Origin of the sequence: Agrococcus lahaulensis DSM 17612, assembly GCF_000425105.1 — a bacterium.
In the GTDB taxonomy this organism is placed as follows: Bacteria; Actinomycetota; Actinomycetes; order Actinomycetales; family Microbacteriaceae; genus Agrococcus; species Agrococcus lahaulensis.
In genome coordinates, this window is record NZ_AULD01000006.1 from 390,872 (window position 1) to 446,643 (window position 55,772).

Below are 55,772 nucleotides of genomic sequence, written 5' to 3' on the forward strand. Positions count from 1 at the left end.
CGCACCGCGCCTCACCGGCACGGTGCTGACGATCAACGCCTCGGAGCACCGCTCGCAGCTCGACAACCGCGTCGCCGCCAGGCGCCGCCTCGCGGCCCTGCTCCGCGACGCCGTCGTGCCGCAGCGGGCGCGCCGCGCGACCCGCCCGACGCGCGGCTCGCAGCGGCGGCGAGTCGAGGCGAAGCTCCGGCGCTCCGCGACCAAGCAGCACCGCCGCCCTCCGCGGCCCGAGTGACGAGCGGCAGCGTCGGCGGCCGCGGCTACCCTGGCCCCATGCAGCCATCGCGCGCCGACAGCATCGCCGAGCGCCGCCGCGAGGTGCTCGAGCGGCTCGAGGAGGTCGAGCGCGAGCTCGTGGAGCTGCGACGGATGCGCGAGGGCCTCAACGACGACGACGAGCACGACCCCGACGGCGTCTCGCTCTCCTCCGAGTGGTCACGGCTCGAAGGGCTCCGGCAGACGCAGCTCGACGCCCTCGCCGCGATCGACGAAGCCAGTGCGCGGCACGAGCGAGGCGAGGACTCGCTCTGCAGCGTCTGCGGCCGGCCGATCGCTCCCGAGCGGCTCGAGGCGCGACCGCAGGCCACGACCTGCATCGACTGCGCCCGCCGCCTCGAAGCCTGAGCGTGCGACAGCGCCCGCGCCCCGGGTCGCCGCAGCGCGGCTGGCTGTAGCCTGGCTCCATGCGACGCAACGCGAGCTCGGGATCGCCCGACGGTCATAGTCCGCGCGCCCAGGTGACCCTGGGCGCGCCCCAGCCCGCGGAGGCCCGCCGATGAGCGCGGATCTCGCGACGAACATCGCCCTCGTCGTGGCGTTCGTCCTGATCGGCGGCGTGTTCGCTGCGACGGAGATGGCGCTCGTCACCCTCCGCGAAGGCCAGATCAATGCGCTCGCCGCGCGAGGCAAGCGCGGCGAGAAGGTGGCGGGGCTCGCCCGGAACCCCAACACCTTCCTCTCCGCCGTGCAGATCGGCGTCACCGTCGCCGGCTTCGCCTCGGCGGCCTTCGGCGCCTCGTCGATCGCGCCGTATGTGACGCCGCTGCTCACCGGGATCGGACTGAGCGAGCAGGTGGCCGGCACCGTCGCGACTGTCGTGCTGACGCTCGCGATCGCCTACCTCTCGCTCGTGCTCGGCGAGCTCGCGCCCAAGCGGCTCGCGATCCAGCGCAACACGGCGTTCGCCTACGCCGTCGCACCGATCCTCAACGGCTTCGCGATCGTGATGAAGCCCGTCATCTGGTTCCTGTCGATCTCGACGAACCTCGTCGTCCGCCTCCTCGGGGGCGACCCGCACAAGACCGGTGAGGAGATGACGGAGGAGGAGCTGCGCGACATGGTCTCGAGCCACGCGGGCTTCCCCGACGAGGAGCGGCGGATCCTCGATGACGTGCTGTCGCTGCGCGACCGCCAGCTGAGCGAGGTCATGCGCCCTCGGCCCGAGGTCGCCGCGCTCGACGGCACCGCGACGATCGAGCAGGCGGCGGCCTTCGTGCGCGAGCAGCCGTACTCGCGCTACCCGCTCATCGATCGGAGCATCGACGACATCACCGCGTTCGTCCACGTGCGCGACCTCTTCGACGCGGTGCAGGACCGTTCGGCCGCGACCGTCGGCGAGATCGGTCGCCCGATCCCCTACTTCCCGGCGACGGCGCGCGTGCTGCCGACGCTCGCGTCGATGCGGGCCGAGGGGCACCACATCGCGGTCATCATCGACGAGTACGGCGGCACCGACGGCATCGTCACGCTCGAGGATCTCCTGGAGGAGGTCGTCGGCGAGATCTTCGACGAGTACGACACCGAGACCGGGCCGAGCGAGCTCTCGACGGAGGGCGGCGCGGTCGACGGCCGGCTGAACTTCCAGGACTTCGAGGAGGCGACCGGGGTGCGGCTGCCGAGCAGCTCCGCCGACACGGTCGCAGGCTTCGTGCTCGAGCGGCTCGGCCGCCTCGCGAAAGTCGGCGACGTCGTCGCAGTCGACGGTGCGCTGCTCAGGGTGGATGCCCTCGACCGCCACCGGATCGCCGAGCTGTTCGTCACCCCGGTCGCCGAACCCACCGGGGACGGCGAGGCGCCTCCCGAGCACTGACGTCGCCGGCGGTCTGGCGCAGCGCCCGCGAGCGCCGCTACGCTCGCGCCATGCTGCGGGCAGCGACGGCCCACGACGCCTGGGTTCCGGCGGTGATCGCCGTCGCGCTCGCCGCGCTCGGCGCCGTGCTGCTCCAGCTCAGCGCGCTGCTGAGCGTCGTGCCGGAGGCGCCGATGGAGCTCGCATGGCTGCTCGGCTGGGTGCTGCTGACCTGGGCGGTCATCGCGGCCGCCGTCACCCTCATCGCGACCTGGCGCTCGCGGCTCGCGCCGCGCGCTCCCGTCGCGCCGAGCATCGTCCTCGCGGCCGCGGCCGTCGCCATCATGGTGCTCGCGGCGGCGCTGCACCCGCCGTTCGGCGTGGGCGGCGGCGTCGGCTGACGCCGTGCTCCCGGGACGCGAGAGACGCGAGAGCCCCTCTCGCAGCTCGCTGCCGAGGGGCATTCACGTGGCCTTCGTCCAAGGCATCGGGCGCCCCAGGAGTTCCGAGAACGATGATGTCCGGCGAGGCTGGGAGGGGCCCGAGCGGTGCCTGAGACGTCTGCTCGGTCGAATGGGCTACCGGGCCCGCCCGTTCGACCGGATCGCACGCATCCGCCTGGATCGTGACGCCTCCGCCCTCGGTCACGCCGCCTGCTCCTCCGCCGTCTCGAGCGGGATGGAGCCGGCGCGGATGCCGCGCAGCACGCGGAGCGTCCGCGCGACGCGCGGCAGCGAGATGATCAGCAGCCCGCCGAGCATGTTGCACGGGATGACGATCGCGAACCACTGCGCGAAGTCGCCGATCGAGATTTCTGCGCCCGCGAGCATCGCGCCGAAGATGATGATGGCGTTGAGCGCGCCGTGCAGCATGCCGAAGCCGATCACCAGCAGGCCGGAGATCGTGCACGTGACCACCGCGACGACGTCGTCCGACGAGCCCTGCTGCATCCGCGTCGACAGCGTGATCGTCGCGCCCGCGAGGAGCGCGAGCGCGATCATCACCGGCAGCGAGGGCTGGTCGATGTAGCCGAGGGCCGAGTCGATCATCGTCTGGCGGTAGCCGGGCAGGCCGACGACGACGATCGCCATGAACGCGAGCCCGCCGAGCAGGTTGGTGACGAGCGTGACCGCCCAGAGGCGCAGCATCTGCAGCCACGTGCCCTGCCCGGCGATGACGGCGTTCAGCGGCAGGAGGAACTCCTCCGTGAAGAGCTCCGAGTGCGCGAGCTTGAGCGCGAGCAGCCCCACGCCGAACGCCATGCCGGCGAGGATGTCGGAGCCCGTCGCCTGCTTGACGAGCACCATCGCGAGGATGCCGAGGCCCACGTCGAAGCCGCCGAAGACGCCCGTGATGACGAGCTCGGGCCACTTGCGGTTCAGCCGCTCCGCGCCCTTGACGACAGTCGTGACGGCTTCGTCGAGCAGCGCGTCCTCGATGTCGAAGTCGCTGTCGCCGAGGTTCCGGCGCTGCTCACGCTCTTCCATGCGCACAGCGTACGGATGCGGTGCCGAGCGCCGTCACCCGTACCTGACGAACATTCCGTGCGCGACCGCCGCCTCTGACTCCGGCGTGTCGCCGCCAGCTGCCCTGCGCGACGACCCTGCCGTCCGCTCGATGATCCAGACGGCCTGGGCGCCGATGCGCCTCGAGTGCTCGACTATGACGACGTTGCTAGCGCCGTCGGTGATGCCGGTGCCGCATGAGCCGATCGACGTCGGCCACGTCGATCCCGAAGCGGAGTGGTCAAGTTCTCCCTTGCCGATCGACACCTGCACGCATGCGGCGCACTGCGGCCTAGGTAAACAGGCGAGCGCAGGAGCGTGCGGCTCGCTCGTTACGAGGCGCTAGATCGACTGCAGGAACGCAACACCGAATGCCAGGAGGCAGAAGCCTCCGCTCGCGACGATTCCAACCAAGTCTGACTTCGTCAATGCGTCCTCGCGCGCCGTGGCAATCGGAATGCGGGAAGCCGCTGACAAAGTGCGCCCATTCTCATCTACTCGCCTACCGATATCCGCGAGGAACATGAGCGCCGAAAAAGCCGCCAGGAGCGCCCATAATCCCACCTCTTCGGGGAACGAAGCGACACGCGAAGCAAACACCCCGATCGCGACTGAGCTCGCAACGAGCAGAAAGCGGTGCAATGACGAGATAGTTCCGGCGACTCGTCTCACGCGGATCCAGACTCCTTCGGCCCAGCTGAGATCAGTTCAGCGACCTTATCAATATCCGCTGCGGAAGACGACCCGCCGAGTCCGTCGAGCCTCTGCGACATAGACATTCCCCAATCGTCCAGCGAGCGGAACTCGGATTCGAATCTATTCTTGTAACGCTCAGCTGCATCGAACTCCATCGTCGCGATAATACCCGCGGACTGCGCATAGCGAGACTCGATGTCAGTCCGCGCCATCTCAACGCGACGTTCCATTTGACGCCTGAGTTCGGTGATCCGCTCCTCGACCGCTGCTTCGACCGCCTTCGGGGAAGTCTCCGAGTAATCGACCACTACCTCGAAGGACGACGCAGCGGTGAGTCGAAGCAGTCCAGCACCATTCTCACGACACGAGGCGGCGAAACTATCGTGGTAGTCCCGCACAACGATATAGAACGGACCTGCTTTCAGCGAGTGCGAAGCTCGTGCAAGATTCCCGAGCCACTTCGGCACAGCCTTGTCTTTGACGGGTCGAAGGTAGTAGAAGGTTCTCTGTCCCTCAGCGTCGAGGCTTTGAAGGTCACCGGAGATTGATCCCACTAACTTCAGATCGGCAGGAATCTCAATCTGCTGCAACTCATCCACCAAGGAGAAACCTGCTTGGTCGATGGCCACCTCAGCGAGAGCTCGCATCTCAGCCTTCGCCGGCTCTTCATAAGGGACTATCACCGAGCAACCTCTAGAATCTGGTCGATAAGCTGGCGCAAGGTGAGCAGCCGCTCGGATAGGGCGGCGGAGACAACGCCCTCGTCACGGAGGCTCGTCAAGTCATCCGCCAGCACCTCGGCCTTCTTTATCAGCGTTTGCTGTCGATACCCTTCAGCCGCGAAGTTCTCAAAAACCTCTTGGGGAGTGACCCTTACGTCGGTCACCAACTCGTCAAGCGCGTAGTCGACAAGATCAGCATCGACAGGGTTATTCTCGAGCGCCTTCGTGAGCCGGCCGAGTAGACGGAAGTCGGTCACCGCTCGAAGAGTCTTTTCCTCCGCCTTGCGGGCGAACGCCCGGATTACCTCCGCTCTGGTGTGCTTCGCAGCAAAACTCGGAACAGCGCTGCGAAGAACGGACTCCGCGGCTTCGATTTCCAGGTAAAGGTCTTCTCGATGCACCTGATCGTTCCGATCAAGATGAGCCTCATCCAGAATCAGTTCAATCTCTTCCTCGGGCAGCGAAAGCAGCCGACGAGCCCTACGAACCGTGGAACGCGTGACCCCGGTCATTTCCGAAAGGCGCTTCTCTCCACGCTCGCCGGAGATCTGCATAACCTCGCGTAGAGAGAGGGCAACGCTGATCAGGGGCCAGTCCTCGCGGACATTGTGGATGTTGAACATCCGCAATAGATTCTCGAGGGGATCCGGAACCGGTATGACATTCGTTGGAACGGCACGCAAGCCCAAGTCGATCGAGCACCGCCATCGCCTCTCCCCGTCCATCAGGACGAAGGTGCCGGGGTTCTCAGGATCCTCGTAGACGATCAGCGGTACGAGGATACCGACCTCCTGAATGGAGGTCCTTAGAAGATCAAGACGCTCTTCGTTGAAGTAACGGCGTGGATTGTTCGGGTTGGGCTTGATTGATGCGGGATTGAGTTCCGCCTGCCGGCTGGACGACAGCATCTCCGGGGGCTGCGTCACGAGACCAGAACGCTTTCCGCTACTGGTCGACGCCGTCGGGTGTCGCTCGCAAGTGAACTGCGCCTCACTAGTGCATGTTCGCGGAAGCCTGGATAAAGCGCACGAATCGCAGTGTTATAGGCGTTTGTGACGATGACGTGAGCGCCCGCTGAGCTCAACCGGTCCGCGACACGAGCCAGTCGCTCCTGATCCTCCCAAGTGAACAACGTCGCGTTGTAGTCTACGAATCCTTCTCGCCGTTTGCTTGAGGCGTATGGCGGATCAAGGAACACAAGATCCCCTTCGCCCGCGCCCTCGAGCGCATCTTCGAAGTCGAGCGTCGTAAGACGAGTATCGCCACGTCGAAGCTGGCTTGCAGCGTCCACCAAGTGTTGCCGCTCGACAATGACCGGGGACTTCGGTCGGCCATAAGGCACGTTGAATTGCCCGCGGGCGTTGACTCGGTACAGTCCGTTCCAGGAGGCGCGGTTCAGGTAAAGGAATCTGGCGGCCTCCTCGACACGATCGCCAGACTGGGAGGCTCGGACTCGATAGTAATATTCGCGGTCAAGCACGTCCATTCCGTCCAATGCATCTAGCACGCGCTCAGGCGCGCTGCGGACGGTTTCATACATTGCCATCAGGGGGGCGCACGAGTCGTTCAAGCGAGCGCGTTCTGGTTGCAACAAAAAGTACATCGATCCTGCGCCGAGAAATGGCTCGTAGTAGGTCTTGAAGCGAACCGGGAGGTGCTCGACCAGTTGCGATAGCAGTCGTTGCTTGGAACCCGCCCAGCGCACGAACGGCCGAGGCGACGCGCTCAGCGTCCGAGCAGCCCTGCCCGCCAACTCTGCTCGATTCAATACACTCCATGGCACATCTGCGGCATCCGGGTCGCCTGGATGCCGATTCGCCTGGGCGACGATTGTCGATCGCAAAGTTCCTCCGACTGTCTTTCCCGGATGGTAGCTGAATCGTCGCCGTTCGGACTCCATCACCGCACGAACACGCCGCGGCTTGAGTGCGCAGGTCGTGATCCCTGTCCTTCAACACGAGGAGGCCGTAGGTCCGAACTACAGGTCGGACGCGCTGCAACAGTGGCGAACGCAGACGAGACGAGCGGTCGCGCCGGCGCAGCAACGAGCCGATGGCGATAGCGCCAGGCGCGGCTGGGGTCGTCTGGGTCAGTGTGGAGATGCGGTCGTGCAACGGTTGGTCGCCCACTGCACCGGTCGATGCGCCTTCGCCCGCTCAGAGACCGCCGAACGTTACGTCCGACGCCAGCTCGCCCGAATCGGCTACTGAAGCCCCGCCCTCATCGGAACAGCGCCGCCGCGAGGTAGGGGGCGGTGCGGCTCGTCGCGCTCGCCGCCACCCGCTCGGGCGTGCCCTCCGCGACCACCTGGCCGCCCGCATCCCCCGACCCTGGCCCGAGGTCGATGACCCAGTCGGCCTCGGCGACGATGCGCATGTCGTGCTCGACCATGATGACGGTGCTGCCGCCGTCTACGAGGCGGTGGAGGTGCGCGAGCAGCCGGTCGGCATCGGCCGCGTGGAGGCCCGAGGTCGGCTCATCGAGCAGGTAGAGGGTGTCGCCGCGCTGGCCGCGCTGCAGCTCGGCGGCGAGCTTGACGCGCTGCGCCTCGCCGCCTGAGAGCTCGGTCGCGGGCTGGCCGAGCGCGACGTAGCCGAGCCCGACGTCGAGGAGCGCGTCGAGGTGCCGGTTGACCTCGGCGTCGTCGGTGAGGGATGCGCGGGCGTCGCGCACGCTCATCGCCAACACATCCGCGATCGAGCGGCCGTCGAGCTCGATCTCGAGCGTCTCGGCGTTGTAGCGGGCGCCGCCGCAGGTGGTGCACGGCGCGTGGACCGTCGGCAGGAAGAGGAGCTCGACCTCCATCGTGCCCTCGCCCTTGCACGTCGGGCAGCGGCCGGCGGGCATGTTGAACGAGAAGCGGCTCGCGGCGTAGCGGCGTCGCCTCGCCTCGGGCGTCGCGGCGAACAGCGCCCGCACGCGGTCGAACAGGCCGGTGTAGGTCGCGACGTTCGAGCGGGAGGTGCGGCCGATGGGCCGCTGGCTCACCTGCACGACGCGGCGCAGGCGCCCCGCCGGCCCGTGGGCGCGACCGGCGGTCTCGGCCTCGACGCGCTGCGTCAGCGGGTCGGCGGGCGCCGCGCCGTCGTCGGCCGCGGAGGCGTCGTCGACCTCGCTCGCGAGGCTCGCGCGCAGCAGCTCCGGGAGGGCCTGCACGACGAGCGTCGACTTGCCGGAGCCGGAGACGCCGGTCACCGCGGTGAGCGCGCCGAGCGGGAACGCGACCGAGAGGTCGCGCACGTTGTGCCGCGAGACGCCGCTCAGCTCGAGCGCACCGTCGCCCTCGCGCCGCGCTCGCCGCTCGCGGCTCGGCTGCGGCGCATCGAACAGGTAGCGGCGGGTGACCGACTCCTCCGCGTCGCGGAGGCCCTCGAGCGGCCCCGAGTAGACGACGGAGCCGCCCTCGGCACCGGCGCCGGGCCCGATGTCGACGATCCAGTCGGCCTCGCGGATGACGTCGAGCGAGTGCTCGACGAAGAAGACGGAGTTGCCCGAGTCGCGCAGTCGCCGCAGGATGCCCAGCAACGACTCCGTATCGGCGGGGTGCAGGCCGGCGGAGGGCTCGTCGAGCACGAAGACGACGCCGAAGAGCTGCGAGAGCACCTGCGTGGCGAGGCGCATGCGCTGGAGCTCTCCGGAGGAGAGGGATGCGGTGGTGCGGTCGAGCGAGAGCGAGCCGAGCCCGAGGTCGATGATCGGCGCGAGGCGCGCGAGCAGATCGGTCACGAGGCGCCGAGCCGCGAGCAGCTGCTCGGGGTGGTCGTCGCCGCCGCTCGGCCGCCAGCCCGGTTCGAGCACGCCCCGCAGCAGCGCCCCGACGTCGTCGAGCGGCATCGCCGCGAGCTCGGTGATCGCGAGCCCCTCGAACGTGACCGCGAGCGCCTCGCCCTTCAGCCGGCGACCCCCGCACTCGGGGCACGCGACGCTCACGATGAACGACGCGGCCCGCTCGCGCATCCGGGCGCTCTTCGAGCCCGCGAACGTGCCCAGCACGTAGCGGCGCACGCCCTGGAAGGTGCTCATGTAGCGCGGCGGGGTGCCGTCGGCGATCGCCTGCCGCACCTCGGCGGGGCCGCGGTCGGTGTAGATCGGCACCTGTGGCGACTCGTCGGTGTAGAGCGCCCAGTCGCGCTGCTCGCGTGGCAGCTCGCGCCACGGCACGTCGATGTCGTAGCCGAGCGAGATGAGGCTGTCGCGCAGCTGCTTGCCGTGCCACGCGGTCGGCCAGGCGGCGAGCGCGCCCTCGCGGATCGTGAGGGATGCGTCGGGCACCATGAGCGACTCCGGCACGTCGTGCACCTGGCCGAGTCCGTGGCACGTGGGGCACGCGCCCTGCACGGTGTTGGTCGAGAAGTCCTCCGCGTAGAGCATCGGCGCGCCGGGCGGGTACGTGCCGACGCGCGAGTAGAGCATGCGCACGACGTTCGAGATGGAGGTGGCGCTGCCGACGGTCGAGCGCGCCGAGCCGCCGGAGCGCTGCTGCGGCAGCGCGACGGCCGGCGGCAAGCCGTCGATCGCGTCGACGTCGGGCACCCCGACCTGGCTCATGAGCCGGCGCGCGTAGGGCGCGACCGACTCGAAGTAGCGGCGCTGCGACTCGGCGTAGATCGTGCCGAACGCGAGCGAGCTCTTGCCGGAGCCGGAGATCCCCGTGAACGCGACGAGCGCGTCGCGCGGGATGTCGAGGTCGACGCTGCGCAGGTTGTGCTCGCGGGCGCCGCGCACGCGCACGCGATCCAAGCCGTCCTGCGTACCGCTCCCCAGTGCATCCATCACGCCAGCCTCTCGCGAGGCCGGTGCGAGCACCCTGAGGAAGGCGGGGCGGTGCTCAGCCGACCGCGTCGCGGATCGCGCGGAGGCGCTCGATCGCGACGCGCACGCGCGCCGGGTCGGTGCCGCGCACGACGATGTTGGTGCCGTAGACGCCGGCGTCGTGGAACGGGTAGGAGCCGATGCTGAGCTCGGGCATCACGGCGGCGAGGTCGCGCAGCGGCTCGGCGATGCGGCCCTCCCCCACCTCGAAGCGCAGCTCGTCGGAGACGACCGGCAGCCCCGACTCGAGCCCCGGCAGGACCGCGTCGAGCATCGCGACGAAGATCGCGGGCACGCCGGCCATGACGTGCACGTTGCCGATGCGGAAGCCGGGCGCTCCGCTGATGCGGTTGTCGATGAGCGCCGCGCCGTGCGGGATGCGCGCCATCCGCAGGTGCGCGTCGGTGAGCGTACGCCCCGGCCCGACGGCCGCCTGCAGCGCGGCGCGCGCATCGTCGCGCACCTCGACGCCGACGCCGAACGCATCCGCCACGGCGTCGGCCGTGATGTCGTCGTGCGTCGGGCCGATGCCGCCGGAGGTGAAGACGTGGGTGTGGGCAGCGCTGAGCGCGCGCACCGCGCCGACGATCACGGCATGGTCGTCAGGGACGACGCGGATCTCGCGCAGATCGATGCCGACCTCTCCGAGCCGCCCGGCCAGGTGGTAGGCGTTCGCCTCGCGGGTGCGCCCGGAGAGGATCTCGTCGCCAATCACGAGCATGGCGGCAGTCGGGTTCGTCATGCCCCTAGCGTGCCGTGGCCACCTGGGTAGAACCGGCGACACCGGCTCTTACACGTTGAAACGAGATTCCACGGCGTTCCGTATCCGGACCACCTCTGCGCGGATGACGCCTCGAGACGCTCGCTCTCCGCTGAGGTTCATCTGTCACTTAGACCCCTCACACCTTCCAAGCGCCGTGCCCGCATCCTGCTGAGTGCGCGCCAACCCGTACGGTCGAGCTATGGCATTCAACGCGCTCGTCGTTCAGGTGATGATCTCGGCACCTGGCGACTTTCCTGAGACTCACCGCGGCGTGATCCATCGCGCGATGCGCCGGTGGAACGTGGATCACGGGAAGCTCCGGTCGATCATCTTCGTCCCGACCGACTGGACAGAGGGCTCGACCCCAGGCGTCGCAGACGACTACGCGCAGCAGATGATCAACGAGCAGCTCATCGACGCATCCGACGTGGCGATCGTCGTGTATACCGATCGGCTCGGTACACCGACGCCCGAACATGAGTCGGGCACGGCAGAAGAAACTGACGAGTTTATCCAGACCGGAAAGGAGGTCTTGATCTACCGCAACATGACCGACCGCAGACCGGTTTCCGGAATCGAAGCGACGGCTGAGAAGGCGAGACTCGAGACTTACCTCAGCCACGTCCGCAAGCGCGCTCTGGTAGGCGAGTACAATCAGGCGCACGACTTGGAACTGAAGCTCATGACCGATCTGACGAGGATCGCCACGAAGTTCAAGGCTTCGCTTCAGCCGGTCAAGTCCGACTACGAGGCCGTACCGAGTGCAGTAGAGCTTGGTCGCCGGTACATCGAAGAGAACACTGCACTGTGGGACGCGACCAAGGTGGAGGACCTTACTGAGCTGGGCATCTGGCCGCGAGTCGAGACCAAGGACAGCTCCGTACGTAAAGCCCGGCTCACACTCGGGCCGACGAGGACCTACGAACTGGTGTTCGAAAGCAACATCCCCTACTCGGTGACAGACGTCGAGTATCGCTTCGAGAACTTCGACGGCGAGGAGGAGCAGTCGCTCTACGTCGGCACCGGTGAACGACGCATCCCAAGCCTCCGGCCGAAGGGCACGTTCTCGGTCCCGCTCCCGCTGACGTTCGACTCCCCCGACATGGTTGAGTGCATCGTGACCTTCCTGGACCGAAACGGCGTCGAGCGTGAGACTCGCACCACCTTGAAGCTGCGATGAACTATGAAGGCATCCTCGCCACTACTTAGGGGTCAACAGATTTCACCCTTTCCGCGCTGACGGCTGGCACGACCGCGCGCAACCGATGCACGCGCCTGACTGTCATTGGGTGTCGGTCGCTTCGCGGGTTGCTCGTCTCACCAGCCTGGGCTCGAAGTCTCGAAAACTGGCCGCGAGCCCCGGCTCCGGCTCCGGCTTCGGCTCCGGCTTCGGCTCCGGCTTTGGCTCCGGAGCTCTTCGTTCAGAAACCATCGCAAAGAGCGTCGTGGCCGCACCGCACCGCTCACCGTCAGAGGTTAGACCGCAAAGCGGAACTCAACCACGTCGCCGCGGCTAGGACCGTCAGCTCCTGACCGTCGCCCTCGTCTCACGGGCGTTCCCCGAGGCGTCGGTCCACGTGACCACGCAGTCGACCGCATCGGGCGACCCCGCGGCGAGCAGCAGGGGGAACCGCGCTTCCTGGCCGGGCGGGATGGTTCCGAGAGGACCGTCCTCGCGATAGACGCGGAACAGCGCTCCCTCCGGCATGTCCACGAACTTGAAGTCGACGTCAGCGGCTGGCCCGCGCGAGGTGTTGTGGAGGACGAGCGACCAGTGTCGCTCGGTCTTCACCCGGCCTTTGCTGTCGGTCTTCACGCTCTCGCGCACCTCCGCCCGCGGCCAGACGCCCTCAGAAGGGTCTGGCCCCTCCGGCTGCGCGTCCTTCGAGGACTCGACCGACTGCTGGAACTGCGCCGTCGCTCGGCTGAGGAAGTTGTTGAGGTGACCGATGAGGACCCCGTCATTGCCGTACTCGAGGACAAGCGCGGATTTGCGCAGCTCGTCCAGGTAGGCGTTGAGCCTCTGCCGCTCGTACAGCGCAGCGCCGCTCAGGGGCGGGCGCGGAGCGGAGTTCACGAGGACCGCCACCGACTTCCCCGCCTCGAGAAGGACCTTGATCTCCTCAGCCGTGCCCGACTCGGCCTCGCCGGTCGGCGTCCCGAGGCGATCGTGAAAGAGCGCCACCGCGAGATCGGCCTCCCCAACGATCTGATGGTTGAGGATTTCCTGCGGCCGTTCGCCGAACTCGGCGACGGCGTGCTCGGTCCAGGACACGGGCAGAACTGTCAGGCCGACATGGCGGCCGAGGTTGAGGTTCCACTGGCTGATCGTCTTGCGCATGACGGCCATGTCCTCGAGCGGAACGTCGCCTGGTGCCGAGATAAGCAGGTGCAGAGCGAGCGTGGGATAGGCCATCCGAGAGGATCCTTCTTCGTGGGTCGTGATCGGTACGGTCGGGCGGCATCCGTCGCCGCCCGGCAGGAACGAGGTCGTCAGTCGCTGCCGACGAGGCGCAGCACCGGGCGCTCGTCGCCCTCCCCCAGCAGATCGCGGACCTGGGTAGGGCTAATCTTCAGCGATTCGGCGAGCACAGGCACGGGCGCGCCGTGATGACCGGCGAGGTCAGCGGCCTTCCGGAGAAGCGTCGGCACCTCGCCCGGATAGGCGCTCGTCGGGTCGGCCTTGGGATCATAGACGGCCGAGAGACGCTGGTAGGCCCGACGTGCCGAAGACTCGGTGGTACGCCCCCGCTCGACCATTCGGCGGATCAAGGAGGTCGGCGAGACGCCCCATGTCCTGCCGAGGCGGTCGAGGGCAGCGAGGTCGAGCCGCTGCGGCAACGCCGCGTCCATGGACGCCGCCGGGGTGAGGAATGCCGCCGCGAACTCGTCGGCCTCCTTCTCGACGGCCGCACTGTGCTCTCCGAAGTCGGAGTGGAGCAGCAGGTGCCCGATCTCGTGCGCGATCGAGAACCGGTGCCTGAACACGTTCTCCGTCCGGCGCGGCGTTGTGATTACGATCGGCCGGTCGACGATGACGACGGAGAAGGCGTCGACGGCGTCGATCTCGGCGAGCGGGCGCACTGCGACCACGATGCCGCGGGACTCGGCCGTGGCGACCAGGTGCTTGACCGGGCCGTCGGGCAGGCCCCAATGTCGGCGCAGGAGGGCCGCCGCCTCGGAGGGCGAGCTCCCGGCAGGAGCGACAGGGAGATCAGCTTCCGGAAGTCTGACGTGCCGCTCGAGCGCGAAGGTTAGTTCCCAGATTAGCGTCGCCGTGGCCAGCGCCTTCTGCCGATCGCTCACGCGGGCCGAGCGCAGGCTACGGAAGTGGGCGTTGACCGTGTCGATGCGCGCGAGCGGGCGACCGACACTGAAGAAGCCCGGCCGGACGTCCAGTGCCTTCGCCAAGCGCTCGACGACGTCCGCGCGAGGGGAGTTGACGCCTGCCTCGTACTGTCCGATCGCCGTAGGGGAGACGCCGACCTTGGCGGCCAGCTCCGTCTTAGTCACCGACTTGCGGACTCGGGCCTGGGTCAGGCGCGCCGGCTCGAAGCGGCCGTGGGTTTGCCCGGAGCCAGAGAGGCCGAACAGGCTAGGAGTGTCACCGCGCATATGGATCGATGCCCTCCTGCTTGCGCGGCTCGACGACGGGCTCGATCGGCTCGCCCTCGCTGAACGACTCCACGTTGGATGCCGCGTCGACCGAGACGCCCTCCGGCTCCCAGATGCTCTCCTGGCCGTGAAGCGTCACCTTGCCGGCCTCGTCAAGCTCGGCGACGGCCCACTCGATCGCTTGCAGCTGGCGCGGCGTTGACCAGACCATGACAAGCACCAAGGGCATCCCGTCACGGACGGCCTCGAGCATGACCTCCGTCTCTGCCACTCCGACGACATCCTCGTCCGCTTCGGCCTCATCGGAGAAGGTGGGATCGAACAGCATCGCAGGAGGCGGCGGTGCTGCGAAGCCCGACTGGCGCGTCGGGCTGGACGCGAACTTGCTCACGGCCTCGCGGTCGTCAGGCGCTCGCCAGACGTATACCAGGCAGCCGTTGACGACCGGCAACTTGTGCCCGCCGGGGGTCAGCGTATGCGACTGGAAGCCATGCCGCGTGATCGTGTCATGAGCCTCGTCCAGCAGATCGCGCCACTGGCTGCCAAAGCCCATCCCGTACCGCGACCGCGACACCGCGTGCGCCTCCGCGAACCGGTAGTGCACCGATCTCACGGCCTCCACGACCGCATCTCGGACGCCTTGCGCGTGGAGACCGAGAGCATCGGCCGGTGAATCTGAGCCCATCGTGAACCTCCTGGAGTCGCGTCCGAGCCGCCGATACGGTCTGGACTGGAACTTCAGTATGACACACGATTCGAGCATGGCCGCTTCAGTCAATGACGGCGCGCTGTCCACCATTGTCGGCTCCTTGCGCACCGGCGCCCGACGGCTTGCGTGCCACCGTCACTCGAGCCGCATGGTGCCCGCATGTCCGAGCCTCATGGCTCGGAGTAGGTCACGCGTTCGACACTCTTCAAGGTCGCCCGAGGGGGCTCATGCCTGATCCAGCCGATCCCGTCCCAGAACTTCCTCGACTCGACGCCGTCGTTCAGGGCAGTCAGGCGCGGTAGAGGGTGCCGGTCTCGGATCGCCTGTACGGTCGCGCGGCCGATGCCTTTCCCGCGTAGCGGGACCGCGACCTCGAACGCGAGAATGTCAAGCTGTCCGTGCGGAAGGTCCCCAAGAACAGGATCTACACGGGCACCTGTCATGACGTACTTGCTCCGCGCGACTTCTCGAGCGCCGAGCATGATCGACACCCAGTGATCTTCGGGCGGCGGCTCGTTCTCATACCTGTCCCGCCACCACCGCATTTCGAAGTCGGAAGAACTCTCGAACGTGGGGTACCAGTACCGACGCTTGCGCCGGGGCGTCCTGCTAACGATCTGAAGGCGCTCATCACCGCTCATTGTGCGACTTTAGTAGTTCCTGCGCTGAGCACCTCAAGCAGACTGCAGAGAGAACGCGCACCCGCCACCAGAGTTCGATCGTGACAAACGGCTTGACGCTGCTACCGCCGACGGTGCTGGGTGTGGCGCCTTAGAGGGCTCTCAAATGGTGATCGCATAGAACCGATCGGCAACGGCCCGCCGGCCTACCCCGCATGGCGCGCACCTGTCCTTCAATCGAGACCCAGCCATTCTCAGTCAGCGGCCTGCCCTCTCACGACCGCTTCGAGGCCGTGCGGATGCGGCCGAGCGCTCGAGAAGGACGTCACCCAGTGGGGAGCAGTTCGCGGTCGATATTGCTCGACTCGAACACACAAGATCCCACAGCGTCGGGCTTGCGGGGCAGCTCGAAGACGCCAAAGCGGCACTTGGCATCGTCATCCGAAGAGCTAGACCCCCGGTCGGAAGTTGAATCAGACATTGAAGCGGAACTCCACCACGTCGCCGTCGGCCATCACGTAGTCCTTGCCCTCGATCCGCACGCGGCCGGCAGCCTTCGCCTCCGCCATCGAGCCGTACTGGTCGAGGTCGGCGAACGAGACGACCTCCGCCTTGATGAAGCCGCGCTCGAAGTCGGTGTGGATGACGCCCGCCGCCTGCGGCGCGGTCCAGCCCTTGCGGATCGTCCAGGCGCGCGACTCCTTCGGCCCGGCCGTCAGGTAGGTCTGCAGGCCGAGGGTGTCGAATCCGATGCGGGCGAGCTGGTCGAGGCCCGACTCCTCCTGGCCGAGCGACTGCAGCAGCTCGAGCGCCTCGTCCTGGTCGAGGTCGATGAGCTCCGACTCGACCTGCGCGTCGAGGAAGACGGCCTTCGCCGGTGCGACGAGCGCCGCGAGCTCGGCCTTCTTCGCCTCGTCCGAGAGCACGGCCTCGTCGACGTTGAAGACGAACAGCTGCGGCTTCGCCGTCAGGAGGCCGAGCTCCTTGATGGGCGCGACGTCGAAGCCGGCCTGCGAGAGCGTCGTGCCGGCGTTGAGGATCCCCTGCGCCTCGACCGCGGCCGCGAGCACGGCCGGGTCGGCCTTCTTGCCGCGCACGTCCTTCTCGAGGCGCGGCACCGCCTTCTCGAGCGTCTGCAGGTCGGCGAGGATGAGCTCGGTGTTGATCGTCTCCATGTCGGAGGCCGGGTCGACCTTGCCGTCGACGTGCACGACATCCGAGTCGCTGAAGCCGCGCACGACCTGCGCGATCGCGTCGGCCTCGCGGATGTTCGCGAGGAACTGGTTGCCGAGCCCCTCGCCCTCGCTCGCGCCCTTCACGATGCCGGCGATGTCGACGAACGAGACGGTCGCGGGCAGGATCTTGGCCGAGCCGAAGATCTCGGCGAGGCGCGTGAGGCGCTCGTCCGGCAGCTCGACCACCCCGATGTTCGGCTCGATCGTCGCGAACGGGTAGTTCGCCGCGAGCACGGTGTTCTTGGTGAGAGCGTTGAAGAGGGTCGACTTGCCCACGTTGGGGAGTCCGACGATGCCGATCGTGAGTGCCACGACAGACCAGCCTACCGGCGCGCATCCGCCGCCCGGGCCCGACGGGCGGCCGCACTAGCCTCGGGATCATGGATGCGTCACCGGGGCCGGGCGGGCGGGCCGCGCCCCTCGTCGCGTACCTCCGGGGCATCGCCGGCCCGGACCGCTCGCCGCGCTGGAACCGCGACCTCGCGGTGCTGCTCGCGCTCACGGCGGGCATCCTCAACTCCGTCGGCTTCATGGCGATCGCGCTCTACACCTCGCACATGACGGGCCTCACCGCGATGCTCGCCGACAGCCTCGTGCTCGGCTCGCTCGACATCGCGCTGCTGTGCTTGACCGGTCTCACCTCGTTCGTCGTCGGCGCGGCGGTGTGCGCGCTGCTCTTCAACTGGGCGCGGCGTCGCGAGCTGCAGAGCCGCTTCGCGATCGTGCTGCTGCTCGAGGCGGCGCTCGCGCTCTTCATCGGCCTCGTCGCGCACGAGCTCACCGCCGACGCCGGGCGCGAGTGGGTGCTCATCGCCCTGCTCGGCTTCACGATGGGCCTGCAGAACGCCGTGATCACGAAGATCTCGGATGCGCAGATCCGCACGACGCACGTGACCGGCATGGTCACCGACATCGGCATCGAGCTCGGCAAGCTCGTCTATCCGAAGCGCGCCGGCGACCCCGATCCCGTGCGACCGCGGCTCGGGCGGCTCGGCCTGCACGTGCTGCTCGTGAGCGCCTTCTTCGTCGGCGGCGTGACCGGCGCGCTCGCCTACCAGGCGATCGGCTTCCTCACCGTCGTGCCTACCGCCGTGCTGCTGCTCGCCTTCGCGAGCGTGCCGGTGATCGAGGATGCGCGCGGGCGCTCGCGACGCTCCGCGTGAGCGCGACGCGGCCCTCCCCTTTCCCAGGCTGCGCGCGTAGCGTCGTGTCCACAGCGCAGCCGACGGCTGCCGCAGGACCGCGGAGGAGAGCGATCATGGCGAACTGGAACGATCCGACGTACGACTCGCGCGAGGGCGACCCGGTCTACCACGAGGCACCGCCGGCGGACAGCGGCTCGGCGAGCTCCTTCGACGCCCGCCACAACGAGTTCGTGCCCGAGGAGGGCCAGTCCGGCGCGGGCGTCGACGCTCGCACGGGCGAGACGGTGCACGGCGACGGTCAGGCCAAGGAGGCGCCGAACGACGACTTCTCTGGCGGCCGCGACGCCGAGCAGCCCGAGGAGCTCGACGGCAGCGACCAGCGCGACCTCGAGGACGCCGCGCGCCGCACGGACGCCCCGAGCCTCGAGGGCGACGGGCGCTGACCGAGCGCATCCGACGCCGCTTCGTCGTGCACGGCACCGTGCAGGGCGTCGGCTTCCGCATGGCCGCGCGCCGCGAGGCGGAGCGGCTCGGGCTCGCGGGCTCGGTGCGCAACCGCTTCGACGGCACCGTCGAGGCGGAGGCCGAGGGTGCGACGGATGCGGTGGCGGCGTTCGGCGCGTGGCTCGCGCACGGGCCCGACACGGCGCGCGTCGATCGCGTCGACGCCACCTCGATCGAGGCGCGCGGCGAAGCGGGCTTCGCCGTGCGCTGACGGGCGGCGCGGATCGGGAGCCGGCTGTCACGGGCTGCTCAGGATGCGCGCGTAGCGTCGCGGCCAGGCGACAGCCGCCCTCGCCGGCGGAGCTCGGCGCGGACCCGAACCGTTGGAGGCATCGTGACATTCCAGGGCAACATCGACCGGCTGGTCGGCCGCGAGGTGGTCGGCAGCGACGGCGAGCGCATCGGCGACGTGGGGCAGGTCTTCGTGCTCGAGGGCACGGACGAGCCGACCTGGATCACCGTCAGGACCGGGCTGTTCGGCATGCACGAGTCGTTCATCCCGGTCGCCGGCGCGACCGAGCGCGGCGACGGGCTCGTCGTGCCCTTCGAGAAGTCGTTCGTGAAGGATGCGCCGCGCATCGACGACGCGAGCGAGCTCTCCGTCGAGCAGGAGGCCGAGCTCTACCGCTACTACGGGGTCGAGCCGCCGATGCAGCAGCGGGCCGTCATCGGCGAGCACGAGCGCGACGCGCGGGACCGCCACGACGAGGACCGCGATCGCGGTGTCGGCGGCCACTTGCAGCACACGGATGAGCGCCACCCCGGCGACGCCGACGACTCCGGACCCTCGACGGCGCACGCGGATCGCACGCCCTACGGCGGCGGGCACGACGCCGGGAGCGCCGACTCGAGCGGCAGCGGCTCCGACGACGAGCGCGGCGTGCGCGGCCGCGGCTCCGACGACGCGCAGCCCTCCGCCGGCGGGCCGCGCTTGCGGCGCCGCATCGTGACCGAGATGCAGACGATCCAGGTGCCGGTGCAGCGCGAGGAGATCGTCGTCGAGGGGGACGGCATCGAGCCGGACGGCGACGACCGCCGCTGAGGGCAGGCTGCGCAGTCCAGACGCCTCCCGGGGTGCCCCGCTGCGCATGGCGCGCAACCGCGACCGACGCGCTTGCGCGCACCGCGCATCCGCACCACCATGGTGGCAAGCCGCGCGATCCGCGGCCCCGACCCACGGCGCCGAAGCCGGCGCCGGCACTCAATGAGGAGAGCCGCCATGAGCGCAATCCCTGAGTTCTCGCACGAGCGCGTCCTGACCTCCATGGGCGCCCGCAGCGGACTCGTCATCACCGTCGCACTCCACTCGAGCGCACTCGGACCCGCCCTCGGCGGGTGCCGCATGTGGAGCTACCCGACCTGGGCCGACGGCCAGGCCGACGCCCTCCGACTCTCGGCGGCGATGACGCTCAAGAACGCCGCAGCCAGCCTCGACGCGGGCGGCGGCAAGTCGGTCATCGCCCTGCCGATGGGCGAGGCGCTCGACCCCGACCGCCGCCGCGCCGCGCTGCTCGACCTCGGCGACCTCGTGGAGGCGCTCGAGGGCCGCTACCGCACCGCCGAGGACGTCGGCACGACCGAGCACGACATGCTCGTCGTCCGCGAGCGCACGGAGCACGTCGTCGGCCTGCCCGCGGAGAGCGGTGGCGCCGGCGAGCCCGCCGGGGCGACCGCGCTCGGCGTCTTCTCGGCGATCGCGCCCACGCTCGGCGAGGCGTTCGGCTCGGAGCAGATCGAGGGCCGCTCGTTCGTCATCTCGGGCCTCGGCCAGGTCGGCGGCCGCCTCGCGCGCATGCTCGCGGGCCACGGCGCGGAGCTCATCGTCACCGACATCGACGAGCGCAAGCGCCAGCTCGCCGACGAGCTCGGCGCCCGCTGGATCGCGCCGGAGATGGCGCTCTCCACCCCCGCCGACGTGCTCGTGCCCGCGGGCCTCGGGGGCATCCTCACCGACGAGGCGATCGACGCGCTGCCCGTGCGGGCGGTCGTCGGCCCCGCCAACAACCCGCTCGCCGACCGCTCGGGCGCCGAGCGGCTGCAGGAGCGCGGCATCGTCTACGCGCCCGACTTCGTCGTGAACGCGGGCGGTGTCATCCACCTCGAGGGCATGGCCCACGGCCAGGAGTGGCCCACGATCGCCGAGCGGCTGACGGGCATCGCCGACACGGTGCGCGGCGTCATGGCGAGCGCGCGCGAGCGCGGCACCACGCCGCTCGCCGCCGCCGAGGCGCTCGCCGCGGCGCGCATCGAGGCCGCCCGCGGCTCGCGCGCCGCGACGGCCCGCACCGCCGTCGCGGTCTGAGGGCTCGCTGAGCCGGGCGGTGCCCACCCGCCCGGCTCGGCGCTCCCCCAGCCTCGGCGCGTAGCGTCGGCCTCGAGCGGCCAGCGACGCCGCGGATGAGGAGAGCACCATGCACGACGAGCAGCGGTCCGACGCCCCCGGCGAGCAGGTCGACCCGGCGCAGCGCTCGAGCCACTCGCCCGACGAGGCGGTCGTCGACGAGGGCATCGACACAGGGCAGACGCACACGAGCGAGCCCGACCCGGCGATCGGCGAGAGCATCGAGGAGAGCCCGGCGGAGGGCTTCGACCCCGACGCGCCCAGCGGCACCTGACCGGGGGTCGATCCGCTCGCGCTCGCGGTGCGGCGGGGCGCCCGAGTTGACATCGCGGGGGCCGGGATGGTCGACTCGACCCACCCTGTCCCCCGATCCGCGCGACGTCTCGGCGCGCGAACCCCGATCCGCTCCGCCCCGCCGGGCGCCGCCGGCTCGGCACCCGGAGCACCCTGGCAATGACCGCCTTCCCCGAAGCCCACCGGCCGTCGGTCGCGAGCACCCACCGGCCGGTCGTGCTCCTGCACGCCGGGAGCGCCGGGAACTGGATGTGGGAGCCGCAGCTGCCGGCGGTGCGCGATCGCCTCGCCCTCACGCCGCACCTCCCCGGGTTCGGGCCGCGCGTCGACGAGGAGTGGCCGGGGCTCGCGGCCGCGGCGGACGACGTCGCCCGACGCATCCGCGATCTCGGCGCGGAGGGCGCGGTCGACGTCGTCGGCGTCTCGCTCGGGGGCGTGCTCGCGCTGCACCTCGCGGCGCGGCACCCGCAGCTCGCCGCGTCGGTGCTCACGAGCGGCACCGCGGTGCTGCCGGTGATCGGCGTCGCGCGCACGGCCTCGGCGCTGCAGCTGCTGCTGTGGAACCGCCGCGCGCTCTGGCGCGCGCAGGCGAGCAGCCTCGGCCTCTCGCCCGAGGGCGTCGGCCGCTTCGTCGAGCACGGGCTCTCGGTGCGCCGCGCGACCGCGCGCGCGATGCTCGACGAGATCTGGGCCGGCGCGATGCCGGAGGGGCTCGAGCGCTACCGGGGGCGGATGCTGCTGGTCGCGGGAGAGTTCGACCCTCCCGTGATGGCCCAGTCGCTCGACGCCCTGCTCGAGGTCGCGCCGCACGCCGAGACGCGCACCGCGCCGGGCATGCGCCACATCTGGAACCTCGACCACGCGAAGCGCTTCAACGCGATGCTGCGCGACTGGCTGCGCGGCGGGGTCGACCACTGGCTGCTCGAGCCGACGCACGTGCTGCTCTGAAGCGCTGGCGGGATCTCGACGGAGCTCGGCAGGGTCGCCGCTCGTCGGCGCGGGCGGCCGCGCCTAGGCTCGCCGCATGACCCTCCCGGCGCGCGACCGACTGCTCGTCATCGGCGCGGTCGTCGTGCCGCTCCTCGCGTGGGCCTCCGCGTTCCTCGTCATCCGCGCGCTCGCGGGCGCCTTCGACCCGGGCTCGCTCACGCTCGGACGGCTCGCGGTCGCCGCGGTCGTGCTCGGCGGCGTGCAGCTCGCGCGCGGCGGCTGGGTGCGCCCCACGCGGCGCGAGTGGCTGCTGCTGGGCGCCTTCGGCCTCTCGTGGTTCCTCATCTACAACCTCGCCCTCAACGCCGCGGAGCACGAGCTCGACGCCGGCACCGCGGCGCTGCTCGTGAACGTCGCACCGCTCATCGTCGCGCTCGTCGCGGGCGGGCTGCTCGGCGAGGGCTTCCCGCGCTGGCTCATGGTCGGCGCGCTCGTCGCGTTCGGCGGCGTCGCGCTCATCGGCGCCGCGACCGCGACCGGTGCGCTGAGCGTCACCGGCGTGCTGCTCGCGCTGCTCGCCGCCGTGACCTACGCGATCGCGGTGCTGCTGCAGAAGCCGCTGCTGCGCCGCCTGCCGGGCCTGCAGATGACCTTCATCGGCGTGGCGATCGGCACGGTCGGCAGCCTGCCGTGGGCCGGGCCGCTCGTCGCCCAGGTCGGCGCCGCGACGGCGGCCGAGATCGCGGGCGTCGCCTACCTCGGCGTCGTGCCGACCGCGATCGCGTTCCTCGCGTGGGCGTACGCGCTGGGCCGGATGCCCGCGGGCAGGCTCATCACGACGACCTACCTCGTGCCCGTGCTCGCGACCGCCGCGGCGTGGCCGCTGCTGGGCGAGGTGCCGCCGCCGCTCGCGCTCATCGGCGGGCTCGTGTGCCTCGTCGGCGTCGCACTCACGCGGCTGCCCGATCGCGCGCTCAGCCGGCGCCCGGCACCGGCGGCCACTGCAGCGCCCCGTCCCTGACGGTCGCGGTCTCGCTCGGCTCGTGCGGCCGCAGCGAGCCGTCGTGCATGAGGTGCTCGACCGGCACGCCGTGCAGCCGCGCCGCGACGTCGGCGACCACCCGCCGATGGCATCGCCACCACACCGCCTCCGAGCACATGACCGCCGTGCGCCGCGCCGACGCATCCTCGAGCACCGACGCCATGCCGGCCTCGAACTCGGGCGTCCGCGTCCAGGCGGCGTAGGCGCGGAACGCGTCGACGCGCCACCAGCCGTCGGGTGAGGCGGCGTCCTGCTCGGCCGTCAGCCGGCGCCGGCCGCCGAGCCGCTCCTCCCAGCGCCACGCGATGCCGCCCGCCGCGAGCTCGCCCTCGATGGCGTCGCGAGCGGCGGCGGGGTTCGTGCGGCTGCCGGGGAAGCGCCGGATGTCGACGACGAGCTCGACGCCCGCGCCCGTCAGGAGCGAGCGCAGGCCGTCGCCGTCGAGCCGGCCGTGGCCGACCGTGAGCAGCGGGCCGGCTACCGCTCCTCCCCGAGCCCGAGCTCGATGAGCTCGGTGATGAGGTCGGTGTAGGCGATGCCGCTCGCCTGCCACACGACGGGGAACATCGAGATGGAGGTGAAGCCGGGCATCGTGTTGATCTCGTTCACGACGATGCCGTGCTCGGGCGAGAGGAAGAAGTCGACGCGCGCGAGGCCCGCGCCCTCGATCGCCTCGAAGGCGCGGACGGCCGTCTCCTGCAGCTCGCGCACCGTCGCGTCATCGAGGTCGGCCGGGCACTCGGTGCGCGCGGTCGGGGTGCCGCGGTACTTCGCGTCGAAGTCGTAGTACGTGCCCTCGTCGAGCACGATCTCGCCGGGCAGCGAGGCGCGCGGCCGCGCGCCGTCGCGGCCGCCGAGCACGCCGACCTCGATCTCGCGGCCCGCGATCCCCACCTCGACGAGCGCGCGCGAGTCCTCGGCGAGCGCGAGCTCCATCGCGCGATCGAGATCGGCGGGCGCGTCGACGCGCGTGACGCCGACCGACGAGCCGGCGCGGGCCGGCTTGACGAACACCGGGAGCGGGAAGTCGGCGAGGCGCGCGCGCACGCCCTCCGCGTCGCGTCGCCACTCGCCGCGCGAGACGGTCATCCACGGCGCGACGGCGATGCCGACGTGCTCGAGCACCGTCTTGGCGAAGTGCTTGTCCATCGCGACGGCGCTCGAGAGCACGCCGTTGCCCACGTAGGGGATGTCGATGAGGTCGAGCATGCCCTGCACGGTGCCGTCCTCGCCGAAGCGCCCGTGCAGGATGGGGAAGACGACGTCGACGTCGCCGAGCTCGCGGATCGCGCCCGCTGCGTCGACCGCGGTGAGCGTGCGCGAGTCGCTCGTGGTCGGCATGAGCACGGCGTCGCCGCCGACGACCTCGGGCGAGCGCTCGAGCGCGAGCGGCGCCGGGTCGTCGGCCTGCAGCACGAAGCGGCCGTCGCGCGCGATGCCGATCGGCACGACGTCGTAGCGGTCGCGGTCGATGTGCGCGAGCACGCTCCCGGCGGTCGCGCACGAGATGAGGTGCTCGCTCGAGCGACCTCCGAACAGCAGCGCGACGCGCGTCTTCCCCTCGGCCACGGTCACTCCTGGATCGGCTCGTCGTCGGTCGTCAGATGCGGTGCGATGTCGCGCGGGTCCATCTCGCCGTCGAGCACGAGCCGCACCTGCTCGAGGATCGGCATGCGCACGCCCGCCGCGGCCGCGAGCTGCGCGACCGGCTCGACCGAGGCGAGGCCCTCGGCGACCTGCTCCATGCGGGCGACGACGTCGGTGCGCGAGTAGCCCATGCCGAGCAGCCGGCCGGCCGTGAAGTTGCGCGAGAGCGGCGACCCGCACGTCGCGATGAGGTCGCCGAGGCCCGCGAGCCCGCTCATCGTCTCGCGCTCGGCGCCGTGGGCGACCGCGAAGTCGGTCACCTCGGCGAGGCCGCGCGTGATGATCGACGCCTTCGTGTTCTCGCCGTAGCCGACGCCGTCGACGATGCCGATCGCGAGCGCGACGAGGTTCTTCAGCACGCCGCCGAACTCGGTGCCGACGACGTCGGTGTTGATGAAGGAGTGGAAGTAGTCGTTGCGGGCGCGCTTGGCGACCTCGCGCGCCGTCTCGGGGCTCGACGACGAGACGACCGCGGCAGTCGGGTGCTCCTGGGCGATCTCGAGCGCGAGGTTCGGGCCCGACACGACCGCGATGCGGCCGGCGTCGATCGCGAGCTCCTCGGCGATCACCTCGCTCATGCGCAGCCGCGAGCCCGCCTCGACCCCCTTGATGAGGCTCACGATGGGCGCGTCGGGCCCGATCGCGCCGCCGTGCTCGCGCAGCAGCTCGCGCAGCTGCTGGCTCGGCACGGCGAGGTAGACCTGGGATGCGCCCTCGAGTGCCGCGCGGATGTCGCTCGTCGCGTGCAGGGTCGCCGGGAGCGTGATGCCCGGCAGGTAGCGCGTGTTGCGGCGCGACTCGTCGATCTCGCGCGCCGCCTCGGGCCGCCTCGCCCACAGCACCGTGTCGGTGCCGCCGTCGGCGAGCGCCTTCGCGAACGTCGTGCCCCAGCTCCCCGCGCCGAGCACCGCGACGTCAGCCATCCGCGCGCCCGTCCTCGTCCCGCGCGTCGCCGGCCGACGCATCCGGCCCCTGCGTGCCCGGCTCGAAGCGGCCCGTCTCGGCCTGCCCGTAGTGGGCGGGGTCGTAGCGCACGGCGGGCGGCTCCTCGCCGCGCAGCTCGCCGAGCAGACCGGCGATCGCGCCCATGACGCGGTCGGTCGCGGCGGTCATCGAGGCCTGGTCGGTCTTGCCCTCGAAGTCGGAGAGGTCGACGGGCGGGCCGAAGAGGATGTCGATCGTCTTCCGCGGGAACGGGCGGATCGCCTTGCCGTAGCGCGGCATGAGGTGCTGCGTGCCCCAGTGCGCGGCGGGGATGAGCGGCACGCCCGCCTCGAGCGCCATGCGCACGGCGCCGGTCTTGCCGCGCATGGGCCACAGGTCGGGCTCGCGCGTGAGCGAGCCCTCGGGGTAGATGATGACGCCGAGCTCGTCGCGCACGAGCGTGCGGGCGGCCTCCATCGGCGCCGACTGGGCCGATCGGCCCGCGCGGTCGACCGGGATCTGGCCCGCGGCGCGCAGGATCGCGCCGACGACGGGGATCCTGAACAGGCTCGCCTTCGCCATGAAGCGCGGCACGCGGCCGGCCTTCCACACCGCCATCGCCATGACGATCGGGTCGATCTCGCTGTAGTGGTTGGGCGAGAGCACGAACGCGCCGCGCGCGGGCAGGTGCTCGTGCCCGCGGATGCGGAGCTTCGCCATCGCGGTCATCGCCGGGATGACCGCGGCGGCGATCCCGACGTAGACGGACGTGCGCTCCGGCTTCGGCGGGCGGCCGGGCAGCGCCATCAGCCCTCCACGTCGAAGTCCGCGCCGAGGGTCTCGAGCTTCTCGATGAAGCGCTCGTAGCCCCGGGCGATGATCCCGACGTTCGAGATGCGGCTCGTGCCCTCGGCGGTCAGCGCGGCCACGAGGTGGCTGAAGCCGCCGCGCAGGTCGGGCACCACGACATCCGCGCCGTGCAGCTCGACGGGGCCCGCGATGACGGCGGAGTGCTCGTAGTTGCGCTGCCCGAAGCGGCACGCGTGGCTGCCGAGGCAATCGGTGTGGATCTGGATGCGCGCGCCCATCTCGACGAGCGCCTCGGTGAAGCCGAAGCGCTGCTCGTAGACGGTCTCGTGCACGATCGAGATGCCGTTGGCCTTCGCGAGCGCCACGACGAGCGGCTGCTGCCAATCGGTCATGAAGCCGGGGTGCACGTCGGTCTCGACGACGACGGGCTTGAGGTCGCCGCCGGGGTGCCAGAAGCGGATGCCGTCGTCCTCGATCTCGAAGGCGCCGCCCGCCTTGCGGAAGACGTTGAGGAAGGTCGTCATCTCGGGCTGGCGCGCGCCCTCGAGGAAGACGTCGCCGCCGGTCGCGAGCGCCGCGCACGCCCACGAGGCTGCCTCGTTGCGGTCGAAGAGCGCCGTGTGGCGGTAGCCGACGAGCTTGTCGACGCCCTCGATGCGGATCGTGCGGTCGGTGTCGACCTGGATCTCGGCGCCCATCTTCTGCAGGATCGCGATGAGGTCCATGATCTCGGGCTCGACCGCGGCGCCCGTGAGCTCGGTGCGGCCCTTCGCGCGCACGGCGCCGAGCAGCACCTGCTCGGTCGCGCCGACCGAGGGGTAGGGCAGGTGGATCTTCGCGCCGTGCAGCCCGTTGGGGGCCGACATGCGGATGCCGCTCGGCAGCTTCTCGACGACGGCGCCGAAGTTGCGGAGCACCTCGAGGTGGTAGTCGATCGGCCGGTCGCCGATGTGGCAGCCGCCGAGGTCGGGGATGAACGCCTCGCCGAGCTGGTGCAGCAGCGGGCCGCAGAACAGGATCGGGATGCGCGAGGAGCCCGCGTGCGCGTTGATCGACGTCTCGTGCGCCGTGCGCACGTTCGCCGGGTCGAGCCGCAGCGTGTCGCCGTCGCGCTCGACCGTCACGCCGTGGAGCTCGAGCAGGCCCTGCACGACGCGCACGTCGCTGATCTCGGGCACGCTGCGCAGCTCGCTCGGCGACTCGCCGAGCAGCGCCGCGACCATCGCCTTCGTGACGAGGTTCTTCGCGCCCTTCATCTGGATGCGGCCCTGGAGCGGCTTGCCGCCCCGCACGGTGATGCGGTCGACGTTCATGCCGACGGCGGCTCCGGCGCTCTTGCTGAACTCGGTGAGGTTCACGAGGCTCCTTGCGTTCGTGCCTGGGGCGTCCGATCCTGCGTCGTGGGCATCCACGACGGACGCTTGGCCTCGAACGCGGAGATCGCGGCTTCGTCGCGCAGGGTGAGCGCGATGTCGTCGAGGCCCTCGAGCAGGCGCCAGCGAGTGTAGTCATCGATCTCGAAGGGATGGCTGACACCGGCTGCGGTCGCGGTGCGAGCCTCGAGGTCGACCGTCACGGGCTCGCCCGGGTTCGCGCGCGCGACGGCCCACAGGGCCTCCGTCGCCTCCTCCGTGATCTTGCCGACGAGCAGGCCCTGCTTGCCGGCGTTGCCGCGGAAGATCTCGCCGAAGCGCGGCCCGAGCACGGCGGTGATGCCGAAGTCGCGGAGGGCCCACACGGCGTGCTCGCGGCTCGAGCCGGTGCCGAAGTCGTTGCCGACGACGAGGATGCCGCCGTGCCGGTAGGGCTCCTGGTTGAGCACGAACGCGGGATCCTGCCGCCACGAGTGGAAGAGCGCGTCGTCGTAGCCGGTCTTCGTGACCCGCTTGAGGAACACGGCGGGGATGATCTGGTCGGTGTCGACGTTCGAGCGCTCGAGCGGCACGATCGGGCCCGTCAGCGTGCTGATCTTCTCCATCAGGCGACTCCGTCCTTCACGAGCTCCGCCTCGGCGGCCTCCAGGTCCCACGGGCTCGAGAGCGTGCCGCGGATCGCGGTCGCCGCGGCGACGAGCGGCGAGACGAGGTGCGTGCGACCGCCCTTGCCCTGCCGGCCCTCGAAGTTGCGGTTCGAGGTCGACGCGCAGCGCTCCCCCGGTGCGAGCTGGTCAGGATTCATGCCGAGGCACATCGAGCAGCCGGCGAAGCGCCACTCGGCGCCGAAGTCCGTGAAGACCTTGTCGAGCCCGGCGGCCTCGGCCTCGAGCCGCACCCGTGCCGAGCCCGGCACGACCAGCACGCGCACCCCATCCGCCTTCTTCCGACCGCGGATGATCTCGGCCGCCGCCGTGAGGTCCTCCATGCGCGAGTTCGTGCACGAGCCGATGAAGACGGTGTCGACGGCGATGTCCTTGAGCCGCGTGCCGGGCTTGAGGTCCATGTACTCGAGCGCCCGCTCGGCGGCCGCGCGGTCGGTCGGGTCGTGGAACGACTCGGGCGCCGGCACCTCGCCCGAGAGCGAGACGCCCTGGCCGGGGTTCGTGCCCCACGTGACGAAGGGCTCGAGCTCGGATGCGTCGATGAAGATCTCGGCGTCGAAGACGGCGTCGTCGTCGGTCGGGAGCGTCTTCCAGTACTCGAGCGCCGCATCCCAGTCGGCGCCCTTGGGCGCGTGCGGCTTGTCCTTCACGTAGGCGAAGGTCGTCTCATCGGGCGCGACCATGCCCGCGCGGGCGCCGGCCTCGATCGACATGTTGCAGATCGTCATGCGGCCCTCGATCGAGAGCGAGCGGATCGCGCTGCCGCGGTACTCGAAGACGTAGCCGGCGCCGCCGCCGGTGCCGATCTTGGCGATGACCGCGAGGATGATGTCCTTCGCCGTCACGCCGGGGCGCAGCTCGCCCTCGACGTTGATCGCCATGGTCTTGAAGGGCTTGAGCGGGAGCGTCTGCGTCGCCATGACGTGCTCGACCTCGCTCGTGCCGATGCCGAACGCCATCGCGCCGAACGCGCCGTGCGTCGAGGTGTGCGAGTCGCCGCAGACGACGGTCACGCCCGGGAGTGTGAGGCCGAGCTGCGGGCCGACGAGGTGCACGATGCCCTGCTCCTTGTCGCCGAGCGAGTGGATGCGCACGCCGAACTCGGCCGCGTTCTGCCGCAGGGTCTCGATCTGCTTGCGGCTCGTCGGGTCCTGGATGGGCTTGTCGATGTCGAGCGTCGGCGTGTTGTGGTCCTCGGTCGCGACCGTGAGGTCGGTGCGACGGAGGCCGCGGCCGGCCTGGCGGAGGCCGTCGAAGGCCTGCGGGCTCGTCACCTCGTGCACGAGGTGGAGGTCGATGTAGATGAGGTCGGGGGCGCCGTCCTCGCCCTTCACCACGACGTGGTCGTCCCACACCTTCTCAGCGAGCGTCTTGCCCATCTGCCCTCCCAGCACTTGCGCGACCGCGATCGGCCATCCGATCAGTCTACGCGGGGGCCGGTGCCGCTCCTCTGTCGGCGAACACGCCGCGGCCGTACATTGCTCGCATGGCCATCGCCGACGCATCCGTCTGGGCCGAGGGCACGCGCGTCGACGGCGCGGTGCCGTTCGATCGAGTGCTCGAGACGGCCGCCGAGCGCGGAGGCTTCGCGTGGGTCGACCTCGTCGACCCCGACGAGCCCGAGCTGCTCGCCGTGACGGCGGAGCTCGAGCTGCACCGGCTCGTCATCGAGGACGTGCTGCAGCGCGGGCAGCGCCCGAAGCTCGAGCCCTACGACGGCGTGAGCTACTGCGTGCTGCATCGGCTCGAGCAGCTCGGCGAGCGGCTCGTCGCCCACGAGGTGCACGCGATCGTCGCGCCGCGCTGCGTCGTGACGATCTCGTGGGATCGCCGCGAGGGGCTCGCCGATGTGCGCGAGCGGCTCGGGTCGGGCCGCGACGGGCTCGAGGTCTCGCCGGCGACGGTGCTCTACGCGCTGCTCGACGAGACGGCGGACCAGCACGCGGCTCTCGCCGACGCGATGCGGGAGCGCATCGCCGAGATCGAGGAGTCCTTCTTCGGGGAGGGCGATCCGGGCACCGTCGACGTGTACCGCGCGCTCCGCCGGGTGGTGGCGATCGAGCGCGCCGCGGAGCCGGTGAGCGGCATCGTCGAGCGGTTCGCGGCGCGCCTCGCGCGAGAGCCCGAGCGCGAGGCCGACGAGCTGCGCAGGCACCTCCGCGACGTCGACGACCACGCGCAGCAGACGGCTGCCAGGCTCGAGGCCGCGCAACGGCTGCTCACCTCGCTGCTGCAGCTCGCGTCCGCTCGCGTCGCCGAGCGGCAGAACGACGAGATGCGCGCGCTCACGGCGCTGCAGGTCGAGCAGAACGAGCAGACGAAGAAGGTCACGTCGTGGGCCGCGATCCTCTTCGCCCCGACCCTCATCGCCAGCATCTACGGCATGAACTTCCGCACGCTGCCCGAGCTGCACTGGGGTCTCGGCTACCCCTTCGCGCTGCTGCTCATGGTGCTGCTCGCGGGCGGCCTCTACCTCGCGTTCCGGCGGCGGGGCTGGCTCTAGCGACGTCCAGGGAGCGCACGGCACGATGGGCGCATGCGCGCTCCCATCACCGTCGCCGTCACGGGCGGCGCAGGCCAGATCGGCTACCAGCTGCTGTTCCGCATCGCCGCGGGCGACATGCTCGGGCCAGACCAGCCCGTGCGGCTGCGGATCCTCGAGATCCCGGATGCGCTGCCGGCGCTCGAGGGCGTCGTCATGGAGCTGCACGACTCGGCCTTCCCGCTGCTGCACTCGGTCGACACGACGGCGGATGCGTCGGTCGCCTTCGAGGGCGCCGGCCACGCGCTGCTCGTGGGCGCGCGGCCGCGCGGGCCGGGCATGGAGCGCTCCGACCTGCTCGCCGCGAACGGCGCGATCTTCAGCGCGCAGGGACGCGCGATCCAGGAGCACGCGAGCCAGGACATCCGCATCACCGTGACGGGGAACCCGGCGAACACGAACGCGCTCATCGCGGCCGCCGCCGCGCCCGACATCCCGCGCGAGCGCTTCTCGGCGCTCACGCGGCTCGACCACAACCGCGCGATCGCGCAGCTCGCTGCGCGGACGGGCGAGCCGGTCGCCGGCATCCGGCGCATGATCGTGTGGGGCAACCACTCGACGACGCAAGTGCCCGACCTCACGCACGCGATCGTGGGCGAGTCGCTCGCGACCGACCTCGTCGAGCGCGAGTGGGTGCGCGACGAGTTCGCGCCGACGGTCGCGAACCGCGGCGCGGCGGTCATCGCGGCGCGCGGCGCCTCGTCGGCCGCGTCGGCCGCGTCGGCGACGATCGACCACGTGCGGTCGTGGATGCTCGGCACGGCGCCCGATGACTGGACGTCGATGTCGGTCATCTCGCGCGGCGAGTACGACGTGCCCGAGGGGCTCGTCTCGTCGTTCCCGGTGACGACCGCCGAGGGCGAGTGGTCGATCGTCGACGACCTCGAGCTCGAGCCGGAGGTCGCGGAGCAGCTGCGCGCCTCGGTCGCGGAGCTCGAGCAGGAGCGCGAGCAGGTGCGGGCGCTCGGCTACCTGGGCTGAGGCGGGCGAGGCGTCACGCAGGGAGTCGCGATTCGAGATCCGTCACGGAGGGAGTCGATCGTCGACTCCCTCCGTGACATCGACTCCCTGCGTGATGCACTGTCGCATCGGATCGACCGCGGCGTCCGCCGCTCTCCACAGCGCGACGCCGCGTCGGCATGCCGTGGCGTCGGAGCAGGCACGCTTCGTCGATGCGCAGCATCATGGCCGACGTCCTCGCGGCGCAGGGCGCGACGACGCGCGCCGCGCTGCACGCCCTCGGCCATCCGTACCGGTCGATCCGAGCTGAGGTCGCGAGCGGACGGCTCGTCGCCATCGGCAGGTGGTGGGTCGTCACGCCTGACGCGAATCCGGCGATCGGAGCAGCGCTTCGGAGCGGCGGGGTCCTCGGCGGAGCCAGCGCTCTGCGCTCCTACGGCGTCTGGGTGACGGAGCTGCGCGTGGTGCAGATCGCCACCCGCCCGCACTCCAGTCCGCCGAACGTGCTCGAAGGCGAACGCATCTGGAGCGACTTCACGGTCGACGACAAGCTGTGGCGCGTGAGCCTCGTCGATGCGCTCGCGCAGCATGCCCGGCGGGTGGAGCGGGACGACGCGATCGCCTCGATCGACAGCGCGCTGCACAAGGGGCTCCTCGGTGAGGATGGGCTCGACCGGCTCTTCGGGATGCTGCCGCTCCGGTGCCGGCCATGGCGGCGCGAGCTCGACGCGAGCGCGGAGTCGGGGCTCGAGTCGCTGCTGCGCGTGCCGTGCCGCGACCGCGGATGGCGCGTCGAGACGCAGATGCCCGCACCGGGCGGCGGTCGCGGTGACCTGCTGATCGATGGCTGGCTGTGGGTGGAGACCGACGGCGACGAGTGGCACGACAACGAGAAGCAGGCGGCGAAGGACCGGAGACGGGGCACCGCGATCACGGCAGCCGGCGGCCGCTGGCTGCGCTTCGGCTACGCCGATGTCATGCACGAGCGGCCGCGCACGATGTCGGTCATCGAGCTCGTGATGGCGCAGGGACGACCGGCGCCCGTCCGGCTCGCGGGGTGAGCGGGCTGCGAGGTCGGGCCGGGAACGGCGAAGCGCCCCGGTCGTGAGACCGGGGCGCTCCTGGTGTGACCCCAGCGGGATTCGAACCCGCGTTACCGCCGTGAGAGGGCGGCGTACTAGGCCGCTATACGATGGGGCCGTGCTGCTCTCGCTCGCGAAAGCAACCTGGATAGTGTGCCACACGAATCGGGCGTGCGCCAAATCGGCGCCGGCGGCGGCCCGTCACGGAGCTCGGAGCACCTGCAGCGCGCCCGGCATCGCGGTGCAGCGCACCGGCAGCCTCCCCACCATCTCCCCGTCTGCGCACACCGTCACCGGGTCGTCGCTCGCGATCTCGACCGACTCGCAGTCGCGGACGTGCAGGCGGCGATCGGCCTCGTGGCGACCGCGCAGCACCTTCGCGAGCGTGAGCAGGAACCGCGGGTACGACACCTCGTCGGCGAGCACCGCCGTGAGCCGGCCGTCGTGCAGCGACGCGCTCGGCGCGATCGGCACCCCGCCGCCGAACGTGCCGTTGTTGGCGATCGCCGCGATGAGCGTGCGCCACGACCGCTCCTCGCCGCCGTCGAAGCGCATCCGGAACGTGCGGTGCCGCGGCCGCAGGAGCGTCGCGGCGATCGCGGCGCGGTAGCGCAACGCGCGCGGCACGCGCGTGAACCGGTTCGAGCGCACCGTGACGTCGGCGTCGAAGCCGACCGAGACGACGCCCGCCGCGAGCTCGACCCCGTCGGGGTGCTCGATGCGCACGAGGTCGAAGCGCTCGGGCGAGGCCGCGAGCGCCGCTTCGAGCCCATCCATCGCCTGCTCCCCGATGCGGATCCCGAGCGAGGCCGCGAAGTCGTTGCCGCTGCCTGCCGGCACGATCACGAGCCGCTTCGAGGTGCCGCCGACGATGTTGACGCCGAGGTGCACCATGCCGTCCCCGCCCACGACGACGAGCGCATCCGCCGTCGTCATCGCGAAGCGCGACTGCTCGAGCTGGCCGCGGTAGTCGGCGGCCGCGATGTGCCGCACGTCGTGCCCGAGCGCGGCGAGGCGCGCAGCGACGCGCTCGCCGACAGCGCCCGCGCGGCCGGCGCTGGTCGGCTTCGACGCCACGACGATGCGCACGGGAGCGAGCCTAGGCGAGCCGCAGGCGCGACCGGTGCACCTGCACCGGCCCGCCGCACCGCCTATCGTGGATGCCATGCGAGTGACCAAGCGAGAGCACGCCTGCATGATCCTCGATGAGGACGGACGCCAGCTCGTCATCGACCCGGGCAACCAGACCGGCCCCGTCTCGGCCCCCGACCTCGTCGCGATCGTCATCACGCACGAGCACGCCGACCACTGGGACGCCGGCCGGCTGCGCGAGCTGCTCGCGGCCAATCCCGGCACGCCCATCTACGCGCCGGCGGGCGTCGCGGCCGCCGCGGAGGAGTTCGACGTCACGGTCGTGGAGGCGGGCGAGCGCGTGACCGCCGGCCCCTTCCGGCTCCGCTTCTTCGGCGGCACGCACGCCGAGATCCACCGCTCGATCCCGCTCGTCGACAACCTCGGCGTGCTCGTGAACGAGCGCTTCTACTACCCGGGCGACTCCTACGCGACGCCCGACGTCAAGGTGGAGGTGCTCGCGGCGCCCGCCGGCGCTCCGTGGCTCAAGATCGGCGAGGTGATGGACTTCGTGACCGCGGTCGCGCCGCGCGCGACCTTCGCGGTGCACGACGCGCCCCTCTCGCCCATGGGCCTCGGCATGGCGCACGCGCGCATCGAGGCGGCGGCCGCCGAGCACGGCGGCACGCACCACCGGCTCGAGAACGGCGACTCGCTCCGCATCGGCGAGCACTGATGACCGCGCGCCGCCCGGGCGCGCCGTCGTGATCGATCCGCTCACGCTGCTGCTCTACGCGGCGGCGATCTTCGTCGCGACGGTCGCCCAGCGCGTCGTCGGGCTCGGCTTCGGGCTCGTGATGGGCCCGGTGTCGACGATCGTCGCCGGCCCGATCGCGGCGGTGCCGCTCAACTGCATCTTCGCCGTCGTCGCGTGCTCGCTCATGCTGCCGGGCGTGTGGCGCGACGTCGACTGGCGACGGCTGACATGGCTGCTGCTGCCCGCGGTGCCCGCGAGCGTCGCGGGGCTGCTGCTGGCGCGCGTCGTGTCGGCGGATGCGCTCCGCATCGCGGTCGGGATCCTCGCGATCGCGGGCGTGCTGATCTCCGTCGTCTTCACGCGCTCGCGCCACACGCTCGACGGCCCGGGCACGCGCATCGGCTCCGGCCTCGCGATCGGCGGCTTCAACGCCGCGGTCGGCGTCGGCGCCCCGCTCGTCGGCATCTACGCGCTCGTGAGCCGCTGGGATCCGATCGTGCTCGCCGCGACGATGCAGCCCTTCTGGGTCGTGCTCAACCTCGTGACGCTCGGCCAGCGGGCGGTGCTCGTGCCCGAGGGCTTCCCCGAGTGGCCGTGGTGGGCGTGGGCTGGCGCCTCGGCCGCCGCTGCGCTCGGCACGCTGCTCGCCCACCGCATCGCCCACCGGGTGCCCGCGGGCCTCGCGCGCGCGGCAGTCATCGTGCTCTCCATCGTCGGTGGCGTCGCCGTCATCGGCACCGGCATCGCGGGGCTCCTCGCGACCGCTTGAGCCCGCGGCCCGTGCCGGGGGCGCGGCTCACGCGATGAGCTCCCGCACGATCCCCGCGGCCGCGAGCTGGCCGGCCGCCGCGGCCGCGATGACGGAGTGCCCGCCGGAGAGCGCCGCATCGCCCGCGGCGAGCACGCGCGGCACGCTCGTGCGGCCGAGCATGTCGACCTCGATCGTGCCGTCGGGCCGCATGGCGCAGCCGAGCACGTCGGGCAGCGTCGAGCCCTGCCGGAAGTCGCCGCCCGCGAGCACGCCGGTGCACGGCAGCGCCGTGCCGTCCTCGAGCTCGATCGCCGTCAGCCGGCCGCCGTCCTCGACGACACCGGTCGCGCACCGCTCGTCGACCTCGATGCCGCGGGCCGCGAGCGCCGCTCGCGCCTCCCGGTCGACGGGCAGCCCGTCGGTGAGCCACGTCACGTGCTCGGCCACGCCCGCCATGATGCGCGCGACGTGCTCGCGCTGCGGCTCGCCGCCGAGCACGACGACCCGGTCGCCGAGCTCGTGGCCGTGGCAGAACGGGCAGTGGGCGACCTGGCCGCCCCAGTGCCGCGCGAGACCGAGCGGCAGCGGCACGTCGGCGACGCCCGTCGCGAGCAGCAGGAAGCGCGCCTCGAGCCGCTCCCCGCTGGCGAGCTCGACCGCAACGGCGCCGTCCCCGACCTCGGCGGCGGCGACCCGGCCGTCGACGAGCCGCACGGTCGCGTAGCCGGCGAGCTGCTCGCGCGCCACGGCGCGGAACTCCGCGGGCGGCGTCCCGTCGCGCGAGACGACGTTGTGCATGTGCGCGGCGGATGCGTTGCGACCCGGACCGGCGTCGACGAGCGCGACGGAGCGGTGCACCCGCGCGAGCGTGAGCGCGGCCTGCAGCCCCGCGGGGCCGCCGCCGACGACGATGCAGTCGAGCGGCTCGGAGCCGGCTCGCGAAGGGTCCTGGACGAGGTCGAGCGTTGCCATGCGCACCAGCATGTGACTTCATGTCGACATGAGGTCAAGTCTGCTGTCGATCGGCGAGCTCGCCGCCGAGTTCTCCCTCGCCCCGCACGTGCTGCGCCACTGGGAGGCCGAGGGCGTGCTCGAGCCCACGACGCGCGTGGGCGGCAAGCGCCGCTACGACGAGAGCGCGCGCATGCGCATCGGCACGATCCTGCGCGCACAGGACGCGGGCATGTCGCTCGCCACCATCCGCTCCGTGCTCGCGACCGAGAGCGCCGCCGAGCGGCACGCGCTGCTCGCCGACCACGTCACCCGGCTCGAGCGCCAGCAGGCGGAGCTCGAGGCCGCGCTCGCCGTCATCCGCCACCTCCAGTCGTGCACCCACAGCGACTTCGCCCGGTGCCCGGGCTTCCGCGACCTCATCACCGCCGAGCCGCAGCCGATCGCGCACTCGGCGCGCCTGCACCGTCGCGCATCCCCCTGAGCACCTACGCTGACGGCCGTGGACCTCCTCTCCCTCGCCGTCGCGGCCGTCGCCGTCTTCATCGGCGCGGCGGGGCAGCGCATGATCGGGATGGGCTGGGGGCTCGTCGTCACGCCGGCGGTCGCGCTCGTGGCGGGCCCGCTCGCGGCGGTGCTCGTCGTCAACCTCTACGGCGCGCTCGCGTGCCTCGTGATCCTCCCGAGCGTCTGGCGCGACATCGACTGGCGGCGGCTCGCGTGGCTCGCCGTCCCCGCGGTCGCGATGATGGTGCCGGGGCTGCTGCTCGCGAGGGGTGCGGACACGGATGCGCTGCGCATCGTCGTCGGCGTCATCGCGGTCGTCGGGGTGGTCGTCTCGGTCGCCTTCACGAGCAGCGCGCGGGCGCTCGACGGCCCGCCGCTGCGCGTCGCCGCGGGGGCGACGATCGGCGTGCTCAACGCGAGCGTCGGCATGGGCGCGCCCGCGCTCGGCATCTACACGCTGCTCTCGGGCTGGCAGGACCGCACGTTCGTCGCGACGATGCAGCCGTTCTGGGTGATCGTGAGCGGCGTGATCGTCGCGATCCGCCCGGTCGTCGCCCCCGAGGGCGCTCCCGAGTGGCCCTGGTGGGGATGGGCGCTCATCGTGGTCCCGGTCGTCGCGGGCGTGCTGCTCGGCAACCGGCTCGCGCACCTCGTGAACCGCACGGTCGTCAAGTGGTCGATCATCGCCCTCTCGCTCGCGGGCGGCCTCGCGCTCATCGTGACGGGCACGACCGCGCTGCTGGCCTAGTGCGGCCCGACCGGCGCCGCGCTGCCGTTCGCGCCGACCGCCGGCGCTGCGCCACCAGCTGAGCCCGGCTCAACCGGACAGCCGACAGGGCGCGACAGCATTCGGCTCGCCCGCCCGACTATCCGGTTGAAGATCCTTCAGGCTCAGCGAGGTGCGCGACCGCATCGCCCGCGTGCACGATCGGCGCGCGGGTGAGGCCGATGACGATGCCGGCGCGGTCGGCGCGCACGATCCGGCCGCCCGTGCCGAGCGCATCCGCCACCCGGCCGAGCCGCGCGCCCGACTCGACCCGGTCGCCGAGCTCGACGTCGAGGTGCAGGATCCCGGTGCCGCGAGCGCGCACCCAGCCGCTCGCGCGGCACTCGAGCGACGCATCCGCCGCCTCGTCGTCGTCGAGCATCCCGAGCGCGGCGAGCACGCGCAGCACGCCCGCGACGCCCACCTCGATCGGCTCCTGCTCGAGCCGCAGCGCCTCGCCCGCCTCGTAGAGCAGCGCGATCGCGCCCGCCTCGCGCGCGGCCTGGCGGAGCGAGCCGTCGCGCAGCTTCGCGTGCAGCATGACGGGAGCACCGAACGCGGCAGCGAGCCGGCGCGTCTCGGGGTCGTCGAGGTCGGCGCGGATCTGCGGCAGGTTGTCGCGCCGGTCGGAGCCCGTGTGGAGGTCGATGCCGACGTCGCAGCGCGCGACGACCTCGGTCATGAGCAGGTGGGCGATGCGGCTCGCGAGCGAGCCGCGCGCCGAGCCGGGGAACGAGCGGTTGAGGTCGCGGCGATCGGGCAGGTAGCGGTCGCCGTTCAGGAACCCGAGCACGTTGACGACCGGCACGGCGATGAGGGTGCCGCGGAGCCGCTTGGGCGACACCTGCGCGAGCACCTGCCGGATGACCTCGACGCCCACGACCTCGTCGCCGTGGATGGCGGCGTCGATCCAGACGACCGGCCCCTCCTCGCGGCCGTGCAGCACGCGCACGGGGAGCGAGACGTCGCCGCCCGTCACGAGCCGGGCGATCGGCAGCTCGACGCCCTTCGCCTGGCCGGCGCGCACGCGCACGCCGCCGATCGCGAACGACTCACGCACCGGCGCGGCCCCGGTTCTTGAGCCGCACGGTGCGCGCGGGACGGCCGCCGAGGTACGAGCGCGCCGAGTCGACCGCGAACCCCTGGCGGAGCGCCTCGCGCCCGACGAGCAGCCGGAAGCCCATCTCGTCGCGGCGCGCGAGCGTCACCTCGGTGAGCACCTCGCGCCCGAGCAGCGCGAGCGCCGTGCGGATGACGATGCGCTCCTGCTCGTGACCCGTCGAGGAGCGGACGAGCCGGCGGTCGTGCACGGGCACCTCGACGACGACGGCATCGGCAGCCGAGCGCTGCCACGGGTGCACCGAGAAGCGCACCCAGTTGGCGCCGTCGCGCGTCGACTCGACGATGTCGAACGCGTGCAGGGCGCTCGTGCGCGCGCCGGTGTCGAGCTTGGCCTTCACGTGCGGCACGCCGAGGTGCGGCAGGCCGACCCATTCGCGCCAACCGGCGATCGCAGGCCTGCGAGGATGGTCATCGCCCATAGGCCCCCATCCAAGCAGGAAGGCAGGTCGACCTCGCATGAGGCTCGCCATCCTCTCGCGCGCTCCGCGCGCCTACAGCACCCGCAGGCTCCGCGCCGCGGCCGCCGAGCGCGGCCACGACGTCAAGGTGCTCAACACCCTGCGCTTCGCGATCGACCTCTCGGGCGAGGCGCCCGACCTGCAGTTCCGCGGCCGGCAGCTCACCGACTACGACGCGATCCTGCCGCGCATCGGCAACTCGATCACCTACTTCGGCACCGCGGTGGTGCGGCAGTTCGAGCAGATGGACGTCTACACACCCAACACCGCGAACGGCATCGCCAACTCGCGCGACAAGCTGCGGGCGACGCAGATCCTCGCGAGGCACGACATCGGGATGCCTCCCACGACGTTCGTGCGCGACCGCGCCGACGTGATCCCCGCGATCGAGCGCGTCGGCGGCGCACCGGTCGTGCTGAAGCTCCTCGAGGGCACGCAGGGCATCGGCGTCATCCTCGCGCCCACGATCAAGGTCGCCGAGGCGATCATCGAGACGCTGCAGAGCACCAAGCAGCAAGTGCTCATCCAGCGCTTCGTCGCCGAGAGCAAGGGCCGCGACATCCGCGCGCTCGTCGTCGGCGACCGCGTCGTCGCCGCGATGCGGCGCAGCGCCCAGGGCGACGAGTTCCGCTCGAACGTGCACCGCGGCGGCAGCGTCGAGCCGGTGACGCTCGACCCCGACTTCGAGCGCGTCGCGGTGCGCGCCGCGCAGATCATGGGCCTCAAGGTCGCGGGCGTCGACATGCTCGAGGGCAACGACGGCCCGCAGGTGATGGAGGTCAACTCCTCCCCCGGGCTCGAGGGCATCGAGCGCGCGACGCGGCTCGACGTCGCGGGCGCGATCATCGACTACATCGACAACCAGGTCGCGTTCCCGCAGATCGACGTGCGCGAGCGGCTCGCCGTCTCGACGGGCTTCGGCGTCGCCGAGCTCGTGGTGCACGGCGACGCCGACCTCGTCGGCAAGCCGCTCGACGCGTCGGGGCTCCGCGAGCGCGACATCACGGTGCTGACGCTGCACCGCGGCACGACCGTCATCCCGAACCCGAAGGGCACCGAGGTGCTGCACGCCGAGGACCGGCTGCTGTGCTTCGGCCGGCTCGAGGAGATGCGCTCGATGATCCCGGCGCGGCCGAAGCGCCGGGCGCGGGTCAAGAAGCTGCCGAAGGTGCCGCTGCCGCCGCAGGAGGACTGACGACGGCTCGGCCGGCGCGTCAGGCGACCGGCGCGGCCGCCTCGGCGAGCACCCCCTCGGCCCACTCGAGCGCAGCCTCGGTCGCGGGCACGGGCCCGCCGGCATCGTGCCGCCCGTACTCGCCGACGCGCTCGGCGCCGCACGCCGCGAGCGCCTCGGCGACGAGCTCGCTGCCGCGCGAGTACGTCTTCGCGTAGCTGCGGTCGCCCATCCCGAAGGCCGCGAAGCGCACGCCGCGGAGATCGGGGCGCTCCTCGACGAGCGCGCGGAGGAACGGCCGGGCGCTCGTCGGCACCTCGCCGTCGCCGTACGTCGAGCAGACGAGCAGGTGGAGGCGGCTCGCATCGAGGTCGCCCGGCGCGGCGTCGGCGATGTCGACGACCTCGACCGCCGCCCGGCCCGCGAGGCCGCGCCGCAGCTCGTCGGCGACGAGCTCGGCGCCGCCCGACTCGGTGCCGAACAGCACCGTCACCGGCAGCCCCGCCCCCTCGGTCGCGGTCTCGAGGCGCTCGACCTCCGGCAGCGGGATCGTCGCGTCGCGCGCAGCCTCGAGCAGCGCGGCGCGCGAGCGCAGCTTCGACCGCGAGCGCCCGGGCGCCGCGCCGAGCTGCTCGCGCACGTCGATGCGCCGCCAGCCCTCGAAGTCGGTCTCCCCCTCGACCGGCGGCAGCCCGTCGCGGCCCGCCCCGATGGCGCCGGCCTCGAGGTCGTCGGCGATGAGGCGCGCGAGCTCTCGCGCGTCGGTGCGCTGGTCGGGGATCGTGCCGCGCGGCCCGCGCCGCAGCCAGCCGGCGGTGTAGAGCCCCGGCTCGACCCGGCCGCTCGCGTGCGCGCCCGGTTCGACGAGGCACTCGTCGTCGGCGGCGAAGCCGACGGCCGTCACGATCGCGTCGGCCCCGAGCTCGACCTCGCCGTCGGCACCGCGGAAGACGGCCCGCTCGACCCGGCCGTCGCCCTCGATGCGCGCGGGCGAGAGCCCGAACCACCAGTGCACCTCGACGCGCGGCTGGGAGGAGGGCTCCGCGACCAGACCCCGCACCGCATCCGCCCGCGCGTCCTTGCCCGGCTCGATGCCCTCGAGCCCGGCGCCGTGCACGCGATGCGCAACGCCCGGCAGGCCCGCGAGCTCGCGCACCATGACCGGGTCGAAGCGCGCGGCGCTCGGGGCGCTGCGGCCGACGACGTGGATCGTGCGCACGGCACCGGCGAGCCGCTCGTGCGCCTCGTCGTCGACGTCGGTGCCGCCGAGTCCCTCGGCGTCGCGCGCGAGCAGGCGCACGACGTCCATCGCGACGTTGCCGTGGCCGACGACCACGACGCGCTCGCCGAGTGACGGCGCCTCGCCCTCGTCGGCGTGCGCGTTGAGCAGCCGCGTGATGCGGCCGGCGCCGTGGACGCCCTCGAGCGCGTCGCCCGGCACGTCGAGCGGCCGATCGGCGCGCATGCCGGTCGCGAGCACGACGGCGTCGTAGGCGCCTCGGAGCGCGTCGAGCGGCACGTCGACGCCGACGCGCACGTTGCCGCGGAACCGCACGCGCTCGTGCTGGAAGAGCCGGTCGAACTGCCGCGCGACCGACTTCGTGCCGGGGTGGTCGGCGGCGACGCCGGAGCGCACGAGCCCGTACGGCACCGGCAGCGCGTCGAGCACCTCGAGCTCCGCCGCCGGGAAGCGGCGGCGGAGCGCCTGGGCGGTGAAGCAGCCTGCGGGGCCGGCGCCGACGATCGCGATGCGCGGCGCGGCCGGTGCGGCGGCTGCCGGCGCGGCGACGACCGTCGCGGGCTCGGCGACCGAGCGCCACCGCACGGGCAGGCTCGTCATGCCGCGGAAGACCCAGCCGGTGATCGTCGGGGGCGCCTCGGGCACGACGTCGAGCCCGCGCAGCCGCTCGAAGAGCATGGGCAGCGCGACATCGGCGACCTCCGAGCGCGCGACCCACGCGCCGAGGCACACGTGCACGCCCTTCCCGAAGGCGAGGTGCGGCTTGACCTCGCGGCGCACGTCGAAGCGTGCGGCGTCCTCCCACACGCGCTCGTCGCGGTTGGCGGAGAGGATGCAGATGCCCAAGCGCGCGCCGGCGGGCAGCCGCACGCCGGCGAGCTCGGTGTCGCGCGTGACCTGCCGCGAGTAGAGGCCGATCGGCGCGACCCAGCGGATCGTCTCGTCGAACGCGGCGTTCCAGAGCGAGGGGTCGGCCTCGACCGCGCGCCGCTGCTCGGGGTGCGTCAGCAGCGCCCACGCGGCCACGCCGAGCGCGTCGCGCGGCTCGTTGAGCCCGCCGCCGATCGTCATCTTGACGTTGGCGCGGATGCGCTCGATCGGCATCTCGTAGTCGGGGATGCGCAGGAGCTGCGACAGGAGCGACTCGTTCGGGTTCGCCGCGTGCCACGGCAGCACCTCGTCGAGCGCCGCGTCGACCTCGTCGAACGAGCGCATCCCCTTCGCCCACACCTCGGGATCGTCGGCGTAGTTGCCCGTCGCGTCGATCAGCGTCTGCGACCAGCGCTGCAGGTCCTCCTGCCGGGCGTTGGGGAGGCCGATGATCTCGCGCAGGCTCTCGGCGGCGTAGGGGGCGGCGAAGTCCCAGATGAGGTCGGCGCCCGGCCCCTTCTCGACGAGCTCGTCGAGGTAGCGCTCGGCGTTCCGCTCGAACGACGAGCGCCACACGCGCTGCACGACCCCGGGTCGCAGCGCCGGCTGCCAGGCCTTGCGCTCGAGGTAGTGCTCGGGGTCGTCGCGCCGCAGCATCGAGTGGCCCATCGCGCGGATCTGCAGCGAGCCGCGCTCGTTCGCCGAGAACACCTCCTGGTCGAACTCCGTCTCGTGCACCGCCTCGTAGGAGGTGACGAGGTAGCGCCCGACCGCGGGCACCCAGTGCACGCCGCCCTCGGCGCGCAGGCGCTCGTAGATCGGGAACGGGTCGCGGTCCAGGTCGGGGATCGTCACCCAGTCGGCGACGGGAGCTTCGGTCGGCATGGAGCACATCCTCGTGATCGGTCCTGCCTCGATCATCCGCCACCGACTACGTTGGCGAAAGCGGATCAATCGCACGTTCTACCTCGGAGGAGCCGACGAATGGATGCCCTCGACGCGCCAGCGTTCACGCTCCGGCAGCTCTCCTACCTCGTGTGCGCGGCCGACGAGGGGACGATCGCGGCCGCCGCGGCTCGGCTGCACGTGTCGCCGTCGGCGATCTCGGAGGCGATCAGCGAGCTCGAGCGCGAGCTCGGCTCGCAGCTGGCGGTGCGCCGGCGGGCACGGGGCCTGACGCTCACGAGCACGGGGGCGGATGTCGTGGCTCGCGCGCGCGGGCTGCTCGCGACCTCCCGCGAGCTCGAGACCTCGCTGCGCGGCGCCCCCGGCGAGCTCGTCGGGCCGATCACGATCGGCTGCTACCCCACGCTCGCGCCGACGATCCTCCCGCCGCTCCTGGCCGGCTTCGGCCGAGCGCACCCGCGTGTCGAGCTCGACATCGTCGAGGCGACGCACGACCGGCTCGAGGGCCGGCTCGAATCGGGTCGCATCGACGTCGCCTTCGTCTACGACACGCTCGTGCCGGGCGAGCCGCGCCGCGCGAAGCTCTTCGAGCTGCCGGCGCACGTCGTCGTGGCGGGCGACGACCCGCTCGCGGCGGGCGGCTCGGTGCGCCTCGCCGAGCTCGCCGAGCGCGACCTCATCCTGCTCGACGCGCCGCCCTCGAGCGAGCACACCCTCTCGCTCTTCGCCGCCGCGGGCGTCACGCCGCGCGTGCGCCATCGGGTGCAGAGCTCCGAGGCCGTGCGCGCACTCGTGGGCCGCGGCCTCGGCTACGGCATCCTCGTGCAGCGGCCCGCGAACCCCGCGAGCTACGAGGGCTACCCTGTCGCCATGCTCGAGATCGCGCCGCGCGTGCCGCCCGTCGGCATCGACGTGATCTGGCCCGCGTCGCCCGAGCCGACCGCCCGCACGCGCGCCCTCATCGACTTCGCGCGCTCGCTCCCCTGGCCGGGCCGGCGGTGACCGCGCTCGTCTGGGGCATCAAGGCGTCGCTCCTCGACTACGTGCGCGGCCGCGGCGCCGGCACCGTCGAGGCCGGCGACGGGGCGACGGCCGAGGGCGACGCCTTCCGCTTCCCCGGCGGCGACGACGGCGCGTTCCTCGGGTCCGTGACGCTCACCGCGCACAGCGGCATGCTGCGCCTCGTCATCGCCGAGCCGGCGATCGTCCGGTCGCCGGACCGCTGGCGGCTCGAGATCGCCGACCCCCACGAGCCCGGCGCGCGCCTGGCCTTCGCGACCATCGCGGCGTTCGACGGCGAGCGCGCCACGGGCACCGCGCTCACGCAGGACGGCGCCGACCTCTTCTTCGGGCCCTACGAGCCGGGCACGCCGCTCGACGACCCGCGCGTCGAGCCCTGATCCATCGCGGCGCGGACGCGGAACGGCCCCGCCACGAGAGCGGGGCCGTTCCGGTCTGGTCGGGTCAGCGGTCGACGGCCGCCTCGCGGTCGACCTCGGAGAGCGCGACGAACTCGTCGCCCTTCTTCCAGCCGGCCCACTTGCCCGACTTCTCGAACTCGATCGAGAGCGGGATGCCGGTGCGGTCCTTCAGCAGCAGCGTGCCGATGACGGAGAGCACCACGGTCGCCAGGAGGTAGCCGACGATCGCCCACGTCGAGCCGGTCGCCTGCAGCAGCGCCTGCGCGATCGTCGGGGCGAACGCGCCGCCGATCACCGCGCCGATCGCGTACGCGATCGAGACGCCCGAGAAGCGCACCGAGGCCGGGAAGGACTCGGCGTACCACGCCGCCTGCGCCCCGTAGGTGAGGCCGAGGCCCACGCCCAGGAGGATCGTGGCCCAGGCGACGCCCGCGACGCCCGTCTCGACGAGCAGGAACAGCGGCACGATGCCCGCGGCGAGCGCCGCCCAGCCGATGAGGTACAGCGGCTTGCGGCCGATGCGGTCCGACGCCCAGCCGGCGACGAACGTGAAGACGAGCCACGAGAGCGAGCCTGCGAAGGTGGCCAGCTGCACGCCGACCGGGTCGAACCCGAGTCCCGGCACCGGCGCGTCGACGGGACGCGACGCCATGCCCTGGATGTAGCCGCCGGTCGTCATGTAGCCCGTGGCGTTGTTCGCCATGAAGACGAGCGCGGCGAAGAGCACGACGAGGCCGTACTTCTTGAAGACCTGGACGATGGGCGCCGACTGCTCCTGCGCGGTCTCCTTGATCTCCTGGAAGACCGGCGACTCGTCGACCGAGCGGCGCACGAGGTAGCCCACGAGCACGAGGATGATCGAGATGAAGAACGGGATGCGCCAGCCGACCTCGAGGAACGCGTCGCCCGGGAACAGCGCGCGGATGGCCGCGAGGATGCCGGTCGCGAGCAGCATGCCGATCGGCACGCCCGCCTGCACGAACGAGCCGTAGAGGCCGCGGCGGTTGGCGGGCGCGTGCTCGATGGCCATGAGCACGGCGCCGCCCCACTCGCCGCCTGCCGAGAGGCCCTGCAGGATGCGCAGCACCATGAGCAGGATCGGCGCGAGGATGCCGATCTGCTCGTAGGTGGGCAGCGCGCCGACGAGCGTCGTCGCGGCACCCATGAGCAGGAGCGTGAGCACGAGCATCGGGCGGCGGCCGATGCGGTCGCCGAAGTGGCCGGCGAGGAACGCCCCGAGCGGGCGGAAGAGGAACGAGATGCCGATCGTGACGAGCGAGATGATCTGGCCGAGGCCCGGTCCCGCCGGCTCGAAGAAGAGCTGCGCGAAGACCAGGTTCGCCATGAAGGCGTAGATGAAGAAGTCGTACCACTCGATGGTGGTGCCGACGACGACGGCGGCCAGGACCTTGTTCCGCTCTCTCGCGGACGTGTGAGGCGTCGTGCTGTGAGACACGCTGACTCCTTTGTCAGGGGAAGGGCGCCGAGGGCTCGGTGCCGGGACTGAGTGGAAGATATACGATTTCGTGCACGACGACAAGCGCCTTGGGCTGACCCTGAGCCTCGGGCGATCAGGCGCCGCGCGGCCCTTGCAGACCAGATTCGGAATCGTATACGATGCCGACATGCATGCATCGTCGCAGCTCCCGACCGAGACCCTCGCCTCCGCCGAAGCAGCCTGGGGCCTGCTCGGCTCCCGGCCGGCCAAGGTCTTCGCGATGCACATCGGCTACCGCGCCCGCGCCGCGCAGAAGGGCCGCACGCCCGAGGCGCCCGGCTACTTCCTGAAGCCCGCGACGTCCCTCTCGACCGGCGGCGAGGTCGTCGTGCCGGCGGGCACCGAGATCTTCGGCTTCGAGGGCGAGATCGCGATCGTCATGGGCTCGCACGCGCGAGCGGTGGACGAGGCGGATGCGTGGGCGCACGTCGCGTCGGTCACCGCGGCGAACGACCTCGGGGTCTTCGACCTCCGCTGGGTCGACAAGGGCTCGAACGTCCGCTCGAAGGGCGGCGACGGCATGACGCCGATCGGGCCGACGCTCCTCGACGCCTCGCGGCTGGACCCGCACGCGATCGAGGTGCGCACGTGGCTCGACGGCGAGCTCGTGCAGGAGGACTCGACCTCGACGCTCGTCTTCTCGCTGCCGCAGATCGTCAGCGACCTGTCGCAGCTCATCACGCTCGAGCCCGGCGACGTCATCCTCACGGGCACGCCCGCGAACGCGTCCACCTTCTCCCCCGGCCAGTCGGTCGAGGTCGAGGTGTCCGCGACCTCGACCGACGGCGAGCGCCTCTCGACCGGGCGGCTCGCCTCGACCGTGCGGGTCGGCGAGCAGCGGCTCCCCGCCTACTCCGCCCAGCCGAAGCCGACCCCCGAGCAGTGGGCCGACGCATCCGGTCGCCCGATCGCCGAGTTCCGGGGGCCCGCCGCGCCGGCGCTCGACGACGAGCTGCGCGACAAGCTCTCGCGCGTCGCGCTCGCGACCCTCTCGTCGGGCCTGCGCAAGCGCGGCCTCAACAACGTCTCGATCGACGGCCTGCGCACGACGCAGCCCGGCAAGCGCATGGTCGGCACGGCCCGCACGCTGCGCTACGTGCCGAACCGCGAGGACCTCTTCAAGAGCCACGGCGGTGGCTACAACGCGCAGAAGCGCCTGTTCGACTCGCTGCAGCCCGGTGAGGTCGTCGTGATCGAGGCCCGCGGCGACAACCGCTCGGGCACCCTGGGCGACATCCTCGCGCTCCGCGCCCGCCACCTCGGCGCCGCGGGCCTCGTCACCGACGGCGGCGTGCGCGACCTCGACGTCGTCACCGAGATCGGCGTGCCGACCTACCACGGCGGCGGCCACCCGGCGGTGCTCGGCCGCCTGCACGTGCCGTGGTCGTTCGACGAGACGATCGCGTGCGGCGGCGCGACCGTGCAGCCCGGCGACATCATCGTGGGCGACAACGACGGCGTGCTCGTCATCCCGCCCGCGCTCGCGCGCGAGCTCGTCGACGAGTGCCTGCAGCAGGAGGCCGAGGAGGAGTGGATCGCCGCGCAGGTCGAGGCCGGCCACCCCGTCGACGGCCTCTTCCCGATGAACGCCGAGTGGCGCGCGAAGTACGAGGCCGACACGGCCCAGGCGGAGGGGTCGTGAGCGGCCGGCGCCCGCGCACCGCGGCCGTCGCCGAGTCGGGCGGCACCATCGCGCCGTCGAAGTCGCAGCGCGCCTACCGACTGCTCCACGACCGCATCGTCGACGGCACCTACTCCCCCGGCTTCCGCCTCGTGCTCGACGCGATCGGACGCGAGCTCGACATGAGCGTCGTACCGGTGCGCGAGGCGATCCGCCGGCTCGAGGCGGAGGGCCTCGTCACCTTCGAGCGCAACATCGGCGCGCGCGTCGCCGAGATCGACGAGCTCGAGTACCACGACACGATGGAGACGCTCTCCTACGTCGAGGGCGCGGCGATCTCGCTCGCCGCGGGCCTCTACTCCGCGTCGGACGTCGCCGCGGCACGCGCGATCAACGACGAGATGCGGCAGTCGCTCGCCGACTTCGACCCCGTGCGGTTCACCGCCCTCAACGAGGCCTTCCACCGGCAGCTCACCGACGTCTGCCCCAACCAGGTGCTCGGCGACGTCATCGACACGTGCTGGAAGCGCCTCGCGCGGCTGCGCCAGTCGACCTTCTCGTTCGTGCCGAACCGCGCCGTGCCGGCGATCGACGAGCACGACGCGATCCTCGGGCTCATCGAGGAGGGCGCCGACCCGCGCCGCATCGAGCTCGCGGTGCGCGCGCACCGCCTCGCGACGCCCGACGCCTACCTGCACCGCACGCAGCCGAAGCCCTGAGCCACCGACAGACCTGAGCCGCCGACAGACCCGACCGCCGACACCGGCGACGACGACCCGAACAGACAAGGAGCCATCATGGCCGACCAGCCCGCAGGCATCCCCGACCTCATCCCCCACTACATCGACGGCGAGCGCGTCGCGTCCGTCGACGGCGACACGTTCGGCGTGCTCAACCCCGTCACGAACGAGGACTACACCGTCGCCGCCTCCGGCAAGCAGGCCGACATCGACCTCGCCGTCGCCGCCGCGAACCGCGCCTTCCACGAGGGCCCGTGGCCGCGCATGAAGAACCGCGAGCGCGCACGCATCCTCTCCCGCATCGCCGACATCGTCGAGTCGCGCGACCAGGAGCTCGCGCAGTTCGAGTCGTGGGACTCGGGGCTGCCCATCACGCAGGCGAAGGGCCAAGCGCAGCGCGCCGCCGAGAACTTCCGCTTCTTCGCCGACCTGATCGTCGCGGGCCGCGACGACACCTACAAGGTGCCCGGCACGCAGGTGAACTACGTGAACCGCAAGCCCAAGGGCGTCGCGGGCCTCATCACCCCGTGGAACACGCCGTTCATGCTCGAGTCCTGGAAGCTCGGCCCCGCGCTCGCCTCCGGCTGCACCGTCGTGCTCAAGCCCGCGGAGTTCACGCCGCTCTCTGCCTCGCTGTGGGCGGGCATCTTCGAGGAGGCCGAGCTGCCGCGCGGCGTCTTCAACCTCGTCAACGGCTTCGGCGAGACCGCGGGCGACGCGCTCGTGAAGCACCCGGACGTGCCGCTCATCTCCTTCACGGGCGAGAGCCGCACCGGGCAGCTCATCTTCGGCAACGCGGCCCCCCACCTCAAGGCGCTCTCGATGGAGCTCGGCGGCAAGAGCCCCGCCGTCGTCTTCGCCGACGCCGACCTCGACGCCGCGATCGACTCGACCCTCTTCGGCGTCTTCTCGCTCAACGGCGAGCGCTGCACCGCCGGGAGCCGCATCCTCGTCGAGCGCAGCGTCTACGACGAGTTCGTCGAGCGCTACGCCGCGCGCGCGAGGAACATCGTCGTCGGCGACCCCGGCGACCCGAAGACCGAGGTGGGCGCGCTCGTGCACCCCGAGCACTTCGACAAGGTCATGTCGTACGTCGAGATCGGCAAGGACGAGGGCCGCCTCGTCGCCGGCGGCGGCCGCCCCGAGGCCTACCCGGAGGGCAACTTCGTCGCCCCGACCGTCTTCGTCGACGTGCAGCCCGAGGCGCGCATCTTCCAGGAGGAGATCTTCGGACCGGTCGTCTCGATCACGCCGTTCGACTCCGACGAGGAGGCGCTCGCGCTCGCGAACAACACGAGGTACGGCCTCGCCGCCTACATCTGGACGAACGACCTCAAGCGCGCGCACCTCTTCGCGCAGGACGTCGAGGCGGGCATGGTGTGGCTCAACAGCCACAACGTGCGCGACCTCCGCAGCCCATTCGGCGGCGTCAAGGCCTCCGGCCTCGGCCACGAGGGCGGCTACCGCTCGCTCGACTTCTACAGCGACCAGCAGGCCGTGCACATCACGCTCGGCGACGTCCACACCACCCGCTTCGGCGCATCCGCCTGACCCTCCCCCGCCAAGGAGCAGCACCATGAACGAGATTCCCAAGCCCAGCGTCCCCGCGCCCGACATCATCCGCTGCGCGGCGATGGACCTCGTCGTCACCGACCTCGCCAAGAGCCGCGCCTTCTACGTCGACGTGCTCGGCCTGCACGTGACCGAGGAGGACGACGAGGCGATCTACCTGCGGTCGTTCGAGGAGTTCATCCACCACAACCTCGTGCTCCGCAAGGGCCCCGTCGCGGCCGTCGCCGCGTTCGCGTACCGGGTGCGCACCCCCGAGGACGTCGACCGCGCGGAGGCGTACTACCGGGAGCTCGGCTGCCGCACCGAGCGTCGAGCCGGCGGCTTCCAGAAGGGCTTCGGCGACAGCGTGCGCGTCGAGGACCCGCTCGGCTTCCCCTACGAGTTCTTCTACGCGACCGAGCACGTCGAGCGGCTGCACCAGCGCTACGAGCTCTACTCGGCGGGCGAGCTCGTGCGGCTCGACCACTTCAACCAGGTCACGCCCGACGTGCCGCGCGGCCGCAAGTACCTCGAGGACCTCGGCTTCCGGGTCACCGAGGACATCCAGGACGACCAGGGCGTCACCTACGCGGCGTGGATGCACCGCAAGGGCACCGTCCACGACACCGCGCTCACGGGCGGCAACGGGCCGCGCATGCACCACATCGCGTTCTCGACGCACGAGAAGCACAACATCATCCAGATCTGCGACAAGCTCGGCGCGCTGCGGATGTCGGATCACATCGAGCGCGGGCCCGGCCGCCACGGCGTCTCGAACGCCTTCTACCTCTACATCACCGACCCGGACGGGCACCGCGTCGAGATCTACACGCAGGACTACTGGACGGGCGACCCCGACAACCCCGTCATCACGTGGGACGTGCACGACAACCAGCGACGCGACTGGTGGGGCAACCCGGTCGTGCCCTCCTGGTACACCGAGGCGTCGCCGGTGCTCGACCTCGACGGCAACGTCGTGGAGGTCGTCGAGCGCACCGACTCGAGCGAGATGGAGGTGACCGTCGGCGCCGACGGCTTCTCGTACACGCGCAAGGGCGACGAGGACGGCACCTACAAGGGCGAGGCCGCGAAGGGCTTCAAGATCGGCAACCAGCTGTGACGAGCGACCACCTGCGCCCTGGCCGGGGCCTCGACGACGCGACGGTCACCGCGATCGCCGACGAGCTCGCCGAGGCCACGCGCTCGCGGGGCACGATCGAGCGGATCTCCACCCGCTACCCCGAGGCGACGATCGAGGACTCCTACGCCGTGCAGCGCATCTGGCGCGCGCGGCGCGAGGAGGCCGGCGCGCGCCTCGTGGGCCGCAAGATCGGCCTCACGAGCAAGGCGATGCAGGAGGCGACGGGCATCACCGAGCCCGACTACGGCGTGATCTTCGCCGACCAGGCCTACCGCTCGGGAGACGAGGTCGAGCACGCGCAGTGGTCGAACGTGCGCGTCGAGGTCGAGCTCGCCTTCGTGCTGCGCTCGCCGCTCGAGGGCGATGGACTGACGATCGACGACGTGCTCGACGCGACTGAGGTCGTCGTGCCGGCGCTCGAGATCCTCGACTCCCACATCGAGCTCGCGGGCCGGACGATCGTCGACACCATCAGCGACAACGCGGCGCTCGGCGCCGTCGTCGTGGGCGACGTCGAGCTCGGGCCCCGCGACCGCAACCTCGCGTGGATCGGCGCGCAGTGCTTCGTCAACGGCGAGGTGATCGAGACCGGCGTCTCGGGCGGCGTGCTGGGCCACCCCGCGCTCGGCGTCGCGTGGCTCGCGGGCAAGCTCGCGCAGCACGGCGACCGGCTCGAGGCGGGCGAGCTCATCCTCGCGGGCTCCTTCACCCGGCCCGTGTGGGTGCACCCGGGCGACCGCGTCCGCGTCGAGTTCCAGGACGCGGGGATGGTCGAGGTGGCGTTCCGATGAGCGCGCTCAAGCCGACCCTGCGCGACGTGCTGGCGGGCGCCGACCGCGCCCTCGTGGGCCTGTGGAACGCATCCGGCAGTCCGATCGCCGCCGAGCTCATGGCGGGCTCGGGCGCCGACCTGCTCCTCGTCGACGGCGAGCACGGCCCGATCGAGCTGCGCGACATCCTGCACATCCTGCAGGCGGCCGAGGCGTACCCGGTCACGACGATCGTGCGCGTGCCGTGGAACGACCCCGTGCGCATCAAGCAGGTGCTCGACCTCGGCGCCCAGAACATCGTCGTGCCGATGGTGTCGACCGCCGCCGACGCCGAGGCCGCCGTGCGCGCGGCCCGCTACCCGGGCGCCGCGGGCGACCGCCCCGGGGCGCGCGGCATCGGCTCGGCCCTCGCCCGCTCGGCCCGCTGGGGCCGCGCCGCTGGCTACGTCGGCGACGCCGACCGGCACGTGTCGGTGATCGTGCAGATCGAGACGGCGGATGCGGTGGCGAACGCCGCCGAGATCGCCGCCGTCGACGGCGTGGACGCCGTCTTCATCGGCCCCGCCGACCTCGCCGGCTCGATGGGCCTCCCGGGCTCGCCGGGCGCGCCCGAGGTCGTCGCCGCGGTCGACGCGGCGATCGACGCCGTGCGCGGCGCGGGCAAGCCCGTCGGCGTCAACGCGTTCGCCGAGGCCGACCAGGACCGGGTGCTGGCGCGCGGCGCCGCGTTCGTGTTCGTCTCGGCCGACGTCACGCTCATGGCGCGCGGCTCGGAGGCGGCCGTGGCCCGCATCCGCGACTCGCGCACCGTCGCAGACAGCTACTAGTCATCCTTCGAAGGAGAAGCCATGCAGTTCCACCACCACGGCTACGTCAAGGGCGACCCGCGCATCCTCCCCGCCGCGGGCATCGGCCTCGACCGGCCCGCGGAGCTCCCCGATGAGATGGACGTGCTCATCGTCGGCACCGGGCCGGCGGGCGTGCTGCTCGGCGCGCAGCTGTCGATGTACCCCGAGGTGCACACGCGCATCATCGAGCGCCGCGACGGCCGCCTCGAGCTCGGCCAGGCCGACGGCCTGCAGGCTCGCTCGATCGAGACCTTCCAGGCCTTCGGCTTCGCCGAGCGGCTGCTGCAGGAGGCCTACCGCATCACCGAGATGCAGTTCTGGCGGCCCGACCCCGCCGACCGCTCGCGCATCTACCGCGCCGAGGCCACGCCCGACTCCGCGGGCGTCGAGGGCTCGACGCTCAGCGAGTTCCCGCACGTCATCTGCAACCAGGCGCGCGTGCAGGACTACTTCTGCGAGTACATGGCCAACTCGCCGAGCCGCATGACGCCCGACTTCGGCTGGGAGCTGCTCGGCCTCGAGGTCGAGGACGGCGAGACCCACCCGGTGAAGGCGACGCTCCGCCGCACGGCGGGCCCCGACGCCGGCACCGAGCGCGTCGTGCGGGCGAAGTACGCGGTCGGGTGCGACGGCGCCCGCTCGGTCGTGCGCAAGTCGATCGGCGGGCAGCTGCTCGGCGACTCGCGCAACCACGCGTGGGGCGTCATGGACGTGCTCGTCGACACCGACTTCCCCGACATCCGCACGAAGTGCGCGATCCAGTCGGAGGCCGGCAGCATCCTGCTCATCCCTCGCGAGGGCAACGCGCTGTGCCGCATCTACGTCGACATGGGCGACATCGCGCCCGAGGACCACGGCAAGGTGCGCGAGACGCCGCTCGAGCGGATCGTCGAGATCGCCCAGTCGATCTTCCACCCCTACCGGCTCGAGGTCCGCGACGTCGCGTGGTGGAGCATCTACGAGGTGGGCCAGCGCCTGACCGACACGTTCGACGACGTGAAGCCCGAGGAGCGCGGCACGGTCGAGCCGCACGTCTTCATCGCGGGCGACGCGTGCCACACGCACTCGGCGAAGGCCGGGCAGGGCATGAACGTCTCGATGCAGGACACGTTCAACCTGGGCTGGAAGCTCGGCTCGGTGCTCACGGGGCGCTCCCCGGAGTCGCTGCTCGACACCTACTCGGTCGAGCGCCGGGACGTCGCCCAGAAGCTCATCGACTTCGACCGCGAGTGGTCGACGCTCATGGGCGCGAAGGTGCTCGACCCCGAGCACCCCGAGCTCGGCGGCGTCGACCCCAAGGAGGTCACGGCGCACTACCTCAAGAGCGAGGTGCAGGCCTCCGCCTTCGGCACGCACTACGAGCCCTCGATGATCGTCGAGGCGGGCGAGCACCAGCACCTCGCGACCGGGTTCCCGATCGGCAAGCGCTGCTGGTCGGCGCCGGTCGTGCGCGTTTGCGACGCGGTGCCGATGGAGCTCGGCCACCACATGCGGGCCGACGGCCGCTGGCGGCTCTACGCCTTCGCGGGCCGCGAGGCGCCCGGGCAGGGCGGCGCGATCGAGGGGTGGGCGCAGTGGCTGCGCACCTCGTCCGAGTCGCCGTACGTGCGCACGCGCCGCGAGGGCGACGACGCCGGCAGCGTCTTCGACGTCAAGGTCGTGTGGCAGCAGGACCACGACGCGATCGAGCCGCACGACGTCGACGACGTCTTCCGGCCGCGCTTCGGCCCCTTCCAGCTGCGCGACGAGGAGCTCGTCTACGCCGCCGATCCGGAGGACGACATCTTCGAGCGCCGCGGGGTCAGCCGCGACGGATGCGTCGTGGTCGTTCGGCCCGACATGTTCGTCGCCGCCGTGCTGCCGCTCGAGCGCCCCGAGCTGCTCGCCGAGTTCTTCGACGGCGTGCTGCTCCCGGCCGATCCGCAGCACGACCCGGCCGTCGAGATCGAGCCGCGCCCCGGCGCGCTGCAGCAAGCGCGCGCGAAGGTGTCGGCCGAAGCCTGAGCTCCTCGGTCTCGGGGCCCGCGCCGCCGTCGTGACCGACGCGGCGCGGGCCCTGCTGCATGCTCGGCGCCCTTGTGCAGCGATGGCTAATGCGATTAGCCTGAGCGCATGTGCACCGCCACGACCGCCCGGCTCGCCTTCGACGGCCGCTCGCTCGCCTTCGACGTCGCGGGCGCCGGCCCGCTCGTCGTGTGCCTCCCCGGCATGGGCGACCTCCGCAGCGCCTACCGCCACCTCGTGCCCGAGCTCGTGGCGCACGGCATGCGCGTCGCGACGCTCGACCTGCCCGGGCACGGCGACTCCGACGCGACGGCCGAGCCGCTCGTCGGCCAGCGCGACATCGCTCGCGCGGCCGTCGCGCTCGCCCGGCACCTCGGCGGCCCCGCGATCGTCGTCGGGCACTCCTACACGCCCGACAGCGCGCTGCTCGCGACGCAGCTCGCGCCCGACGCGATCGTCGGCGCCGTCGCGATCGCCCCCTGGGCGAGCACCGCGCCGCCCTCGCCCGCCATGCGCGTCGCGACGCGCGCCGTGACGAGCAGCGCCCTGCTGTGGTCGCTCTTCTACCGCTCGCTGCACCGCACGCCGCCCGTCGACCTCG

Annotated in this window: 55 protein-coding genes, 1 tRNA gene and 1 pseudogene (2 of these 57 running past the window's edge); 31 read left to right on the plus strand and 26 right to left on the minus strand. The window is 71.7% G+C overall.

Features of this window, described 5'->3' with window-relative positions; all coding sequences use genetic code 11:
- From arfB to H508_RS0106665, 4 genes are all read left to right on the plus strand, one after another.
- Nucleotides 1–235: the 3' portion of an alternative ribosome rescue aminoacyl-tRNA hydrolase ArfB gene (gene arfB / locus H508_RS0106650; RefSeq protein WP_026373482.1), read on the plus strand. It extends 206 nt beyond the left edge of the window; the window shows 235 of its 441 coding nt (coding positions 207–441); its start codon lies beyond the left edge, outside the window; its stop codon occupies nt 233–235.
- Between the two features lie 38 nt (nt 236–273).
- Complete coding sequence (locus H508_RS0106655; RefSeq protein ID WP_026373483.1) at nt 274–624, plus strand: TraR/DksA family transcriptional regulator; 351 nt, start codon at nt 274–276, stop codon at nt 622–624.
- 151 nt (nt 625–775) lie between these two features.
- Nucleotides 776–2,089, plus strand: coding sequence for a hemolysin family protein (locus tag H508_RS0106660; protein ID WP_026373484.1), 1,314 nt, complete (start codon nt 776–778; stop codon nt 2,087–2,089).
- A gap of 50 nt (nt 2,090–2,139) precedes the next feature.
- On the plus strand, nt 2,140–2,469 hold the full coding sequence (locus H508_RS0106665; RefSeq protein WP_026373485.1) for a hypothetical protein: 330 nt from the start codon (nt 2,140–2,142) through the stop codon (nt 2,467–2,469).
- A gap of 243 nt (nt 2,470–2,712) precedes the next feature.
- Here H508_RS0106665 and H508_RS0106670 read toward each other — a convergent pair whose 3' ends face one another.
- From H508_RS0106670 to H508_RS0106695, 7 genes are all read right to left on the minus strand, one after another.
- Nucleotides 2,713–3,555, minus strand: a complete 843-nt coding sequence (locus H508_RS0106670) for a formate/nitrite transporter family protein (protein WP_026373486.1) — start codon at nt 3,553–3,555, stop codon at nt 2,713–2,715.
- Nucleotides 3,556–3,588: 33 nt separating this feature from the next.
- Complete coding sequence (locus H508_RS0106675; protein ID WP_026373487.1) at nt 3,589–3,840, minus strand: hypothetical protein; 252 nt, start codon at nt 3,838–3,840, stop codon at nt 3,589–3,591.
- Between the two features lie 401 nt (nt 3,841–4,241).
- Nucleotides 4,242–4,868, minus strand: coding sequence for a hypothetical protein (locus H508_RS17380; RefSeq protein WP_156906009.1), 627 nt, complete (start codon nt 4,866–4,868; stop codon nt 4,242–4,244).
- Nucleotides 4,869–4,948: 80 nt separating this feature from the next.
- A complete protein-coding gene (locus tag H508_RS0106685; RefSeq protein WP_156906010.1) occupies nt 4,949–5,899 on the minus strand; it encodes a ParB/RepB/Spo0J family partition protein in 951 nt (316 codons plus the stop codon).
- Between the two features lie 14 nt (nt 5,900–5,913).
- Nucleotides 5,914–6,891, minus strand: a complete 978-nt coding sequence (locus tag H508_RS17120) for a DNA adenine methylase (RefSeq protein ID WP_084155172.1) — start codon at nt 6,889–6,891, stop codon at nt 5,914–5,916.
- Nucleotides 6,892–7,211: 320 nt separating this feature from the next.
- Nucleotides 7,212–9,764, minus strand: coding sequence for an excinuclease ABC subunit UvrA (locus tag H508_RS0106690; protein ID WP_051222906.1), 2,553 nt, complete (start codon nt 9,762–9,764; stop codon nt 7,212–7,214).
- A gap of 55 nt (nt 9,765–9,819) precedes the next feature.
- Nucleotides 9,820–10,545 (minus strand): competence/damage-inducible protein A, encoded by a 726-nt coding sequence (locus tag H508_RS0106695; protein WP_026373491.1) that lies wholly within the window; start codon nt 10,543–10,545, stop codon nt 9,820–9,822.
- 220 nt (nt 10,546–10,765) lie between these two features.
- Between H508_RS0106695 and H508_RS0106700 the strand changes: the two genes are divergently transcribed.
- Complete coding sequence (locus tag H508_RS0106700; protein WP_026373492.1) at nt 10,766–11,746, plus strand: hypothetical protein; 981 nt, start codon at nt 10,766–10,768, stop codon at nt 11,744–11,746.
- Nucleotides 11,747–12,088: 342 nt separating this feature from the next.
- On the opposite strand, the gene H508_RS16685 is transcribed toward H508_RS0106700, so the two are convergent.
- The 5 genes from H508_RS16685 to ychF all read right to left on the minus strand — a co-directional run bounded on the left by H508_RS16685 (nt 12,089) and on the right by ychF (nt 17,057).
- Complete coding sequence (locus tag H508_RS16685; RefSeq protein WP_026373493.1) at nt 12,089–12,982, minus strand: hypothetical protein; 894 nt, start codon at nt 12,980–12,982, stop codon at nt 12,089–12,091.
- Nucleotides 12,983–13,059: 77 nt separating this feature from the next.
- On the minus strand, nt 13,060–14,181 hold the full coding sequence (locus H508_RS0106710; RefSeq protein WP_026373494.1) for an XRE family transcriptional regulator: 1,122 nt from the start codon (nt 14,179–14,181) through the stop codon (nt 13,060–13,062).
- Entirely contained in the window at nt 14,171–14,980 is an 810-nt protein-coding gene (locus H508_RS0106715; RefSeq protein ID WP_211220846.1) for a hypothetical protein, read from the minus strand. Before H508_RS0106715 ends, H508_RS0106710 begins: the two co-directional genes overlap by 11 nt.
- A gap of 80 nt (nt 14,981–15,060) precedes the next feature.
- Nucleotides 15,061–15,531 (minus strand): hypothetical protein, encoded by a 471-nt coding sequence (locus H508_RS0106720; RefSeq protein ID WP_026373496.1) that lies wholly within the window; start codon nt 15,529–15,531, stop codon nt 15,061–15,063.
- A 452-nt stretch (nt 15,532–15,983) separates the two neighbouring features.
- Nucleotides 15,984–17,057 carry a redox-regulated ATPase YchF gene (ychF, locus tag H508_RS0106725; protein ID WP_026373497.1) on the minus strand — a complete coding sequence of 358 codons (1,074 nt, stop codon included), beginning with the start codon at nt 17,055–17,057 and terminating at the stop codon, nt 15,984–15,986.
- 68 nt (nt 17,058–17,125) lie between these two features.
- Here ychF and H508_RS0106730 point away from each other — a divergent pair, with 68 nt between their 5' ends.
- The 8 genes from H508_RS0106730 to H508_RS15040 all read left to right on the plus strand — a co-directional run bounded on the left by H508_RS0106730 (nt 17,126) and on the right by H508_RS15040 (nt 22,980).
- Nucleotides 17,126–17,908, plus strand: a complete 783-nt coding sequence (locus H508_RS0106730; RefSeq protein WP_021010087.1) for a YoaK family protein — start codon at nt 17,126–17,128, stop codon at nt 17,906–17,908.
- A 95-nt stretch (nt 17,909–18,003) separates the two neighbouring features.
- Nucleotides 18,004–18,333 carry a hypothetical protein gene (locus H508_RS0106735; RefSeq protein WP_026373499.1) on the plus strand — a complete coding sequence of 110 codons (330 nt, stop codon included), beginning with the start codon at nt 18,004–18,006 and terminating at the stop codon, nt 18,331–18,333.
- 26 nt (nt 18,334–18,359) lie between these two features.
- Nucleotides 18,360–18,605, plus strand: coding sequence for an acylphosphatase (locus H508_RS0106740; protein ID WP_021010085.1), 246 nt, complete (start codon nt 18,360–18,362; stop codon nt 18,603–18,605).
- A gap of 123 nt (nt 18,606–18,728) precedes the next feature.
- Nucleotides 18,729–19,436, plus strand: a complete 708-nt coding sequence (locus H508_RS15035) for a PRC-barrel domain-containing protein (protein ID WP_051222908.1) — start codon at nt 18,729–18,731, stop codon at nt 19,434–19,436.
- Nucleotides 19,437–19,613: 177 nt separating this feature from the next.
- Nucleotides 19,614–20,696, plus strand: coding sequence for a Glu/Leu/Phe/Val dehydrogenase dimerization domain-containing protein (locus H508_RS0106750; protein WP_035254208.1), 1,083 nt, complete (start codon nt 19,614–19,616; stop codon nt 20,694–20,696).
- A gap of 109 nt (nt 20,697–20,805) precedes the next feature.
- A complete protein-coding gene (locus tag H508_RS0106755; protein ID WP_021010082.1) occupies nt 20,806–21,009 on the plus strand; it encodes a hypothetical protein in 204 nt (67 codons plus the stop codon).
- 179 nt (nt 21,010–21,188) lie between these two features.
- Nucleotides 21,189–21,977 (plus strand): alpha/beta fold hydrolase, encoded by a 789-nt coding sequence (locus H508_RS0106760; protein WP_021064943.1) that lies wholly within the window; start codon nt 21,189–21,191, stop codon nt 21,975–21,977.
- Nucleotides 21,978–22,053: 76 nt separating this feature from the next.
- Nucleotides 22,054–22,980 carry a DMT family transporter gene (locus tag H508_RS15040; RefSeq protein ID WP_084155174.1) on the plus strand — a complete coding sequence of 309 codons (927 nt, stop codon included), beginning with the start codon at nt 22,054–22,056 and terminating at the stop codon, nt 22,978–22,980.
- Here H508_RS15040 and H508_RS15045 read toward each other — a convergent pair.
- The 7 genes and pseudogenes from H508_RS15045 to leuC all read right to left on the minus strand — a co-directional run bounded on the left by H508_RS15045 (nt 22,934) and on the right by leuC (nt 29,799).
- Nucleotides 22,934–23,554 (minus strand): DUF488 domain-containing protein, encoded by a 621-nt coding sequence (locus H508_RS15045; RefSeq protein ID WP_211220847.1) that lies wholly within the window; start codon nt 23,552–23,554, stop codon nt 22,934–22,936. The genes H508_RS15040 and H508_RS15045 overlap by 47 nt on opposite strands.
- Nucleotides 23,479–24,570 (minus strand): D-alanine--D-alanine ligase family protein, encoded by a 1,092-nt coding sequence (locus H508_RS17385; RefSeq protein WP_035254210.1) that lies wholly within the window; start codon nt 24,568–24,570, stop codon nt 23,479–23,481. Before H508_RS17385 ends, H508_RS15045 begins: the two co-directional genes overlap by 76 nt.
- A pseudogene (locus tag H508_RS17390) lies at nt 24,467–25,613 on the minus strand (NAD(P)H-dependent glycerol-3-phosphate dehydrogenase); the annotation flags it as partial. The gene H508_RS17385 and the pseudogene H508_RS17390, both read right to left, overlap by 104 nt.
- Nucleotides 25,564–26,379, minus strand: coding sequence for a lysophospholipid acyltransferase family protein (locus tag H508_RS15055; protein ID WP_084155175.1), 816 nt, complete (start codon nt 26,377–26,379; stop codon nt 25,564–25,566). The pseudogene H508_RS17390 and the gene H508_RS15055, both read right to left, overlap by 50 nt.
- Nucleotides 26,379–27,695 (minus strand): UDP-N-acetylglucosamine 1-carboxyvinyltransferase, encoded by a 1,317-nt coding sequence (gene murA, locus H508_RS0106790; protein WP_026373503.1) that lies wholly within the window; start codon nt 27,693–27,695, stop codon nt 26,379–26,381. The genes H508_RS15055 and murA overlap by 1 nt, the downstream gene beginning before the upstream one ends.
- Nucleotides 27,696–27,736: 41 nt before the next feature.
- The gene (gene leuD / locus H508_RS0106795) at nt 27,737–28,360 is read right to left on the minus strand and encodes a 3-isopropylmalate dehydratase small subunit (RefSeq protein WP_021010076.1); all 624 of its coding nucleotides are present in this window, start codon (nt 28,358–28,360) and stop codon (nt 27,737–27,739) included.
- Complete coding sequence (gene leuC / locus H508_RS0106800; protein WP_026373504.1) at nt 28,360–29,799, minus strand: 3-isopropylmalate dehydratase large subunit; 1,440 nt, start codon at nt 29,797–29,799, stop codon at nt 28,360–28,362. Before leuC ends, leuD begins: the two co-directional genes overlap by 1 nt.
- A 107-nt stretch (nt 29,800–29,906) precedes the next feature.
- Here leuC and H508_RS0106805 point away from each other — a divergent pair, with 107 nt between their 5' ends.
- The 3 genes from H508_RS0106805 to H508_RS0106815 all read left to right on the plus strand — a co-directional run bounded on the left by H508_RS0106805 (nt 29,907) and on the right by H508_RS0106815 (nt 32,983).
- Nucleotides 29,907–30,923: a magnesium and cobalt transport protein CorA gene (locus tag H508_RS0106805; RefSeq protein WP_026373505.1), complete on the plus strand. Its 1,017-nt coding sequence runs from the start codon at nt 29,907–29,909 to the stop codon at nt 30,921–30,923.
- A 33-nt stretch (nt 30,924–30,956) separates the two neighbouring features.
- Complete coding sequence (locus H508_RS0106810) at nt 30,957–31,943, plus strand: malate dehydrogenase (RefSeq protein ID WP_021010073.1); 987 nt, start codon at nt 30,957–30,959, stop codon at nt 31,941–31,943.
- Nucleotides 31,944–32,134: 191 nt separating this feature from the next.
- Nucleotides 32,135–32,983 (plus strand): endonuclease domain-containing protein, encoded by an 849-nt coding sequence (locus H508_RS0106815; protein WP_021010072.1) that lies wholly within the window; start codon nt 32,135–32,137, stop codon nt 32,981–32,983.
- A gap of 66 nt (nt 32,984–33,049) precedes the next feature.
- Here the strand turns inward: H508_RS0106815 and H508_RS0106820 are convergent.
- Nucleotides 33,050–33,122 (minus strand) — tRNA-Glu (locus tag H508_RS0106820).
- Between the two features lie 83 nt (nt 33,123–33,205).
- Complete coding sequence (locus H508_RS17395; RefSeq protein WP_021010071.1) at nt 33,206–34,093, minus strand: diacylglycerol/lipid kinase family protein; 888 nt, start codon at nt 34,091–34,093, stop codon at nt 33,206–33,208.
- A gap of 76 nt (nt 34,094–34,169) precedes the next feature.
- Here H508_RS17395 and H508_RS0106830 point away from each other — a divergent pair, with 76 nt between their 5' ends.
- Entirely contained in the window at nt 34,170–34,811 is a 642-nt protein-coding gene (locus H508_RS0106830) for an MBL fold metallo-hydrolase (RefSeq protein WP_026373506.1), read from the plus strand.
- A gap of 28 nt (nt 34,812–34,839) precedes the next feature.
- Nucleotides 34,840–35,601, plus strand: a complete 762-nt coding sequence (locus tag H508_RS0106835; protein WP_026373507.1) for a sulfite exporter TauE/SafE family protein — start codon at nt 34,840–34,842, stop codon at nt 35,599–35,601.
- A gap of 27 nt (nt 35,602–35,628) precedes the next feature.
- On the opposite strand, the gene H508_RS0106840 is transcribed toward H508_RS0106835, so the two are convergent.
- Nucleotides 35,629–36,555, minus strand: a complete 927-nt coding sequence (locus H508_RS0106840; protein ID WP_051222911.1) for an NAD(P)/FAD-dependent oxidoreductase — start codon at nt 36,553–36,555, stop codon at nt 35,629–35,631.
- 28 nt (nt 36,556–36,583) lie between these two features.
- On the opposite strand from H508_RS0106840, the gene H508_RS15060 reads away from it, so the two are divergent.
- On the plus strand, nt 36,584–37,018 hold the full coding sequence (locus tag H508_RS15060) for a helix-turn-helix domain-containing protein (RefSeq protein ID WP_035254212.1): 435 nt from the start codon (nt 36,584–36,586) through the stop codon (nt 37,016–37,018).
- Between the two features lie 18 nt (nt 37,019–37,036).
- Nucleotides 37,037–37,789, plus strand: coding sequence for a TSUP family transporter (locus tag H508_RS0106850; protein WP_021010066.1), 753 nt, complete (start codon nt 37,037–37,039; stop codon nt 37,787–37,789).
- A gap of 118 nt (nt 37,790–37,907) precedes the next feature.
- On the opposite strand, the gene H508_RS0106855 is transcribed toward H508_RS0106850, so the two are convergent.
- Nucleotides 37,908–38,867 carry a succinylglutamate desuccinylase/aspartoacylase family protein gene (locus H508_RS0106855; protein ID WP_035254215.1) on the minus strand — a complete coding sequence of 320 codons (960 nt, stop codon included), beginning with the start codon at nt 38,865–38,867 and terminating at the stop codon, nt 37,908–37,910.
- Nucleotides 38,860–39,348: an ATP-dependent zinc protease family protein gene (locus tag H508_RS0106860; protein WP_026373510.1), complete on the minus strand. Its 489-nt coding sequence runs from the start codon at nt 39,346–39,348 to the stop codon at nt 38,860–38,862. Before H508_RS0106860 ends, H508_RS0106855 begins: the two co-directional genes overlap by 8 nt.
- A 37-nt stretch (nt 39,349–39,385) precedes the next feature.
- Between H508_RS0106860 and H508_RS0106865 the strand changes: the two genes are divergently transcribed.
- A complete protein-coding gene (locus tag H508_RS0106865; protein WP_021010063.1) occupies nt 39,386–40,582 on the plus strand; it encodes a RimK family alpha-L-glutamate ligase in 1,197 nt (398 codons plus the stop codon).
- A 19-nt stretch (nt 40,583–40,601) separates the two neighbouring features.
- On the opposite strand, the gene H508_RS0106870 is transcribed toward H508_RS0106865, so the two are convergent.
- Nucleotides 40,602–43,556 (minus strand): cytochrome P450, encoded by a 2,955-nt coding sequence (locus tag H508_RS0106870; protein WP_026373511.1) that lies wholly within the window; start codon nt 43,554–43,556, stop codon nt 40,602–40,604.
- 99 nt (nt 43,557–43,655) lie between these two features.
- On the opposite strand from H508_RS0106870, the gene H508_RS0106875 reads away from it, so the two are divergent.
- Both H508_RS0106875 and H508_RS0106880 read left to right on the plus strand, forming a co-directional pair.
- The gene (locus tag H508_RS0106875; protein ID WP_026373512.1) at nt 43,656–44,579 is read left to right on the plus strand and encodes a LysR family transcriptional regulator; all 924 of its coding nucleotides are present in this window, start codon (nt 43,656–43,658) and stop codon (nt 44,577–44,579) included.
- The gene (locus H508_RS0106880) at nt 44,576–44,977 is read left to right on the plus strand and encodes an HtaA domain-containing protein (RefSeq protein ID WP_026373513.1); all 402 of its coding nucleotides are present in this window, start codon (nt 44,576–44,578) and stop codon (nt 44,975–44,977) included. Before H508_RS0106875 ends, H508_RS0106880 begins: the two co-directional genes overlap by 4 nt.
- Nucleotides 44,978–45,041: 64 nt before the next feature.
- Here the strand turns inward: H508_RS0106880 and H508_RS15065 are convergent, their stop codons facing one another.
- On the minus strand, nt 45,042–46,454 hold the full coding sequence (locus tag H508_RS15065; protein WP_051222912.1) for an MFS transporter: 1,413 nt from the start codon (nt 46,452–46,454) through the stop codon (nt 45,042–45,044).
- A gap of 169 nt (nt 46,455–46,623) precedes the next feature.
- Between H508_RS15065 and H508_RS0106890 the strand changes: the two genes are divergently transcribed.
- The 8 genes from H508_RS0106890 to H508_RS15080 all read left to right on the plus strand — a co-directional run.
- Complete coding sequence (locus H508_RS0106890; protein ID WP_084155180.1) at nt 46,624–48,138, plus strand: fumarylacetoacetate hydrolase family protein; 1,515 nt, start codon at nt 46,624–46,626, stop codon at nt 48,136–48,138.
- The gene (locus tag H508_RS0106895) at nt 48,135–48,836 is read left to right on the plus strand and encodes a GntR family transcriptional regulator (RefSeq protein WP_051222914.1); all 702 of its coding nucleotides are present in this window, start codon (nt 48,135–48,137) and stop codon (nt 48,834–48,836) included. The genes H508_RS0106890 and H508_RS0106895 overlap by 4 nt, the downstream gene beginning before the upstream one ends.
- 78 nt (nt 48,837–48,914) lie before the next feature.
- A complete protein-coding gene (hpaE, locus tag H508_RS0106900) occupies nt 48,915–50,408 on the plus strand; it encodes a 5-carboxymethyl-2-hydroxymuconate semialdehyde dehydrogenase (RefSeq protein WP_026373516.1) in 1,494 nt (497 codons plus the stop codon).
- Between the two features lie 25 nt (nt 50,409–50,433).
- Entirely contained in the window at nt 50,434–51,528 is a 1,095-nt protein-coding gene (gene hpaD, locus H508_RS0106905) for a 3,4-dihydroxyphenylacetate 2,3-dioxygenase (RefSeq protein ID WP_026373517.1), read from the plus strand.
- Nucleotides 51,525–52,340, plus strand: a complete 816-nt coding sequence (locus tag H508_RS0106910) for a 2-keto-4-pentenoate hydratase (protein ID WP_245569472.1) — start codon at nt 51,525–51,527, stop codon at nt 52,338–52,340. The genes hpaD and H508_RS0106910 overlap by 4 nt, the downstream gene beginning before the upstream one ends.
- Nucleotides 52,337–53,146 (plus strand): HpcH/HpaI aldolase family protein, encoded by an 810-nt coding sequence (locus tag H508_RS15070; RefSeq protein WP_035254218.1) that lies wholly within the window; start codon nt 52,337–52,339, stop codon nt 53,144–53,146. Before H508_RS0106910 ends, H508_RS15070 begins: the two co-directional genes overlap by 4 nt.
- Nucleotides 53,147–53,167: 21 nt before the next feature.
- Nucleotides 53,168–55,171, plus strand: coding sequence for an FAD-dependent monooxygenase (locus H508_RS15075; RefSeq protein WP_084155181.1), 2,004 nt, complete (start codon nt 53,168–53,170; stop codon nt 55,169–55,171).
- A gap of 108 nt (nt 55,172–55,279) precedes the next feature.
- A protein-coding gene (locus H508_RS15080) for an alpha/beta fold hydrolase (RefSeq protein WP_051222916.1) crosses the window boundary here: on the plus strand, nt 55,280–55,772 show its 5' portion. The gene runs 338 nt beyond the window's last position; 493 of the gene's 831 nt are visible here — the first part of the coding sequence; it begins with the start codon at nt 55,280–55,282; its stop codon lies off the right edge, out of view.

What these genes read in the sequence shown, in the direction of transcription:
- H508_RS0106655 (WP_026373483.1), top strand. Translation starts at nt 274, where the DNA reads ATGCAGCCATCGCGCGCCGACAGCATCGCCGAGCGCCGCCGCGAGGTG.
- H508_RS15055 (WP_084155175.1), bottom strand. Translation starts at nt 26,379, where the DNA reads ATGGCGCTGCCCGGCCGCCCGCCGAAGCCGGAGCGCACGTCCGTCTAC.
- H508_RS0106840 (WP_051222911.1), bottom strand. Translation starts at nt 36,555, where the DNA reads ATGGCAACGCTCGACCTCGTCCAGGACCCTTCGCGAGCCGGCTCCGAG.
- H508_RS0106865 (WP_021010063.1), top strand. Translation starts at nt 39,386, where the DNA reads ATGAGGCTCGCCATCCTCTCGCGCGCTCCGCGCGCCTACAGCACCCGC.
- H508_RS15040 (WP_084155174.1), top strand. Translation starts at nt 22,054, where the DNA reads ATGACCCTCCCGGCGCGCGACCGACTGCTCGTCATCGGCGCGGTCGTC.
- H508_RS0106875 (WP_026373512.1), top strand. Translation starts at nt 43,656, where the DNA reads ATGGATGCCCTCGACGCGCCAGCGTTCACGCTCCGGCAGCTCTCCTAC.
- H508_RS0106860 (WP_026373510.1), bottom strand. Translation starts at nt 39,348, where the DNA reads ATGGGCGATGACCATCCTCGCAGGCCTGCGATCGCCGGTTGGCGCGAA.
- H508_RS0106685 (WP_156906010.1), bottom strand. Translation starts at nt 5,899, where the DNA reads ATGCTGTCGTCCAGCCGGCAGGCGGAACTCAATCCCGCATCAATCAAG.
- H508_RS15070 (WP_035254218.1), top strand. Translation starts at nt 52,337, where the DNA reads ATGAGCGCGCTCAAGCCGACCCTGCGCGACGTGCTGGCGGGCGCCGAC.
- H508_RS0106870 (WP_026373511.1), bottom strand. Translation starts at nt 43,556, where the DNA reads ATGCCGACCGAAGCTCCCGTCGCCGACTGGGTGACGATCCCCGACCTG.
- H508_RS0106830 (WP_026373506.1), top strand. Translation starts at nt 34,170, where the DNA reads ATGCGAGTGACCAAGCGAGAGCACGCCTGCATGATCCTCGATGAGGAC.
- H508_RS0106815 (WP_021010072.1), top strand. Translation starts at nt 32,135, where the DNA reads ATGCGCAGCATCATGGCCGACGTCCTCGCGGCGCAGGGCGCGACGACG.
- hpaE (WP_026373516.1), top strand. Translation starts at nt 48,915, where the DNA reads ATGGCCGACCAGCCCGCAGGCATCCCCGACCTCATCCCCCACTACATC.
- H508_RS0106715 (WP_211220846.1), bottom strand. Translation starts at nt 14,980, where the DNA reads ATGGTGGACAGCGCGCCGTCATTGACTGAAGCGGCCATGCTCGAATCG.
- H508_RS0106690 (WP_051222906.1), bottom strand. Translation starts at nt 9,764, where the DNA reads ATGGATGCACTGGGGAGCGGTACGCAGGACGGCTTGGATCGCGTGCGC.
- H508_RS0106810 (WP_021010073.1), top strand. Translation starts at nt 30,957, where the DNA reads ATGCGCGCTCCCATCACCGTCGCCGTCACGGGCGGCGCAGGCCAGATC.
- H508_RS0106730 (WP_021010087.1), top strand. Translation starts at nt 17,126, where the DNA reads ATGGATGCGTCACCGGGGCCGGGCGGGCGGGCCGCGCCCCTCGTCGCG.
- H508_RS0106805 (WP_026373505.1), top strand. Translation starts at nt 29,907, where the DNA reads ATGGCCATCGCCGACGCATCCGTCTGGGCCGAGGGCACGCGCGTCGAC.
- H508_RS0106700 (WP_026373492.1), top strand. Translation starts at nt 10,766, where the DNA reads ATGGCATTCAACGCGCTCGTCGTTCAGGTGATGATCTCGGCACCTGGC.
- H508_RS0106660 (WP_026373484.1), top strand. Translation starts at nt 776, where the DNA reads ATGAGCGCGGATCTCGCGACGAACATCGCCCTCGTCGTGGCGTTCGTC.
- H508_RS0106890 (WP_084155180.1), top strand. Translation starts at nt 46,624, where the DNA reads ATGCATGCATCGTCGCAGCTCCCGACCGAGACCCTCGCCTCCGCCGAA.
- H508_RS0106760 (WP_021064943.1), top strand. Translation starts at nt 21,189, where the DNA reads ATGACCGCCTTCCCCGAAGCCCACCGGCCGTCGGTCGCGAGCACCCAC.
- H508_RS0106735 (WP_026373499.1), top strand. Translation starts at nt 18,004, where the DNA reads ATGGCGAACTGGAACGATCCGACGTACGACTCGCGCGAGGGCGACCCG.
- H508_RS0106710 (WP_026373494.1), bottom strand. Translation starts at nt 14,181, where the DNA reads ATGCGCGGTGACACTCCTAGCCTGTTCGGCCTCTCTGGCTCCGGGCAA.
- H508_RS0106670 (WP_026373486.1), bottom strand. Translation starts at nt 3,555, where the DNA reads ATGGAAGAGCGTGAGCAGCGCCGGAACCTCGGCGACAGCGACTTCGAC.
- H508_RS0106750 (WP_035254208.1), top strand. Translation starts at nt 19,614, where the DNA reads ATGAGCGCAATCCCTGAGTTCTCGCACGAGCGCGTCCTGACCTCCATG.
- leuD (WP_021010076.1), bottom strand. Translation starts at nt 28,360, where the DNA reads ATGGAGAAGATCAGCACGCTGACGGGCCCGATCGTGCCGCTCGAGCGC.
- H508_RS0106755 (WP_021010082.1), top strand. Translation starts at nt 20,806, where the DNA reads ATGCACGACGAGCAGCGGTCCGACGCCCCCGGCGAGCAGGTCGACCCG.
- hpaD (WP_026373517.1), top strand. Translation starts at nt 50,434, where the DNA reads ATGAACGAGATTCCCAAGCCCAGCGTCCCCGCGCCCGACATCATCCGC.
- leuC (WP_026373504.1), bottom strand. Translation starts at nt 29,799, where the DNA reads ATGGGCAAGACGCTCGCTGAGAAGGTGTGGGACGACCACGTCGTGGTG.
- H508_RS17120 (WP_084155172.1), bottom strand. Translation starts at nt 6,891, where the DNA reads ATGGAGTCCGAACGGCGACGATTCAGCTACCATCCGGGAAAGACAGTC.
- H508_RS15060 (WP_035254212.1), top strand. Translation starts at nt 36,584, where the DNA reads ATGAGGTCAAGTCTGCTGTCGATCGGCGAGCTCGCCGCCGAGTTCTCC.
- H508_RS0106665 (WP_026373485.1), top strand. Translation starts at nt 2,140, where the DNA reads ATGCTGCGGGCAGCGACGGCCCACGACGCCTGGGTTCCGGCGGTGATC.
- H508_RS0106695 (WP_026373491.1), bottom strand. Translation starts at nt 10,545, where the DNA reads ATGACGAACCCGACTGCCGCCATGCTCGTGATTGGCGACGAGATCCTC.
- H508_RS16685 (WP_026373493.1), bottom strand. Translation starts at nt 12,982, where the DNA reads ATGGCCTATCCCACGCTCGCTCTGCACCTGCTTATCTCGGCACCAGGC.
- H508_RS15075 (WP_084155181.1), top strand. Translation starts at nt 53,168, where the DNA reads ATGCAGTTCCACCACCACGGCTACGTCAAGGGCGACCCGCGCATCCTC.
- H508_RS0106720 (WP_026373496.1), bottom strand. Translation starts at nt 15,531, where the DNA reads ATGAGCGGTGATGAGCGCCTTCAGATCGTTAGCAGGACGCCCCGGCGC.
- murA (WP_026373503.1), bottom strand. Translation starts at nt 27,695, where the DNA reads ATGAACGTCGACCGCATCACCGTGCGGGGCGGCAAGCCGCTCCAGGGC.